64 protein-coding genes and 1 other RNA gene (2 of these 65 running past the window's edge) are annotated in these 56330 nt (G+C 43.4%); 56 read left to right on the top strand and 9 right to left on the bottom strand.

Annotation, left to right across the window (positions count from 1 at the left end; translation table 11 throughout):
- The 19 genes from aroB to ypjB form a co-directional block, all read left to right on the top strand.
- Positions 1–716: the 3' portion of a 3-dehydroquinate synthase gene (gene aroB, locus LNN34_RS03885; RefSeq protein ID WP_101860363.1), read on the top strand. Its footprint begins 373 nt before the window's first position; 716 of the gene's 1089 nt are visible here — the last part of the coding sequence; its start codon lies beyond the left edge, outside the window; its stop codon occupies positions 714–716.
- Complete coding sequence (gene aroH, locus LNN34_RS03890) at positions 713–1096, top strand: chorismate mutase (protein ID WP_024121863.1); 384 nt, start codon at positions 713–715, stop codon at positions 1094–1096. Before aroB ends, aroH begins: the two co-directional genes overlap by 4 nt.
- A gap of 217 nt (positions 1097–1313) precedes the next feature.
- Positions 1314–2861: an anthranilate synthase component I gene (trpE, locus tag LNN34_RS03895; RefSeq protein ID WP_101860364.1), complete on the top strand. Its 1548-nt coding sequence runs from the start codon at positions 1314–1316 to the stop codon at positions 2859–2861.
- On the top strand, positions 2833–3849 hold the full coding sequence (gene trpD, locus LNN34_RS03900; RefSeq protein WP_229042762.1) for an anthranilate phosphoribosyltransferase: 1017 nt from the start codon (positions 2833–2835) through the stop codon (positions 3847–3849). The genes trpE and trpD overlap by 29 nt, the downstream gene beginning before the upstream one ends.
- Positions 3842–4594: an indole-3-glycerol phosphate synthase TrpC gene (gene trpC, locus LNN34_RS03905; protein ID WP_229042763.1), complete on the top strand. Its 753-nt coding sequence runs from the start codon at positions 3842–3844 to the stop codon at positions 4592–4594. The genes trpD and trpC overlap by 8 nt, the downstream gene beginning before the upstream one ends.
- A gap of 4 nt (positions 4595–4598) precedes the next feature.
- The gene (locus tag LNN34_RS03910; protein ID WP_229042765.1) at positions 4599–5252 is read left to right on the top strand and encodes a phosphoribosylanthranilate isomerase; all 654 of its coding nucleotides are present in this window, start codon (positions 4599–4601) and stop codon (positions 5250–5252) included.
- The gene (trpB, locus tag LNN34_RS03915; protein ID WP_229042766.1) at positions 5233–6435 is read left to right on the top strand and encodes a tryptophan synthase subunit beta; all 1203 of its coding nucleotides are present in this window, start codon (positions 5233–5235) and stop codon (positions 6433–6435) included. The genes LNN34_RS03910 and trpB overlap by 20 nt, the downstream gene beginning before the upstream one ends.
- Positions 6428–7231 (top strand): tryptophan synthase subunit alpha, encoded by an 804-nt coding sequence (trpA, locus tag LNN34_RS03920; RefSeq protein ID WP_229042768.1) that lies wholly within the window; start codon positions 6428–6430, stop codon positions 7229–7231. The genes trpB and trpA overlap by 8 nt, the downstream gene beginning before the upstream one ends.
- A gap of 11 nt (positions 7232–7242) precedes the next feature.
- Entirely contained in the window at positions 7243–8325 is a 1083-nt protein-coding gene (gene hisC, locus LNN34_RS03925; RefSeq protein ID WP_229042769.1) for a histidinol-phosphate transaminase, read from the top strand.
- A 48-nt stretch (positions 8326–8373) separates the two neighbouring features.
- Positions 8374–9489 carry a prephenate dehydrogenase gene (locus LNN34_RS03930; RefSeq protein WP_229042771.1) on the top strand — a complete coding sequence of 372 codons (1116 nt, stop codon included), beginning with the start codon at positions 8374–8376 and terminating at the stop codon, positions 9487–9489.
- A gap of 10 nt (positions 9490–9499) precedes the next feature.
- Complete coding sequence (gene aroA, locus LNN34_RS03935) at positions 9500–10786, top strand: 3-phosphoshikimate 1-carboxyvinyltransferase (RefSeq protein WP_059293700.1); 1287 nt, start codon at positions 9500–9502, stop codon at positions 10784–10786.
- 348 nt (positions 10787–11134) lie between these two features.
- A complete protein-coding gene (locus tag LNN34_RS03940; protein ID WP_229042775.1) occupies positions 11135–12406 on the top strand; it encodes a tetratricopeptide repeat protein in 1272 nt (423 codons plus the stop codon).
- Between the two features lie 69 nt (positions 12407–12475).
- Positions 12476–13015: a ReoY family proteolytic degradation factor gene (locus tag LNN34_RS03945; RefSeq protein WP_003225551.1), complete on the top strand. Its 540-nt coding sequence runs from the start codon at positions 12476–12478 to the stop codon at positions 13013–13015.
- 58 nt (positions 13016–13073) lie between these two features.
- Positions 13074–13520: a YpiF family protein gene (locus tag LNN34_RS03950; RefSeq protein ID WP_059293702.1), complete on the top strand. Its 447-nt coding sequence runs from the start codon at positions 13074–13076 to the stop codon at positions 13518–13520.
- Positions 13521–13661: 141 nt separating this feature from the next.
- Entirely contained in the window at positions 13662–14165 is a 504-nt protein-coding gene (locus LNN34_RS03955) for a ubiquinol-cytochrome c reductase iron-sulfur subunit (RefSeq protein WP_010334725.1), read from the top strand.
- Position 14166: 1 nt separating this feature from the next.
- The gene (gene qcrB, locus LNN34_RS03960; protein ID WP_003225560.1) at positions 14167–14841 is read left to right on the top strand and encodes a menaquinol-cytochrome c reductase cytochrome b subunit; all 675 of its coding nucleotides are present in this window, start codon (positions 14167–14169) and stop codon (positions 14839–14841) included.
- 32 nt (positions 14842–14873) lie between these two features.
- On the top strand, positions 14874–15641 hold the full coding sequence (locus tag LNN34_RS03965) for a menaquinol-cytochrome c reductase cytochrome b/c subunit (protein ID WP_010334724.1): 768 nt from the start codon (positions 14874–14876) through the stop codon (positions 15639–15641).
- Positions 15642–15751: 110 nt separating this feature from the next.
- Positions 15752–16345 (top strand): DUF1405 domain-containing protein, encoded by a 594-nt coding sequence (locus LNN34_RS03970; protein WP_229042777.1) that lies wholly within the window; start codon positions 15752–15754, stop codon positions 16343–16345.
- A 68-nt stretch (positions 16346–16413) separates the two neighbouring features.
- Positions 16414–17208 (top strand): sporulation protein YpjB, encoded by a 795-nt coding sequence (ypjB, locus tag LNN34_RS03975; RefSeq protein ID WP_044155141.1) that lies wholly within the window; start codon positions 16414–16416, stop codon positions 17206–17208.
- Positions 17209–17251: 43 nt separating this feature from the next.
- On the opposite strand, the gene LNN34_RS03980 is transcribed toward ypjB, so the two are convergent.
- A complete protein-coding gene (locus tag LNN34_RS03980; protein WP_044155146.1) occupies positions 17252–18124 on the bottom strand; it encodes a YitT family protein in 873 nt (290 codons plus the stop codon).
- 139 nt (positions 18125–18263) lie between these two features.
- On the opposite strand from LNN34_RS03980, the gene LNN34_RS03985 reads away from it, so the two are divergent.
- The 18 genes from LNN34_RS03985 (at position 18264) to LNN34_RS04070 (ending at position 34494) form a co-directional block, all read left to right on the top strand.
- Positions 18264–18599, top strand: coding sequence for a nucleotide pyrophosphohydrolase (locus tag LNN34_RS03985; RefSeq protein ID WP_059352445.1), 336 nt, complete (start codon positions 18264–18266; stop codon positions 18597–18599).
- An 11-nt stretch (positions 18600–18610) separates the two neighbouring features.
- Positions 18611–19414 carry a 4-hydroxy-tetrahydrodipicolinate reductase gene (gene dapB / locus LNN34_RS03990; RefSeq protein ID WP_059336620.1) on the top strand — a complete coding sequence of 268 codons (804 nt, stop codon included), beginning with the start codon at positions 18611–18613 and terminating at the stop codon, positions 19412–19414.
- A 15-nt stretch (positions 19415–19429) separates the two neighbouring features.
- Positions 19430–19843, top strand: a complete 414-nt coding sequence (mgsA, locus tag LNN34_RS03995) for a methylglyoxal synthase (protein ID WP_044155160.1) — start codon at positions 19430–19432, stop codon at positions 19841–19843.
- Positions 19836–20546, top strand: coding sequence for a bacillithiol biosynthesis deacetylase BshB1 (gene bshB1 / locus LNN34_RS04000; RefSeq protein WP_199397993.1), 711 nt, complete (start codon positions 19836–19838; stop codon positions 20544–20546). Before mgsA ends, bshB1 begins: the two co-directional genes overlap by 8 nt.
- Positions 20543–21676 carry an N-acetyl-alpha-D-glucosaminyl L-malate synthase BshA gene (gene bshA / locus LNN34_RS04005; protein ID WP_024121846.1) on the top strand — a complete coding sequence of 378 codons (1134 nt, stop codon included), beginning with the start codon at positions 20543–20545 and terminating at the stop codon, positions 21674–21676. The genes bshB1 and bshA overlap by 4 nt, the downstream gene beginning before the upstream one ends.
- Before the next feature lie 4 nt (positions 21677–21680).
- Positions 21681–22874, top strand: a complete 1194-nt coding sequence (locus tag LNN34_RS04010) for a CCA tRNA nucleotidyltransferase (RefSeq protein WP_059352447.1) — start codon at positions 21681–21683, stop codon at positions 22872–22874.
- A complete protein-coding gene (locus LNN34_RS04015) occupies positions 22859–23842 on the top strand; it encodes a biotin--[acetyl-CoA-carboxylase] ligase (protein WP_059293705.1) in 984 nt (327 codons plus the stop codon). Before LNN34_RS04010 ends, LNN34_RS04015 begins: the two co-directional genes overlap by 16 nt.
- 241 nt (positions 23843–24083) lie before the next feature.
- Complete coding sequence (gene panB, locus LNN34_RS04020) at positions 24084–24917, top strand: 3-methyl-2-oxobutanoate hydroxymethyltransferase (RefSeq protein ID WP_069487316.1); 834 nt, start codon at positions 24084–24086, stop codon at positions 24915–24917.
- A 1-nt stretch (position 24918) separates the two neighbouring features.
- Positions 24919–25779, top strand: a complete 861-nt coding sequence (gene panC / locus LNN34_RS04025) for a pantoate--beta-alanine ligase (protein ID WP_059293707.1) — start codon at positions 24919–24921, stop codon at positions 25777–25779.
- A 2-nt stretch (positions 25780–25781) separates the two neighbouring features.
- The gene (gene panD / locus LNN34_RS04030) at positions 25782–26165 is read left to right on the top strand and encodes an aspartate 1-decarboxylase (RefSeq protein WP_044156733.1); all 384 of its coding nucleotides are present in this window, start codon (positions 25782–25784) and stop codon (positions 26163–26165) included.
- Between the two features lie 125 nt (positions 26166–26290).
- Entirely contained in the window at positions 26291–29086 is a 2796-nt protein-coding gene (dinG, locus tag LNN34_RS04035; RefSeq protein ID WP_229042778.1) for an ATP-dependent DNA helicase DinG, read from the top strand.
- Positions 29087–29229: 143 nt separating this feature from the next.
- Positions 29230–29400 carry a YpmA family protein gene (locus LNN34_RS04040; protein WP_003225588.1) on the top strand — a complete coding sequence of 57 codons (171 nt, stop codon included), beginning with the start codon at positions 29230–29232 and terminating at the stop codon, positions 29398–29400.
- A gap of 8 nt (positions 29401–29408) precedes the next feature.
- Entirely contained in the window at positions 29409–29894 is a 486-nt protein-coding gene (gene tseB / locus LNN34_RS04045) for a cell wall elongation/penicillin-binding protein regulator TseB (RefSeq protein ID WP_044155205.1), read from the top strand.
- A 22-nt stretch (positions 29895–29916) separates the two neighbouring features.
- Entirely contained in the window at positions 29917–31098 is a 1182-nt protein-coding gene (gene aspB, locus LNN34_RS04050) for an aspartate transaminase AspB (RefSeq protein ID WP_229042779.1), read from the top strand.
- A gap of 140 nt (positions 31099–31238) precedes the next feature.
- Positions 31239–32531, top strand: a complete 1293-nt coding sequence (asnS, locus tag LNN34_RS04055) for an asparagine--tRNA ligase (protein ID WP_044155223.1) — start codon at positions 31239–31241, stop codon at positions 32529–32531.
- Between the two features lie 95 nt (positions 32532–32626).
- The gene (gene dnaD / locus LNN34_RS04060) at positions 32627–33325 is read left to right on the top strand and encodes a DNA replication protein DnaD (RefSeq protein WP_044155229.1); all 699 of its coding nucleotides are present in this window, start codon (positions 32627–32629) and stop codon (positions 33323–33325) included.
- Between the two features lie 18 nt (positions 33326–33343).
- Positions 33344–34003, top strand: a complete 660-nt coding sequence (nth, locus tag LNN34_RS04065; protein WP_010334708.1) for an endonuclease III — start codon at positions 33344–33346, stop codon at positions 34001–34003.
- Positions 34000–34494: a YpoC family protein gene (locus tag LNN34_RS04070; RefSeq protein WP_059352451.1), complete on the top strand. Its 495-nt coding sequence runs from the start codon at positions 34000–34002 to the stop codon at positions 34492–34494. Before nth ends, LNN34_RS04070 begins: the two co-directional genes overlap by 4 nt.
- A gap of 73 nt (positions 34495–34567) precedes the next feature.
- Here the strand turns inward: LNN34_RS04070 and LNN34_RS04075 are convergent, their stop codons facing one another.
- Together LNN34_RS04075 and recU are read right to left on the bottom strand one after the other, a co-directional pair.
- Positions 34568–37312: a PBP1A family penicillin-binding protein gene (locus LNN34_RS04075; RefSeq protein WP_229042780.1), complete on the bottom strand. Its 2745-nt coding sequence runs from the start codon at positions 37310–37312 to the stop codon at positions 34568–34570.
- Positions 37313–37333: 21 nt separating this feature from the next.
- Complete coding sequence (gene recU, locus LNN34_RS04080) at positions 37334–37954, bottom strand: Holliday junction resolvase RecU (RefSeq protein ID WP_229042781.1); 621 nt, start codon at positions 37952–37954, stop codon at positions 37334–37336.
- Between the two features lie 40 nt (positions 37955–37994).
- On the opposite strand from recU, the gene LNN34_RS04085 reads away from it, so the two are divergent.
- Entirely contained in the window at positions 37995–38957 is a 963-nt protein-coding gene (locus LNN34_RS04085) for a DUF2515 domain-containing protein (RefSeq protein WP_229042783.1), read from the top strand.
- 25 nt (positions 38958–38982) lie between these two features.
- Here the strand turns inward: LNN34_RS04085 and sspM are convergent, their stop codons facing one another.
- Positions 38983–39087, bottom strand: coding sequence for an acid-soluble spore protein SspM (sspM, locus tag LNN34_RS04090; protein ID WP_044155273.1), 105 nt, complete (start codon positions 39085–39087; stop codon positions 38983–38985).
- A 197-nt stretch (positions 39088–39284) separates the two neighbouring features.
- On the opposite strand from sspM, the gene LNN34_RS04095 reads away from it, so the two are divergent.
- A complete protein-coding gene (locus tag LNN34_RS04095) occupies positions 39285–39530 on the top strand; it encodes a DUF5446 family protein (protein WP_044155280.1) in 246 nt (81 codons plus the stop codon).
- 45 nt (positions 39531–39575) lie between these two features.
- Positions 39576–39947 carry a YppE family protein gene (locus LNN34_RS04100; protein WP_095532787.1) on the top strand — a complete coding sequence of 124 codons (372 nt, stop codon included), beginning with the start codon at positions 39576–39578 and terminating at the stop codon, positions 39945–39947.
- A gap of 34 nt (positions 39948–39981) precedes the next feature.
- Here the strand turns inward: LNN34_RS04100 and LNN34_RS04105 are convergent, their stop codons facing one another.
- A complete protein-coding gene (locus LNN34_RS04105) occupies positions 39982–40170 on the bottom strand; it encodes a YppF family protein (protein WP_044155293.1) in 189 nt (62 codons plus the stop codon).
- A gap of 187 nt (positions 40171–40357) precedes the next feature.
- On the opposite strand from LNN34_RS04105, the gene LNN34_RS04110 reads away from it, so the two are divergent.
- Positions 40358–40732 (top strand): YppG family protein, encoded by a 375-nt coding sequence (locus tag LNN34_RS04110; protein ID WP_044155301.1) that lies wholly within the window; start codon positions 40358–40360, stop codon positions 40730–40732.
- A gap of 21 nt (positions 40733–40753) precedes the next feature.
- Here LNN34_RS04110 and LNN34_RS04115 read toward each other — a convergent pair whose 3' ends face one another.
- Entirely contained in the window at positions 40754–41173 is a 420-nt protein-coding gene (locus LNN34_RS04115) for an Hsp20/alpha crystallin family protein (protein ID WP_059352454.1), read from the bottom strand.
- A gap of 136 nt (positions 41174–41309) precedes the next feature.
- Between LNN34_RS04115 and LNN34_RS04120 the strand changes: the two genes are divergently transcribed.
- The 10 genes from LNN34_RS04120 to LNN34_RS04165 all read left to right on the top strand — a co-directional run bounded on the left by LNN34_RS04120 (position 41310) and on the right by LNN34_RS04165 (position 49461).
- Positions 41310–41816, top strand: coding sequence for a PTS sugar transporter subunit IIA (locus LNN34_RS04120; protein ID WP_229042785.1), 507 nt, complete (start codon positions 41310–41312; stop codon positions 41814–41816).
- Between the two features lie 104 nt (positions 41817–41920).
- Positions 41921–44170 carry an ATP-dependent helicase MrfA gene (mrfA, locus tag LNN34_RS04125; protein ID WP_229042787.1) on the top strand — a complete coding sequence of 750 codons (2250 nt, stop codon included), beginning with the start codon at positions 41921–41923 and terminating at the stop codon, positions 44168–44170.
- A gap of 16 nt (positions 44171–44186) precedes the next feature.
- Complete coding sequence (locus LNN34_RS04130) at positions 44187–45428, top strand: ribonuclease H-like domain-containing protein (RefSeq protein WP_229042789.1); 1242 nt, start codon at positions 44187–44189, stop codon at positions 45426–45428.
- Positions 45429–45528: 100 nt separating this feature from the next.
- Positions 45529–45657 (top strand): hypothetical protein, encoded by a 129-nt coding sequence (locus LNN34_RS04135; protein WP_003230707.1) that lies wholly within the window; start codon positions 45529–45531, stop codon positions 45655–45657.
- 84 nt (positions 45658–45741) lie between these two features.
- Complete coding sequence (gene cotD, locus LNN34_RS04140; protein ID WP_081638329.1) at positions 45742–45969, top strand: spore coat protein CotD; 228 nt, start codon at positions 45742–45744, stop codon at positions 45967–45969.
- An 89-nt stretch (positions 45970–46058) separates the two neighbouring features.
- A complete protein-coding gene (locus LNN34_RS04145) occupies positions 46059–46604 on the top strand; it encodes a DUF1273 domain-containing protein (RefSeq protein ID WP_024121823.1) in 546 nt (181 codons plus the stop codon).
- A gap of 78 nt (positions 46605–46682) precedes the next feature.
- Positions 46683–46979: a cell division regulator GpsB gene (gpsB, locus tag LNN34_RS04150; protein WP_010334692.1), complete on the top strand. Its 297-nt coding sequence runs from the start codon at positions 46683–46685 to the stop codon at positions 46977–46979.
- Positions 46980–47045: 66 nt separating this feature from the next.
- An RNA gene (gene rnpB, locus LNN34_RS04155) (RNase P RNA component class B) lies at positions 47046–47427 on the top strand.
- Between the two features lie 98 nt (positions 47428–47525).
- On the top strand, positions 47526–48674 hold the full coding sequence (locus tag LNN34_RS04160) for a THUMP domain-containing class I SAM-dependent RNA methyltransferase (protein WP_229042792.1): 1149 nt from the start codon (positions 47526–47528) through the stop codon (positions 48672–48674).
- A gap of 340 nt (positions 48675–49014) precedes the next feature.
- Positions 49015–49461 carry a hypothetical protein gene (locus LNN34_RS04165; RefSeq protein WP_324251391.1) on the top strand — a complete coding sequence of 149 codons (447 nt, stop codon included), beginning with the start codon at positions 49015–49017 and terminating at the stop codon, positions 49459–49461.
- Positions 49462–49542: 81 nt separating this feature from the next.
- On the opposite strand, the gene LNN34_RS04170 is transcribed toward LNN34_RS04165, so the two are convergent.
- Positions 49543–49695 (bottom strand): YpzG family protein, encoded by a 153-nt coding sequence (locus LNN34_RS04170; protein WP_003153548.1) that lies wholly within the window; start codon positions 49693–49695, stop codon positions 49543–49545.
- Positions 49696–49861: 166 nt separating this feature from the next.
- On the opposite strand from LNN34_RS04170, the gene LNN34_RS04175 reads away from it, so the two are divergent.
- Together LNN34_RS04175 and LNN34_RS04180 are read left to right on the top strand one after the other, a co-directional pair.
- Complete coding sequence (locus LNN34_RS04175) at positions 49862–50050, top strand: hypothetical protein (protein ID WP_229042794.1); 189 nt, start codon at positions 49862–49864, stop codon at positions 50048–50050.
- A 102-nt stretch (positions 50051–50152) separates the two neighbouring features.
- Positions 50153–52078 carry an ATP-dependent DNA helicase gene (locus LNN34_RS04180; RefSeq protein ID WP_229042795.1) on the top strand — a complete coding sequence of 642 codons (1926 nt, stop codon included), beginning with the start codon at positions 50153–50155 and terminating at the stop codon, positions 52076–52078.
- Positions 52079–52123: 45 nt separating this feature from the next.
- Here the strand turns inward: LNN34_RS04180 and kduD are convergent, their stop codons facing one another.
- Together kduD and kduI are read right to left on the bottom strand one after the other, a co-directional pair.
- Complete coding sequence (gene kduD, locus LNN34_RS04185) at positions 52124–52888, bottom strand: 2-dehydro-3-deoxy-D-gluconate 5-dehydrogenase KduD (protein WP_229042797.1); 765 nt, start codon at positions 52886–52888, stop codon at positions 52124–52126.
- 1 nt (position 52889) lies between these two features.
- Positions 52890–53717, bottom strand: a complete 828-nt coding sequence (gene kduI / locus LNN34_RS04190) for a 5-dehydro-4-deoxy-D-glucuronate isomerase (protein ID WP_202647423.1) — start codon at positions 53715–53717, stop codon at positions 52890–52892.
- A gap of 223 nt (positions 53718–53940) precedes the next feature.
- On the opposite strand from kduI, the gene LNN34_RS04195 reads away from it, so the two are divergent.
- The 3 genes in view from LNN34_RS04195 to eda are tightly spaced (at most 34 nt apart) and all read left to right on the top strand, a layout consistent with a single transcriptional unit that may run on beyond the window.
- Positions 53941–54960, top strand: coding sequence for a LacI family DNA-binding transcriptional regulator (locus LNN34_RS04195; RefSeq protein ID WP_202647422.1), 1020 nt, complete (start codon positions 53941–53943; stop codon positions 54958–54960).
- A gap of 34 nt (positions 54961–54994) precedes the next feature.
- Positions 54995–55969: a 2-dehydro-3-deoxygluconokinase gene (gene kdgK, locus LNN34_RS04200; protein WP_059336606.1), complete on the top strand. Its 975-nt coding sequence runs from the start codon at positions 54995–54997 to the stop codon at positions 55967–55969.
- 1 nt (position 55970) lies between these two features.
- Positions 55971–56330: the 5' portion of a bifunctional 4-hydroxy-2-oxoglutarate aldolase/2-dehydro-3-deoxy-phosphogluconate aldolase gene (gene eda / locus LNN34_RS04205; protein WP_059352460.1), read on the top strand. 231 nt of this gene lie beyond the right edge of the window; only the first 360 of its 591 coding nucleotides appear in the window; the start codon lies at positions 55971–55973; the stop codon falls past the right edge of the window.

A 56330-nucleotide genomic window follows, 5' to 3' on the forward strand; every position in this document is an offset into this window, starting at 1 on the left:
TCATTCAAATGCCTACAACGCTTTTGGCGCATGACAGCGCGGTCGGAGGAAAAGTAGCGGTGAATCATCCGCTTGGAAAAAATCTGATCGGCGCATTTTATCAGCCCAAAGCCGTGCTTTACGATACGGACTTTCTCCGTTCCCTACCGGAAAAAGAGCTTCGGTCCGGGATGGCAGAAGTGATTAAGCATGCTTTTATTTATGACAGAGAATTCCTGAAAGATCTGCTGGACATTCACTCATTGAACGATATCACCAGTGAGCAGCTGAATGACATGATTTTTAAAGGTATTTCGATTAAAGCGTCTGTCGTTCATCAGGATGAAAAGGAAGAAGGAATCAGAGCCTATCTTAACTTTGGGCATACGCTAGGCCACGCAGTTGAGGCGGAGTATGGCTACGGACAGATCACCCACGGTGATGCGGTAGCACTCGGTATGCAGTTTGCTTTATATATAAGTGAACAGGAAGCCGGCTGTGAAATGGACAGAAATCGATTAGTCAGCTGGCTTAAGAATCTAGGCTATCCAAGCCGCATTAAAAAAGAAACGGCAACTTCCGTGCTTTTAGACCGTATGATGAATGATAAAAAAACCCGCGGCGGTATGATTCAATTCATCGTTCTCAAAGAATTAGGAAAAGTCGCCGACCATACGTTTTCAAGAGATGAACTTGAGAGCTGGCTGAACAAATGGCGAATGGAGGAGACATCATGATGATTCGTGGAATTCGCGGAGCAACTACAGTAGAAAAGGATACTGAAGAAGATATTTTACAAAAAACCAAACAGCTGTTAGAAAAAATGATAGAAGAAAACAAAACAAAGCCGGAAGATGTTGTTCAAATGCTTCTATCGGCGACGCCTGACCTGCACTCTGTTTTCCCGGCAAAAGCTGTCCGTGAGCTTTCTGGCTGGCAGTATGTGCCGGTGACATGTATGCAGGAAATGGATGTTACAGGCGGTCTGAAAAAATGTATAAGGGTCATGATGACTGTTCAGACTGAAGTTCCTCAGAATCAAATCAGACATGTCTATTTAGAAAAAGCGGTTGTATTAAGACCCGATTTATCATTGACAAAAAATAATGAATTGTAATACGATTAGAACAGCTTAGAAATACACAAGAGTGTGTATAAAGCTTAGTGAATGAGTTGAGTTAGAGAATAGGGTAGCAGAGAATGAGTGTAGTTGAGCTGAGACATGTATGTTTATTCTACCCAAAAGAAGCCTTTCTTTTGGGTTTATTTTGTTATATCTTGATTTTCCCTCTCATGCCTTCTTCTCATTCTCCTTGCCAAAAGGAGTGAGAGCAATGAATTTCCAATCAAACATTTCTGCATTTTTAGAGGACAGTATGTCCTACCGCACCATACCGATTGTGGAGACATTCACAGTTGACACACTGACACCTATCCAAATGATCGAGCAGCTGGACAGGAAGATCACTTACCTTCTTGAAAGCAAGGATGACACATCAAATTGGTCCAGATATTCGTTCATCGGCCTTCAGCCATTTCTAACGATCAAAGAACAGCAAAATGATTTTACTGCTCAAGATGAGAATGGACGATCCCTTTACACTGGAAAAGAATTAAAAGAGGTTCTGGATTGGATGAATGCAGCATACAAAATCAAAACGCCAGAGCTTGCCATTCCCTTTGTAGGCGGAGCTGTCGGGTATTTAAGCTATGACATGATCCCGATGATTGAACCTTCTGTTCCTCGCCACAGGAAGGAAACGGAATTTGAAAAGTGTATGCTGTTTGTTTGCAGCACATTAATTGCTTATGATCATGAAACAAAAAACGTCCATTTTATTCAGTATGCTAGATTGAATGGACAAGAAACTGAAGCTGAAAAAATTGCTGTGTTCAATAAAAATCACCGAGAGCTACAAGGCCTCATTGATAAGATGATGGATCAAAAAAACATAAAAGAACTGTTTCTTTCATCTGAGTCATATAAGACACCAGGTTTCGATTCAGTATCTTCAAATTACGAAAAATCTGCGTTTATGGCAGATGTAGAAAAGATCAAAGAATATATAAAAGCAGGTGACATCTTTCAAGGTGTCCTGTCACAAAAATTTGAGATTCCGATAACAGCAGATTCCTTCGAATTGTACAGAGTGCTGCGAATCGTCAATCCTTCGCCGTATATGTATTATATAAAACTCCCGGACAGAGAGATTGTCGGCAGCTCTCCGGAACGGTTAATCCACGTTCAAGACGGGCATTTGGAAATCCATCCGATTGCCGGAACAAGAAAAAGAGGCGCAGACAAAGAGGAAGATGAAAAACTCAAAATTGAGCTGATGAAAGATGAAAAAGAAAAAGCGGAGCATTATATGCTCGTTGATCTAGCTCGAAACGATATCGGCAGAGTGGCAGAGTATGGATCGGTTGCTGTGCCGGAGTTCACAAAGATCGTCTCATTTTCACATGTTATGCACATCATTTCAGTCGTCACAGGGAGGTTGAAAGAGGGAGTTCACCCTGTTGATGCGCTAATGTCGGCTTTTCCTGCGGGAACTTTAACCGGGGCCCCAAAAATCCGTGCCATGCAGCTTTTAAATGAATTGGAGCCGACACCGAGAGAGACATACGGCGGCTGCATCGCCTACATCGGATTTGACGGGAATATCGACTCCTGTATTACGATCCGCACCATGAGCGTAAAAAACGGTGTCGCATCCATACAGGCTGGAGCAGGTATTGTTGCTGATTCTGTGCCGGAAGCCGAATATGAAGAAAGCTGCAACAAAGCGGGCGCACTGCTGAAAACCATTCATATTGCTGAAGACATGTTTCGTAGCAAGGGGGATGAAGCCGATGAACCAATTTCTGCAAACGTGCGTTGACGGTAAGACACTTACTGCTGTTGAAGCGGAAGCGCTTATGAATATGATGATGACAGCAGAAATGACTCCTTCTGAAATGGGCGGTATATTGTCTATCCTGGCTCATCGGGGCGAAACTGCAGAAGAGCTGGCGGGCTTTGTGAAGGCCATGCGGACACATGCCCTTACGGTAGACGGACTTCATGATGTGGTTGACACATGCGGTACAGGCGGTGACGGCATCTCTACCTTTAATATTTCAACGGCATCGGCAATCGTTGCTTCAGCAGCAGGAGCTAAAATTGCTAAGCACGGCAATCGCTCCGTATCCTCTAAAAGCGGAAGCGCCGATGTTCTAGAAGAGCTTGGGATACCAATCCAAACCACACCTGAAGAAGTCAGAATCAGCATTGAAACAAATAACATGGGATTTCTCTTTGCGCCGCTTTATCATTCGTCCATGAAACATGTAGCGGGTACAAGAAAAGAGCTCGGATTCAGAACGATTTTTAATCTGCTCGGACCGCTCAGCAATCCTTTGCGGGCGAAGCGTCAGGTGATCGGTGTCTATTCTGCTGAAAAAGCGGGATTGATGGCAAGCGCACTGGAAATGTTCCAGCCGAAGCATGTACTATTCGCAGCAAGCCGTGACGGTTTAGATGAGCTTTCGGTTACATCACCGACCGATGTGATTGAAATAAAGGATGGAGAGCGCCGGGAATATACTGTTTCACCCGAAGACTTCGGCTTCAAAAATGGCAGACTTGAAGATATACAGGTGCAGTCACCGACAGAAAGCGCTCATCTGATTCAGAATATTTTTGAAAATAAAAGCAGCCGATCAGCTTTATATATTACAGCCTTTAATGCCGGCGCTGCGATATACACGGCGGGTATTGCCGAAACACTGAAAGAAGGAACGGAGCTTGCGTTAGAAACGATTGTAAGCGGAGGTGCCGCAGCGCAGCTCAATAGACTGAAACAGAAAGAGGGAGAGATCTATGCTTGAAAACATAATCAATCAAAAAAAAGAAGAAGTCAAAACTCTCATCCTGCCAGAAGAGCAGCCTTTTGAAAAACGGTCTTTTAAAGAGGCGCTGGCTAATCCGAACCGTTTTATCGGATTGATTGCCGAAGTCAAAAAAGCGTCGCCGTCAAAAGGACTCATTAAAGAAGATTTTGTTCCGGAGCAGATTGCAAAAGACTATGAAGCTGCGCAGGCAGACGCGCTTTCTGTTTTAACTGACTTTCCGTTTTTCCAAGGGAAAAACAGTTATTTATCAGACGTAAAGCGTGCTGTTTCGATTCCGGTGCTGAGAAAAGATTTTATTATTGATTCTATTCAAGTGGAGGAATCAAAGAGAATCGGAGCAGATGCCATATTGTTAATCGGAGAGGTGCTTGATCCCGTACAGCTTCACGAGTTGTATCTCGAAGCAGGGGAAAAGGAAATGGACGTGTTAGTGGAGGTTCATGATCAAACGACGCTTGAACAAATAGTGAAGGTATTCACCCCTGATATTCTCGGTATTAATAATCGAAACTTAAAAACGTTTGAAACTTCGCTCGAACAGACGAAACAGATTGCATCCCTAGTTCCGAAAGAATGCTTGCTTGTCAGTGAAAGCGGCATTGGTTCTTTAGAACATTTAACATTTGTCAAAGAACATGGAGCACGAGCTGTTCTCATCGGAGAGTCATTGATGAGACAGCATTCACAGAAAAAAGCAATCCATGCTTTGTATGGGGAGTGAGGATGTGAAAAAACCGGCATTAAAGTATTGCGGTATACGGTCTCTGCAGGATCTGCGGCTTGCAGCGGATTCACAGGCAGATTATCTGGGTTTTATTTTTGCTGACAGTAAACGAAAAGTATCTCCGGCAGCTGTGAAAAAGTGGCTGAGCCAAGTTCGCACCGAAAAACAGATTGCAGGCGTTTTTGTGAATGAATCGCTGGGAACGATTTCCCGTATAGCAGGCGATTTGCAGCTTGACGTCATCCAGCTTCATGGTGATGAGACGCCAAAGGATGCTGAAGCCCTCCGTCTGCTGACAAATTGTGAAATATGGAAGGCGCTCCATCATAACAGCACAGCAATTCAGGACTTGGACCGCTTTAACGATTCTGTAGACGGTTTTGTGATTGACTCATCTGTAAAAGGGGCAAGAGGCGGGACTGGAGTGGCTTTTGCTTGGGATTGTGTGCCTGAATATCAGCAGAAAACTGAACAAACGGGGAAACGGTGTTTCATCGCAGGCGGTGTGAATCCCGACACAATCGCAGACTTATTAAAATGGAGACCGGGCGGAGTCGATCTTGCCAGCGGAATAGAAAAAAACGGACAAAAAGATGACAAACTGATTAGGCTCTTAGAAGAAAGGATGAACCGATATGTATCCATATCCGAATGAAATAGGCAGATACGGCGATTTTGGCGGGAAATTTGTTCCGGAAACTCTTATGCAGCCGTTAGAAGAAATTGAAACAGCATTTAAGGAAATAAAGGATGATCCTGTTTTTAGGGGAGAATATCATAAGCTGTTAGCTGAATATTCCGGCAGGCCGACCGCATTAACATATGCCGATCGAGTCACAGAACATTTAGGCGGCGCCAAAATTTATTTGAAAAGAGAAGATTTAAACCATACAGGTTCTCATAAAATCAACAATGCTTTAGGCCAGGCATTGCTTGCAAAAAAAATGGGCAAAACGAAAATCATTGCAGAAACAGGTGCCGGACAGCATGGAGTAGCCGCCGCCACAGTTGCTGCCAAGTTTGGTTTTTCCTGCATTGTATTTATGGGTGAAGAGGATGTCGCCCGCCAGTCTCTGAACGTATTCCGAATGAAGCTTCTTGGAGCAGAGGTTGTGCCGGTCACAAGCGGAAACGGGACACTGAAGGATGCGACAAATGAGGCTATCCGTTATTGGGTTCAGCATTGTGAGGATCATTTTTATATGATTGGATCGGTTGTCGGACCGCACCCTTACCCGCAAATTGTCCGGGAATTTCAAAAACTGATCGGAGAGGAAGCGAAGGATCAGCTGAAAGACATTGAGGGAACACTGCCGGATAAAGTCGTTGCCTGCGTAGGCGGCGGAAGTAATGCGATAGGCATGTTTCAGGCATTTTTAGACGAAGATGTTGAACTGATCGGTGCTGAAGCGGCAGGAAAAGGAATTGACACCCCGCTTCATGCCGCTACCATTACGAAAGGAACTGTCGGTGTGATTCACGGTTCGCTCACTTACCTCATTCAAGACGAGTACGGTCAAATTATTGAGCCTTATTCAATTTCAGCAGGACTTGACTATCCGGGAATTGGTCCGGAGCACGCCTATTTGCATAAAAGCGGCCGTGTCACATACGATAGCATAACTGATGAAGAAGCAGTAAACGCGTTAAAACTATTGTCAGAAAAAGAAGGGATTTTACCAGCGATCGAATCTGCTCATGCATTAGCGAAGGCATTTAAAATCGCAAAAGAGATGGGGCGGGATCAAACTATCCTCGTCTGTTTATCAGGAAGAGGAGACAAGGATGTCAACACATTAATGAACGTATTGGAAGATGAGGTGAAAGCGCATGTTTAAAGTAGACCTGCAGCAGTCGGGAAAGTTGTTTATCCCGTTTATTACAGCGGGTGATCCGTTGCCGGAAGTATCAATCGAACTGGCTAAGTCTCTCCAAAAAGCGGGTGCCACGGCACTTGAGATTGGTGTAGCATACTCTGATCCGCTGGCAGACGGTCCGGTGATTCAGCGGGCTTCAAAACGGGCGCTTGAGAACGGGATGAATATTGTAAAAGCGATTGAATTAGGCGGAGAAATGAAAAAAAATGGCGTCAATATTCCCATTATCCTCTTTACGTATTATAATCCTGTGTTACAATTGAACAAAGAATACTTTTTCGCTTTACTGCGGGAAAATCATATAGACGGCCTGCTTGTTCCGGATCTGCCTTTAGAAGAGAGCGCCAGCCTTCAAGCGGAATGCAAAACCCATGAGGTAACGTATATTTCTTTAGTTGCACCGACAAGCGAAAGCCGTTTGAAAACGATTATTGAACAAGCCGAGGGCTTCGTCTACTGTGTATCTTCGTTAGGTGTGACCGGTGTCCGAAATGAGTTCAATTCATCAGCTTATCCATTTATCCGGACAGTGAAGAACCTCAGCGCTGTGCCGGTTGCTGTTGGGTTTGGTATTTCCAGCCGCGAGCAGGTGGTCAAGATGAATGAAATCTGTGACGGTGTCGTAGTGGGAAGTGCGCTCGTCAAAAAGATAGAAGAATTAAAGGATCGGCTCATCAGCACTGAGATGAGAGATCGTGCAGTGCAGGAGTTTGAAGATTACGCGAAGACGTTTGGCGGTTTGTACAGTTTAAAATGAGGTGACTGGATTTGCGTATCAAAGAACATTTAAAACAACTGAAGCCTTATCAGCCGGGTAAACCGATTGAAGCAGTAAAAGCAGAATATGGCTTGGATAAAGTCGTGAAGCTTGCATCAAACGAAAATCCGTACGGCTGTTCGGAAGCTGCAAAAGAGGCGCTTCATCATGAAATTCAACAGCTTGCGCTTTATCCCGATGGATATAGCGCAGCTTTGCGGACAAGGCTCAGTGAGCACCTCAATGTGAGCGAAACATCACTTATTTTCGGTAATGGTTCAGATGAAATCATCCAAATTATATGCCGGGCTTTTTTAAACGACAAAACAAACACGATTGCAGCAGCACCGACTTTTCCGCAATATAAGCATAATGCGGTGATTGAAGGAGCTGAAGTTCGTGAAATTGCCCTTCGTTCTGACGGCTCTCATGATTTAGACGCGATGCTTGAAGCGATTGACGAACAGACTCAAGTCGTTTGGATTTGCAGCCCGAACAACCCGACTGGAACTTATACAACTGAAGGAGAATTGACTTCCTTTCTGGAACGTGTTCCTTCTCGTGTCCTCGTTGTTCTTGATGAAGCATATTATGAATATGTAACAGCTGAGGATTACCCGGAAAGCATACCGCTTTTGAATACGTATTCCAATCTGATGATATTGCGCACGTTTTCAAAGACATACGGTCTGGCGGCGCTTAGAGTCGGATACGGTATTGCTGACGAAAAATTGATCCGCCAAATAGAGCCGGCAAGAGAGCCGTTTAACACCAGCCGTCTTGGCCAGGCTGCCGCGATTGCAGCCCTTGACGATCAAGAATTTATCGCTTCTTGTATCGAGAAAAATCAAGCAGGCCTTCAGCAGTATTATGATTTTGCGGAAACACACGGATTAAAGTGCTACCCTTCACAGACAAACTTTGTTTTAATAGACTTTAACCGCCCGTCTGATGAGTTGTTTCAGGCATTGCTGCAAAAAGGTTATATTGTCCGATCAGGAAATGCATTAGGGTTCCCGACTTCACTCCGGATTACGATCGGCACGAAAGAGCAAAACGAGGAAATTCTCGCAACTTTAGCTGAAATTTTATAAGAGGTGGTCAAGAATCACCTCTTTAGTCTATGAACCAGGTGATGATGAATGAATCAAATCAAAGATACAATATTGCTCGCCGGTCTCGGATTGATAGGCGGTTCTATTGCGTTAGCCATCAAAAAAAAACATCCGGAAAAACGCATTATTGGGGTCGATATCTCAGATGAGCAGGTAGTGGCTGCCTTAAAATTAGGTGTGATAGACGAGAGTGCTGAATCGTTTATTGACGGCGCGAAAAAAGCTGCAACCGTTATTATTGCAACACCTGTTGCGCAAACGCTGCTTATGCTTGAAGAGTTGGCCCATTCAGAAATTAAGCATCCGCTTTTGATTACTGACGTAGGAAGCACAAAGCAAAAAGTGGTTCATTACGCCGATCAAGTGCTGCCTGCCGGCTACCAATTTGTCGGAGGGCATCCGATGGCGGGCTCGCATAAATCAGGAGTTGCCGCTGCAAAGGAATTTCTGTTTGAAAATGCGTTTTATATTTTAACCCCGGGCCGTAAAACGGACAGACAAGCGGTCAATCAGTTAAAACATATGCTGCAAGGGACGAATGCCCAATTTGTAGAAATGTCGCCTGAAGAGCATGATGGCGTAACAAGCGTGATCAGTCATTTTCCGCATATTGTTGCAGCCAGTCTTGTGCATCAGACCCATCACTCGGAAGAGCTTTATCCGCTTGTGAAGCGGTTTGCTGCCGGCGGTTTTCGGGATATTACCCGGATTGCATCAAGCAGTCCTGCAATGTGGCGTGATATTCTGTTACATAATAAAGATAAGATTTTAGATCGTTTTGATGAGTGGACTCGTGAGATTGAAACGATCCGGACATATGTAGAGCATGGAGATGCGGAAAAACTATTCAATTATTTTAAAACGGCAAAGGACTACCGTGATGGACTGCCTCTCCGCCAGAAGGGCGCAATACCGGCATTTTATGATTTATACGTAGACGTGCCAGATCATCCTGGGGTGATTTCCGAGATAACGGCTATACTTGCTGCGGAACGCATCAGTATAACGAATATCCGCATTATTGAAACGAGAGAAGATATTAACGGGATTTTAAGGATCAGTTTTCAATCCGATGATGACCGTAAACGGGCCGAACAGTGCATAGAAGCCCGCGCGGAATACGAAACTTTTTATGCTGATTGAGGTGGAAACAATGAAAAGAGAAAAGGTGCAGGCGTTAAACGGCGAAATACATGTTCCCGGTGATAAATCTATTTCTCACCGCTCTGTTATGTTTGGCGCGCTTGCGAAAGGCACAACAACTGTTAAAAATTTTCTGCCGGGAGCAGACTGTCTGAGCACCATCGATTGCTTTAGTAAGATGGGTGTTCAAATTGAGCGAAACGGCAGTGATGTAGTCATTCACGGGAAAGGGATGGATTCCCTGCGAGAACCAGAAAGTCTGTTAGACGTCGGTAATTCAGGCACAACGATTCGTCTGATGCTCGGAATCCTTGCGGGCCGTCCTTTTTACAGCGCGGTAGCTGGGGATGAAAGCATTGCGAAACGCCCAATGAAGCGTGTAACAGAGCCTCTGAAACAAATGGGCGCTAAAATTGACGGCAGAGCCGGCGGAGAATTTACACCGCTGTCAGTAAGCGGCGGTACATTAAAAGGCATTGACTATGTATCACCTGTGGCCAGCGCTCAAATTAAATCGGCTGTTCTGCTTGCCGGGTTGCAGGCTGAGGGAACTACCGCTGTCACCGAGCCTCATAAATCCAGAGATCATACTGAACGGATGCTGTCTGCTTTCGGAGTGAAACTGGCAGAGGACAAGACAAGTGTCTCCATAAAAGGCGGCCAGCAGCTTACGGCTGCAGATATTTTTGTTCCCGGAGATATTTCTTCAGCCGCATTTTTCCTTGCAGCTGGCGCAATGATTCCAAACAGCAGAATTGTACTGAAAAACGTGGGGTTAAATCCGACTCGGACAGGTGTCATCGATGTGCTTCAAAACATGGGGGCAAAGCTTGAAATCAAACCATCTGTTGACGAAAGCGCAGAGCCTTATGGAGATTTGATCATTGAAACGTCATCTCTTAAAGCGGTTGAAATTGGCGGAGATATGATTCCGCGTTTGATTGATGAGATTCCTATTATTGCGCTACTTGCGACTCAGGCGGAAGGAACAACAGTCATTAAGGATGCCGCAGAGCTTAAAGTGAAAGAAACGAACCGTATCGATACAGTTGTTTCAGAGCTTCGAAAGCTCGGTGCTGAGATTGAACCGACTGAAGACGGAATGAAGGTATACGGCAAACAAACTCTCAAAGGCGGCGCGAAAGTATCAAGTCATGGAGATCATCGGATCGGGATGATGCTAGGCATAGCTTCCTGTTTAACAGAGGAGCCGATTGAGATCGGACAGATAGACGCCATTCATGTGTCATATCCAAACTTTTTTGATCATTTAAATAAGCTTTCAAACAAATCCTGAAGTTTATGCTTCAGGATTTGTTGTGTGAGCGTTTATCAGTCATAAACTGAAGGAAAAAAACATAGCCTGTCTTATAGAGGAATATAAAAACACAAAAGAGGGAGGGGGGCTTTACTTACAAGTCGGCAGGTCAAGGGCTGCTTTACTGTAATAGAGGGCTATCTTCCTTTTTTTATTTGCTATCGCAGGATCTTTTGATAAACTAATAAGACTCAGAAATTCCTTGACGTACAGTGTAAGCATCTTATTTGCCGAGGGCTATCCTCTGAATTATGATAGGATTAACCCGAACAAATAAGACTTTTATGTATGATTGATGTTGTTAGGAAAAGAAAGGATCGGTCCGATTTGAATACATTAATTCAAGAAGCCATAAAATTAGTTGAAGCAGGAGAAACAGAAAAGGGACTCAACACCCTCTCGAAGGCCGAAAAACAGCTTCATGATGAAGATAAAGCCATCGCAGCACAGCTTTATTACGAGTGGGGAAATGTAGAGAAAGCGATCTCACTGATTAGTGATTTGCATGATTTATATCCGTATGAAACAGAACTGACGAATTTTTATGCTGAACTTTTAATAGATATTGACGAAGAAGAAAAAGCATTGGCTGTGCTGGAAACGATCCCGGAATCAGACCCATCATATCCGGAAAGCCTGCTGCTCATGGCTGATCTTTATCAGATGCAGGGGCTGTTCGAAGTAAGTGAGCAAAAGCTTTTACAGGCAAAGTCTATTCTTGAAAATGAACCAATCATTGATTTTGCGTTAGGCGAGCTATACTTTACTCAAGGAGCCTATGCAAAAGCTGTTCAATATTTTAAAAGTACGGCTGGGGAGCAGAGTGAGATCGGAGGCGTTAATGTCCACCAAAGATTGGCGGAATCGCTAAGTGCATCAGGAGATTTTGAGGAGGCCATTCCATGGTATGAAAAAGCTGTAGATGAGAATCCTGACCCTAATACAATTTTCGGCTATGGATTTACAGCCTCGCAGGCGGGACTGATCAAAACGGCTATTAAACAGCTGTCCGATTTAAAGGAGCTTGATCCATCCTATTCATCACTTTATATGCCGCTTTCAAAAAGCTATGAGGCTGAAGGGATGTATGAAGAGGCATTAAAAACGGCAAAAGAGGGTATCAGGTATGATGAATATAACAAAGAGCTTTTCCTCTATGCCGCAAAGATGGCGTTAAAAATCGGGAAGTCAGAAGAAGGGAAAAAACTTCTTCAGGAAGCGCTTGCTCTTGATCCTGGCTTCGTCGAAGCACTCCATACTTTACTTGCTGTGTATCATAAGGAAGAGGATTATGAGCAAATTATTGATCTGATTCAAGAGGTGCGGGGCTACGGGGAAGAAGATCCGAAATACAATTGGTATCTGGCCAGCGCTTACACCGAATTAGAGCAATACGAAGAAGCAAAACAATCCTTTGAAGCTGCTTTTCTTCACTATCGTGAGGACAGAGATTTCTTATACGAATACGCAACCTTTTTATTAGAAGAAGGCCTCCAACAAGAAGCGCTGCCGCTATTGAAAAAGGTACTCGAAATAGACGGAGCCAATGAAGAGCTGGAAGAAATAATCTTGCGGATCGAGGATGAATTTTCGAGATAAGCAGGAATTTTAACCGCTTATGTGGAACATATAAGTATAGATTATACGAACGATAGAGGAGGGAATTACATGCAGACCCCTGTTTCTGTCAATGAGAAAAAGGATTTTATCCGTTGGTTTTTAAACCATTATCAGCTAAAGCGCAGAGAGTGCGTATGGATCCTGAACTACTTAATGAGCCACGATTCTTTAATGGAAAAGGTTCATTTTGTAGAGCAGGCAGAATTTTGCCCGAGAGGCATTATAATGTCAACACATTGTGTTGAAGAAGTTCCGTTTCGGTTTTATAAAGAGAATGTCATGACAACCGACGCGGAAAAATCTTTTCATGATATTAGATTAAATAAACAGCAGGATTTGTTTATCCAGCTTAATTTCCGTTCAGCCTACAGTTCTCCTGAGTATGCGGCGGTGCTGGAGTCCAACCCTCACATTCCGAAAGATCTGTTTGAAAACAAAAAAGATCAGGGGCTGGCTGAACAAATCCTGGAGCACGCCATTTCTACATTCCAAAGAGAAAAATTATTAAAAGACATTGACGATGCGCTCGATCGTCACGATAAAGAAGCATTTGAACAATTATCGCGCCAATTGAATCAGCTCACATAACATGACCAGCCTTGCAGTGTAACGCAAGGCTCGTTGTCGTAAAAAGGGGAGAACGATGATGAGGTGGAAAATGCCTGATGCCAAGGACTATTTACAATCTAAAGATTACATTGATACCGCTGTCATACCATTAATTAACATACAAATGGGGAGCCAATTAAAAATAGCAGCAGAAAGAGGCGAATTTACGCAGCTTCTAGCTGATGAATTGGAAAGGCAGTTAAAAGGACGGGTATATTTATTGCCTGCTTATACATATGTTGATAGAAATGAAAATACCGTTCAAGGGCTGAAAGATTTACAGGAGGAGGTCAAATCAGATTTTCAGCATGTTGTACTGCTGACAGCTGATGATCATTGGAGTAGCGAAGAGTCATTGGGGAAGATGATTGTTGCGCCTTCTGTTCCGTTAGAGCACTTAAATGACTCCATAAAAAGAAAAATATTAGATGAACGCACAGCTGAAATTTTGAACGTTTTGTTACAGTTATGGAACGCTTCGTAAAAACACTTACATTTCCTTATAAACAATATTTTGGCTATATTGACCTTGCTGAGAGATTCATATATTATGAGGGTGTCTAGAGTTATGAAATATTTTCTATTTTAGTCAGTTTGCAGGGTTGACCTTGAGGGGGGAGAAGAGATGGGCGGAAGACATGATATATCGAGACGTCAATTTTTAAATTATACGCTTACAGGCGTAGGGGGGTTTATGGCGGCTAGTATGCTCATGCCTATGGTTCGCTTTGCACTCGACCCGGTATTAAAATCGACAGGAAAGCAGGACATGGTTCAGGTTGTCAGCGTAGATGAGCTGACAAAAGAGCCGCAGCGCTTTGATTTCAAAATTAATCAAGTCGATGCCTGGTATGAGTCGGAAGAATCGAGATCAGCTTGGGTTTTCAAAAATGGGGATGAGATTGTAGCACTTTCACCAATTTGTAAGCATTTGGGGTGTACGGTGAACTGGAACAGCGATCCTAAAAATCCGAATAAATTTTTCTGTCCTTGCCACTACGGACTCTATGAAAAAGACGGCACCAATGTCCCGGGCACGCCGCCGCTTGCGCCTCTTGATCATTACGAGCAAGAAGTTAAAGACGGCTTCCTGTATCTTGGAAAAGCAAAGCCTAAGGGGGAAGGGTGACATGCTGAACAAAATTTATGACTGGGTAGATGAACGGCTTGATATTACACCGATGTGGAGGGATATTGCCGATCACGAAGTGCCGGAACATGTGAATCCCGCCCATCATTTCTCTGCGTTTGTGTACTGCTTTGGGGGACTGACGTTTTTTGTAACCGTTATCCAAGTGTTGTCTGGGATGTTTTTAACGATGTATTATGTACCTGATATTAAAAATGCCTGGGAATCGGTATATTATTTGCAAAATGAAGTTGCATTCGGCCAGATTGTCAGGGGAATGCACCATTGGGGCGCCAGCTTGGTCATTGTGATGATGTTTTTACATACGCTGAGGGTCTTTTTCCAAGGGGCGTATAAAAAGCCGCGGGAACTGAACTGGATAGTCGGTGTGTTAATCTTTTTTGTCATGCTTGGGCTTGGGTTTACAGGCTACTTGCTTCCTTGGGATATGAAGGCTCTGTTTGCCACAAAAGTCGGGTTGCAGATCGCTGAAGCCACTCCTTTGATCGGGACGCAAGTCAAAACACTCCTGGCAGGGCATCCGGATATTGTAGGCGCCCAAACGCTGACTAGGTTTTTTGCGATCCATGTATTCTTTCTTCCTGCCGCCTTGTTTGGATTGATGGCCGCACACTTTATTATGATCCGTAAGCAGGGGATTTCAGGACCGCTTTAAACTTGATCTGCGAATAAAAGGGAGGGGATGACATGCACCGGGGCAAAGGGATGAAATTTGTAGGAGACTCAAGGATACCGGCTGAGAAAAAGCCGAATATACCGAAGGATTACTCAGAGTATCCCGGTAAAACAGAAGCCTTCTGGCCAAATTTCCTATTGAAGGAATGGATGGTCGGAGCTGTCTTTCTGATCGGTTTTCTTGTTTTGACGATTGTACACCAGCCGCCTTTGGAGCGGATGGCGGACCCGACGGATACAGGTTATATTCCGCTGCCGGACTGGTATTTTCTTTTCTTATATCAGCTTTTGAAATACGAATACGCCGCTGGGAGCTTTACGGTGGTCGGCGCTATGATTATGCCGGGGATCGCCTTTGGCGCGCTGCTTTTGGCGCCATTTCTCGACAGGGGAACGGAAAGAAGGCCATGGAAGCGTCCCGTGGCTGTCGGGATGATGCTCTTGGCTATTTCCGCGGCTGTATTTTTGACCTGGCAGTCCGTAGCTACTCACGACTGGGCAAAGGCGGAGGAGCAGGGGAAAATCACAAAAGAAGCGGATATCGATACCAGTGCCGAAGGATATAAAATTTTTCAGGAGCAGGGCTGTATTTCATGTCACGGGGATAATCTTCAAGGCGGAGCGGCCGGGCCTTCATTGGTAGACACCGGACTGAAGCCGGAAGAAATCAAAAAGATCGCTGTTGAAGGAAAAGGCCAAATGCCGGCAGGCGTGTTCAAAGGAAATGATAAGCAACTTGAAGAACTTGCGAAATTCATTTCCGAAACAACGGCAAAATAACGTATTGTGAATTGCGAAACGGAAGGATATACTTTTATTATCAAAAGCTGACCAGGCGTCAGCTTTTTTATATGGACACATTATTTTTACAGACTGAGAGTTGATTTGATGTGAAATGGTTTCAATATGTATTAGGACAGCGAACGATGCTTATTCTTGTCTTAGTGATCAATTTTCTGGGAACGGTTTACGGATACTATTGGTACTTGCCTCAGCTTTTGGAGACGCCGGCCCGTTTCCTCATCTTTGTCCCGGACAGCCCGACAGCAACGTTTTTCTTTTTGTTTGTGCTGCTGGCCTTTCTCATGAAGCGGAATGCTCCGCTTTTTGAAGCGCTTGCGTTAGTGACGCTCGTGAAATATGGCTTGTGGGCGGTCGGAATGAATCTTCTCGTATTAGCTGTAACGGGTGATTTGCCATGGGAAGGCTATATGCTGATTGCCTCGCATTTTGCAATGGCTGTCCAGGGGGTGCTGTACAGCCCGTATTTTCGATTCTCATTATGGCATCTTGTTATCGCTGCGGTCTGGACGCTTCATAATGATGTCATTGATTACCTGTTTGGAATGATGCCGCAATACTCCATGCTTTCTGAATATATGACTGACATAGGATACGGAACGTTTTGGCTGAGCATCTTTTCAATCGGATTTGCCTTCTATCTCGTCATTTCGAAAAAGCAAACAAAGCTTCAACTGACGTAAAGACAATCTTGGTCTATCCTTGTCCTTTCCTTCATATTCTGTAAGGAGAGAGAGTGGGAGGGACCTGCATGAAACGAAAGCTGACGATCTGTTTGTTGATTGCTCTTATTTTTTATAATGGGAACGCCAAGGCTGAAGAGCGGGGAAGCCTCAAGGAATTGAATGATTTATCCGATACGGTTTTTCAAATGACCCGCCAGTCGAAATATGAAGAGGCACTGCAAGTCTTATCTTATTTTGAAAAAACATTAAAATCCGCTGAAAAACAGAAGCAAGACAGCATGTTAACTGGAGCCCAAATTCGCCAGATTACTTTGGGCTATAACGATATGGTACGGAGTTTAAAACAGTCTGATGCATCAGACACACAAAAGCTCAGAGCAGCCGCGCAGTTCAGAATGCTGATGGATGCTGTTGACAATCAGTCTGATCCCCTTTGGGGGTCACTGGAGAAGCCGATTATGGAGGTCTTTGCCGCACTCAAGCAGGATGTCCAAAAAAATGAAAGTACGAGCTTTCATGAAAAGTGGAACGAATTTATCAGCTTGTATGATTTGATTTATCCAAGTCTTACAATCGATATATCAGAAGATCAGCTTGATACAGTCGGAAAACATATTGAAGTGATTGAGCAAGAGGGGTTTCAGCAAATGACCGAGAGTACAAAGCTTGAACGGCTTTCCCTACTCCAGAACGATCTGAAGAGTGTATTTGACAGGGTGGAAGAGGATGATGCAGATCCGTCTTTGTTATGGGTGATGATCACTACAGGCGGTATCATCATTACTGCACTTACTTATGTCGGTTACAGAAAATACAGAGCGGAGAAAAAGAAACTAAAAAAGCGGGATTATCCAAAATGAGTAAGAGGGGCGGCGGCAGCCGCCTTTTGTCATTCAAGAAACATTAGCGCGGGAGCGGATTTTTATTTTCATCGAGTGTAAATCCTTCTCCAAGCACATCGTGGACATCACTAACCGCGACAAAGGCATGAGGGTCAATGGAGTTAATCACACTTTTCAGCATGACCAGTTCGTTTTTGGGCACTACACAATACAGCACGTCTAGATCCTCTTTCGTGTAGGATCCCTGTCCTTTCAAAATGGTAACGCCCCGTTCCATTTCCTCAAGAATTTTCTTCTGAATCTGGTCGTTTTTCGCAGAGATGATTGTTGCACCTTTAGCTGCGTATCCGCCTTCCTGAATAAAATCAATCAGTCTTGCCGCCACAAAAACGGCAACCAATGTGTACATGGCTTCTTTGTAAGAGAGATAGGTAAGCAATGATAAAATGATCACGCAAGCATCGAAAGCAAACATCGTTCGGCCCATTGGTATCCCAAAATACTTATTGACCAAACGGGCAATGATATCAACCCCGCCCGTCGTACCGCCGAACTTAAAAATAATGCCTAAGCCGGCTCCAATGAATACGCCGGCAAATAAAGCGGCAAGCGCAAGATCATGCTGAAGGGGCATATGTATTTCATATCGCTGAAAAATGCTGAGGAATAAAGACAGTGCTACAGTACCGACTAGGGTGTATACAAACATCGTCTTGCCCAGCAAACGCCAGCCGATAAAAAAGATCGGGATATTCAAAACCAGGTTTGAAATAGAAGGACTAATATGGAAAAGGGCATAAAGCAATAGCGTAATTCCCGTGAATCCACCCTCTGCCAGATTGTTTTGCATATTGAAATGAACCAGGCCAAATGAAAAAATTGCTGCACCGATTAAAATAAAAAATATGTTTTTTAATCTAATTTCTCCAAGCATCACACAAAACCCCTTTTCCTTCCATTAGATAGCGTTTATATTATAGTGGATGCAAAAGAAAACAGCAAACGTGCTTAAACATTTGTCAAACGTATCCGAATTAGCTAACATGTAAGAGGATGATAGGAGGTTTCGTGCAGTGAGTGATAAAACAATGAAAGATATACAGGCTGAGGTGGACCGCTACATCGGCCAATTTAAGGAAGGGTATTTCAGCCCGCTTGCCATGATGGCAAGATTAACCGAAGAACTGGGCGAGCTTGCAAGAGAAGTCAATCATCGCTATGGAGAAAAACCAAAAAAAACGACTGAAGATGATAAAAGCATGGAAGAGGAAATGGGAGATGTGCTGTTTGTATTGGTTTGTTTAGCCAACTCACTTGATATTTCATTAGAGGAAGCCCACGACCGAGTCATGCATAAATTTAATACTAGAGATAAAGACCGCTGGACAAGAAAAGAAGAAGGAAAGTAGAGGAGATCAAGATGTCAAACGAAACAATTAAAGTAGTCATTGCAGGACCGCGGGGAAGAATGGGGCAAGAAGCTGTTAAATTGGCGGAAAAAACACCTCATTTTGACCTAGTCGGAGCAGTTGACCATACATACGATCAGCACAAATTATCTGATGTGATGTCTGTTGAGTCTGATGCTCTTATTTACACAGATATCCATGCCTGCTTTACAGAAACAAAACCAGATGTATTGATTGATTTAACTACACCCGAAATCGGGAAAGTACATACAAAAGTTGCATTAGAACACGGTGTCCGCCCTGTAGTGGGTACGACCGGTTTCTCTGATACTGATTTGAAAGAACTTACATCTCTGACAGAAGAAAAAGGGATCGGGGCTATCATCGCTCCAAATTTTGCATTGGGTGCGGTACTCATGATGAAATTCTCAAAAATGGCTGCCAATTACTTCGATGATGTTGAGATTATTGAGCTTCACCATGATCAGAAGCTTGACGCGCCAAGCGGAACGGCTCTCAAAACAGCTGAAATGATTTCCGAGGTTCGAAAAGAAAAACAGCAAGGACATCCAGATGAAAAAGAAATTCTCCCAGGAGCAAGAGGTGCGGAGCTAAACGGAATCCGTCTGCACAGTGTTCGTCTTCCAGGGTTGATCGCCCATCAGGAAGTGATGTTCGGCATGGACGGCCAAACGCTGCAGATCCGTCACGATTCTTATAACCGTGCTTCCTTCATGTCCGGTGTAAAACTGTCTGTAGAACAAGTCATGAAGATTGATCAGCTTGTCTACGGATTGGAAAATATCATTGATTAGACAGGGGGATAAATGATGAAAATTGCTTTGATCGCGCATGACAAGAAGAAACAGGATATGATCCAATTTACAACCGCTTATCAAGAGATTTTGAGTCATCATGATCTATATGCAACGGGAACAACGGGATTGAAAATTCAAGAGGCAACCGGCCTTCAAATTCAGCGTTTTCAATCCGGCCCTTTAGGCGGAGACCAGCAAATCGGCGCGTTAATTGCCGCTAACGCACTTGACCTAGTTATCTTTTTGCGCGACCCGCTGACCGCACAGCCGCATGAACCGGATGTCTCGGCATTAATCCGTTTATGTGATGTTTATTCGATTCCGCTTGCCACCAATATGGGAACTGCAGAAATTCTTGTTCGCACACTTGATGAAGGCGTTTTTGAATTCCGAAATCTTCTTCGGGGAGAAGAACCTCATGTATAATGCTGACGTTCTTGCTTTTGGCGCCCATAGTGATGATGTCGAGATTGGTATGGGCGGCACAATAGCAAAGCTTGTCAAACAGGGAAAAAAAACCGTGATATGCGATTTGACTGAAGCGGAGTTGTCTTCAAACGGAACAGTCAGTTTGCGAAAAGAAGAAGCGGCCGAAGCAGCCCGTATATTAGGTGTGGACAAAAGAATTCAGCTGACGCTCCCTGACCGCGGGCTGATGATGAGTGATGAGGCGATTCGGGCGATTGTCACAGTCATTAGAACCTGCCGGCCGAAAGCGGTGTTTATGCCATATAAAAAGGATCGTCATCCGGATCACGGCAATGCTGCCGCACTTGTAGAAGAAGCGATCTTTTCAGCAGGAATTCATAAATATAAAGATGAAAACAGCCTGCCTGCGCATAAAGTAAGTAAGGTCTACTATTATATGATAAATGGTTTTCATCAGCCTGATTTTGTTATTGATATCTCGGATACAATAGAGGATAAAAAGAAAAGCCTCAATACCTACAAAAGCCAGTTTGTACCGTCACAGAATTCTGTTTCAACACCATTGACGAACGGTTATATCGAGATCATTGAAGCAAGAGAAAAGCTGTACGGCAAAGAAGCAGGTGTAGGGTACGCTGAGGGCTTCTTTTCCAATCGGATGCTGATGCTGGATCATGATGTGCTTGGGGGCGAACAATGAAAAAGTTAAAAATAGGCATTACATGCTATCCGAGCGTCGGCGGCTCAGGTATCATTGCGACAGAACTCGGGAAACAGCTTGCTGAAAAGGGTCATGAAATCCATTTTATAACATCGAGCATCCCGTTCAGACTAAATACATACCATCCTAATATTCACTTTCATGAAGTTGAAGTTAACCAATATGCCGTTTTTAAATATCCGCCGTATGATTTAACATTGGCAAGCAAAATCGCTGAGGTTGCAGAACGGGAGAATTTAGACATCATCCACGCTCACTACGCTCTGCCGCATGCGGTTTGCGCTTATCTCGCAAAGCAGATGCTGAAACGGAATATCGGCATCGTAACAACTTTGCATGGAACGGATATTACAGTATTAGGATACGATCCATCCTTAAAAGATCTTATCCGTTTTGCGATAGAGGCTTCAGACAGGGTGACAGCGGTCTCATCAGCACTTGCTGCTGAAACGTACGATTTAATTAAGCCGGAGAAAAAAATAGAAACGATTTATAATTTCATAGATGAACGTGTATACCTTAAGAAAAATACAGCGGCCATTAAAGAGAAACACGGCATACTGCCGGATGAAAAAGTCGTGATCCATGTGTCCAACTTCAGAAAGGTCAAACGTGTGCAGGATGTCATCCAGGTGTTTCGAAATATAGCCGGCAAAACAAAAGCAAAACTGCTCTTAGTCGGAGACGGTCCTGAGAAATCAGTGGCCTGTGAGCTTGTCAGAAAATATGGGCTGGAAAAACAAGTGCTGATGCTTGGAAATCAAGATCGTGTCGAGGAGCTATACTCCATCAGTGATCTGAAGCTGCTGCTGTCTGAAAAAGAAAGTTTCGGCCTTGTCCTGCTTGAAGCGATGGCATGCGGAGTGCCTTGCATTGGAACGAATATTGGCGGTATCCCTGAAGTGATAAAAAACAATGTGAGCGGGTTTTTGGTGGATGTCGGCGATGTCGAAGCCGCTTCAGCTAAAGCGGTTCGCATTTTAGAAGACGAACAGCTGAGCAAGCGGTTTACCGAAGCGGCCATGGAAATGCTCAATAATGAATTTTCGTCACAAAAGATTGTCAGCCAGTATGAACAGATATATGCCGATTTAGCAGAACCGGAGTGATGACATGGAACAAATTTTTATCAAAGCACTTCCCGTGCTCCGCACATTAATTGAAGCAGGTCACCAAGCTTACTTTGTCGGAGGCGCAGTTCGTGACAGCTATATGAAACGAAATATTGGAGATGTCGATATTGCGACAGATGCGGCACCGGACCAAGTAGAACGGCTTTTTAAGCGGACAGTTGATGTCGGCAAAGAGCACGGGACCATTATCGTGCTCTGGGAAGATGATACCTATGAAGTCACTACATTCCGGACTGAATCAGATTATGAAGATTACAGAAGACCGTCAGAAGTGCACTTCATCACTTCATTAGAAGAGGATTTGAAACGCAGGGATTTGACGATTAATGCGATGGCCATGACAGCTGACGGTCAAGTTCTTGATTATTTTGGCGGCAAGAAAGACATTGATCAGCAGCTGATTCGAACGGTTGGAAAACCGGAGGACCGCTTTCAGGAAGATGCGCTTCGCATGCTGAGAGCGGTGCGATTTATGAGCCAGCTCGGATTTACGCTTTCGAAAGAAACAGAAGAAGCGATCATAAAAGAGAAAACACTTCTTTCTCATGTATCAGTCGAACGGAAAACAATAGAGTTCGAGAAGCTTTTACTGGGAAAAGCGTCCCAAGAGGCCATTCAAATGCTTGTACATACGGGGCTTTATGAAGAACTGCCGGGTTTTTATCACAAACGGGAGAACCTGCTGACGGCGAGCGAGTTTCCGTTTTCTCTTCTCACTTCTCGTGAGGAGCTTTGGGCAGCGCTTCTACTTGATCTTCAGATAGACTTGAAAGAAGCGATGCTTTTCTTGAAAGCCTGGAAGCTCCCTGGAAAAGTGATGAAGGAAGCCGCTCACATTGCCGATACGTTTGGCCAGAGCCTTGACGCTATGTCCATGTACAAGGCTGGTGAAAAAGCGCTTTTATCCGCCGTCAAAATATCAATGCTCCGGCAAACCAAGCAGCTGAACGGCGAGAGACTGAAGGAAGTTAGAGAAGCTTATCAAAGCCTGCCCATCAAAAGTCTGAAGGATCTTGCCATCACAGGGCGGGATTTACTTGCACTGCGAAACCAGCCCGCTGGAAAATGGGTGTCTGAAGAATTACAGCGGATAGAGCAGGCTGTTGTAACGGGAAAGCTCTCCAATCAGAAGGAACACATAGAGGAGTGGCTGAAGACATGCGATCAACCTTAAGAAACGATCTTATTGAATTATTTTCTCAGGCCGGAAGCGAGTTTATTTCCGGCCAAAAAATCAGTGATGCTCTCGGATGCTCGAGAACAGCTGTATGGAAGCATATTGAGGAGCTTCGCAAAGAAGGCTATGAAGTGGAGGCTGTCAGAAGAAAAGGGTATCGGCTTATCAAAAAGCCTGGAAAACTCAGTGAAAGTGAAATTCGGTTTGGGCTGAAAACAGAAGTGATGGGCCAGCATCTTTTTTATCATGACGTCCTTTCATCCACTCAAAAAAAGGCTCATGAGCTTGCTAATGATAACGCGCCGGAGGGCACTCTCGTTGTCGCAGATAAACAAACAGCCGGCAGAGGGCGTATGTCAAGGGTGTGGCATTCTCAAGAAGGAACAGGCATCTGGATGAGCCTGATTTTGCGTCCAGACATTCCGCTTCAAAAAACACCTCAGCTTACGCTTCTTGCTGCGGTAGCTGTTGTGCAAGGAATAGAGGAGGCAACAGGTCTCCAAACGGATATTAAATGGCCTAATGACATATTAATTCACGGAAAAAAAGCAGTCGGCATCTTAACTGAAATGCAGGCGGAAGAAGACCGCGTCCGTTCAGTCATTATCGGAACAGGCATAAACGTTAATCAAGAGGCCGATGATTTTCCCGAGGAGCTAAAGGAAACCGCAACGAGCCTTAGTCAGGCAGCCGGTGAAAAAATAGATCGGGCCAGCGTCATGCAGCATATTTTGCTATCTTTTGAAAAACGGTACCGAGATTATTTAGCGCATGGTTTCACGCCGATTAAACTACTGTGGGAAAGCTATGCGCTGGGTATCGGCAGTGAATTAAGAGCAAGAACGCTAAACGGAACATTTTATGGGAAAGCTTTAGGAATAGACGAAGAGGGTGTTCTTCTTTTAGAAACAAAGGAAGGCATAAAAAAAATCTATTCGGCAGATATCGAAATGGGTTCATTGTAGTTGGTACAAGCCTGTTGATTTTGATATACTTCCATTGGGCAGTATCGCCTGCGAACTGCACCTATTCATAAAAAATAGATAGACATTGCAGCAGTCTGCCTTGATCCAAAAAGGACTGGGACAGAGGGATGAAACTCGCCGAACTTTAGAAAGTGAAGAATCCTTCTCGTGTAGCGGAAGGTTTTTTTGGCTTGGATAAGATACGGCAGCTCATCTCCTCTAAAAATGAGGAGGAGAAAAAGTGAAAACAAAACTTGATTTCTTAAAAATGAAAGAGAATGAAGAACCGATTGTCATGCTGACGGCTTACGATTATCCGGCAGCTAAGCTTGCTGAACAAGCGGGAGTGGATATGATTTTAGTCGGCGATTCACTAGGAATGGTCGTGCTAGGCCTTGATTCAACTGTCGGCGTGACAGTTGCGGATATGATCCATCACACGAAAGCGGTCAAAAGAGGTGCGCCAAATACATTTATCGTAACCGACATGCCGTTTATGTCCTACCACTTGTCTAAAGAGGATACGCTGAAAAATGCCGCAGCTATCGTTCAGGAAAGCGGAGCCGACGCGCTGAAGCTGGAAGGCGGTGAAGGGGTGTTTGAATCCATCCGCGCCTTGACGCTCGGTGGCATTCCTGTTGTCAGTCATTTAGGGCTGACACCGCAATCAGTCGGTGTATTAGGCGGATATAAAGTACAGGGCAAAGATGAACATAGCGCCAAGAAATTAATAGAAGACAGTATAAAATGTGAGGAAGCGGGGGCCATGATGCTTGTGCTTGAATGTGTGCCTGCAGAACTCACGGCAAAAATCGCAGAAACATTATCTATTCCTGTCATTGGAATCGGAGCTGGTGTAAAAGCGGACGGACAGGTTCTTGTTTATCACGATGTTATCGGCCATGGTGTTGTTAGAACACCTAAATTTGTGAAACAATATACGCAAATTGACGGCACTATAGAAACAGCAATCAGTGGATATGTCCATGATGTAAGATATCGTGCTTTCCCTGAACAAAAGCATTCCTTTCAGATGAATCAGACAGTCCTGGAAGGCTTGTACGGAGGAAAATAAGATGAAGCAGATTACAGATATCTCACAGCTGAAAGAAATCATTACACAATATCAGTCAGAAGGCAAAACAATCGGATTTGTTCCGACGATGGGATTTCTTCATGAAGGGCATTTAACCTTGGCAGACAAAGCCAGACAAGAAAATGACGCCGTCGTTATGAGTATTTTTGTAAATCCGACGCAATTCGGTCCCGGGGAGGATTTTGAAGCGTATCCGCGCGATCTCGAACGTGATGCCGCTCTTGCGGAAAATGCCGGCGTTGATATTCTTTTCACTCCTGATGCCAGTGACATGTATCCCGGTGAAAAAAATGTAACGATACATGTTGAGAGACGTACAGAGGTTTTATGCGGGCGTTCAAGGGAAGGACACTTTGACGGAGTTGCCATCGTGCTGACGAAGCTGTTCAATCTTGTTAAACCGACACGCGCTTATTTTGGTTTAAAGGATGCGCAGCAGGTGGCAGTTGTTGATGGTTTAATCAGTGATTTCTTCATGGATATTGAACTGGTTGCTGTAGATACGGTCAGAGAGGAAGACGGGTTAGCCAAAAGCTCCCGGAATGTGTATTTAACGGCTGAGGAAAGAAGAGAAGCACCTAAGCTTTACCAAGCCCTTCAGACGAGTGCCGAGCTGATCAGAGCAGGTGAGAGAAATCCTGAAGCGGTCATCAATGCTGCAAAAGACATCATTGAAACGACAAGCGGCAGAATTGATTATGTTGAGCTATATTCTTATCCGGAACTTGAGCCTGTGAACAAGCTCGAAGGAAAGATTATTCTAGCTGTAGCAGTTGCATTTTCAAAAGCGCGTTTAATAGACAATATCATTATTGATATTCGAGAAATGGAGAGAATATAATGATGTATCGCACGATGATGAGCGGAAAGCTTCATAGAGCTACAGTTACAGAAGCAAATCTTAACTATGTGGGCAGCATTACAATTGATGAAGATCTTATTGATGCGGTAGGAATGCTTCCTAATGAAAAAGTGCAAATTGTGAATAATAACAATGGAGCACGCCTGGAAACGTACATTATTCCCGGTCAGCGCGGAAGCGGAGTCATCTGTTTAAACGGAGCTGCCGCACGCCTTGTACAGGAAGGCGATAAGGTTATTATTATTTCCTACAAAATGATGTCTGATCAAGAAGCGGCAAACCATCAGCCGAAAGTTGCCGTTTTGAATGACCAAAACAAAATTGAACAAATGCTTGGACAAGAACCTGCCAGCACTATTTTGTAGATATACCGCCCCCTTTATCGGGGGTTTTCGTTTAAGATTTTCAGCGTAAAACGGTTTTGCCGCTCCATTTCCGTACAAAACGTGTTACACTTTTGTCGTATGCAAGAATTGAGGTGTCCATTTTAATGAAAAAGCAACGGTTCGTTGTTATAGATGTAGAAACAACAGGGAATTCGCCAAAAAAGGGCGATAAAATCATTCAAATTGCAGCGGTTGTAATTGAAAATGGACAAATTACTGAGCGGTTTTCAAAATATATTAATCCAAATAAATCCATTCCGGTTTTTATTGAACAGCTTACGGGAATCACGAATCAAATGGTAGAAAATCAGCCGCCGTTTAAAGCAGTGGCTGAAGAAGTGTTTCATTTGCTTGACGGCGCTTACTTTGTCGCCCACAATATCCATTTTGACCTCGGGTTTGTGAAGCATGAGTTACATAAAGCGGGTTTCCAGCTCCCAGGTTGTGAAGTGCTGGATACTGTTGAGCTCTCCCGTATCGCATTTCCGGGATTTGAGGGATATAAGCTGACTGAATTAAGCGAAGAGCTTCAGCTGCGGCATGATCAGCCGCATCGAGCTGACAGCGACGCTGAAGTCACAGGACTTATTTTTTTGGAAATTCTTGAAAAGCTAAGGCGGCTTCCTTATCCGACATTAAAGCAGTTAAGAAGGCTGTCACAGCATTTTATCAGTGATCTGACGCATTTGTTAGATATGTTCATTTATGAAAACAGACATACAGATATGCCAGGCTTTACGCGTTTTTCATCTTTTTCTGTCAGAGAACCTGAACCTGTGATTGAACGTCTCAAAGAAGATGAAGAATTTCTATTTGAGATGGAAAATTGGGCAGCAGGAAATGAAAAAGCGCTCTCTGAGCTCATGCCCCAGTACGAAAAAAGAGAAGGCCAAATGCTGATGATGAAAGAAGTGGCTGATGCCTTTGCCAATCGTGAACACGCGCTGATTGAAGCTGCTCCGGGAATCGGAAAAACGATCGGCTACCTGATTCCGGCTGCGCTTTTTGCTAAAAAGTCAAAAAAGCCGGTCGTCATCAGCACGTATTCAACCCTTCTTCAGCAGCAGATTTTGACGAAGGATTTGCCGATCATCAAAGATATGTTCCCTTTTTCGGTGACTGCGGCTATTTTAAAAGGGCAATCGCATTATCTGTGCCTTTATAAGTTTGAGCAGGTGCTTCATGAGGAAGACGATAACTATGATGCCGTTTTGACAAAAGCCCAGCTTCTTGTTTGGCTGACAGAGACAAACACGGGAGATGTAGCAGAACTGAATTTGCCGTCAGGCGGAAAACTGCTGTGGGACAGATTGGCATATGATGATCATTCTTATAAACGACATCAGAGGGATCAAGTGATTGGTTTTTATGAACGGGCCAAACAAAGTGCCATGCGGTCTGATCTGGTGATTACGAATCATTCTCTTCTGCTAACCGATGAGGCAAGCCGGAAAAAAAGACTTCCGGATAGCGGGACTTTTGTAATTGATGAAGCACACCATTTTGAACGTGCTGCAAGCGAACATTTAGGAAAAAGAGCAACTTACATAGAACTGCATACAAAATTGAGCAGAATCGGAACGCTGAAAGAGCAGGGGCTTCTGAAAAAAATGAGACAGCTTTTTCAGCGTCACAGCCTGCCGGTGGATTCATTTTTCGAAGTGGAGGAGTGGATTCAGCATATTCAGGCGGAAAGTGATGCGTTTTTCAGCTCTGTGCATTCTTTTGTCAAACGAAGAAAACCTAAAGAAGACTTAAACCGTCTTGTCTTTAACGTGAACAAAAAAAGTCACGATAAAGGATGGCCTATTTTAACAGATGGAGCGGAAAGGCTCTGTTCTATGCTGGCGCATTTGCAGCAGCTTTTTGAGACCCAGACGGCTCTGATGGAAGAACATCTGACGGTTATGAAAAGCAAAAATGCTTTTTTGGCCGATGAATATAATAGAAGCATGAATGATTTGGGGGAGTACTGCCAGACTCTAAATCAGCTGTTCTTTGGCTCAGATGACAATGAAGCGGTTTGGATTGAGATAGATGCTAAAGGTGCGAAGAATGCAGTAGCTATATATGCGCAGCCGCTGGAACCGGGCGAGCTTCTTGCTGATCAGTTTTTTGCCCGGAAAAACAGTGTCGTTCTTACATCTGCAACCCTAACGATAGAAAATTCGTTTCAATTTATCATTGAGCGTTTGGGGTTAAGTGACTTTTTCCCCCGCACAATGAGGATCGCGTCGCCTTTTTCTTATGATGAGCGGATGCAGGTAATGATTCCAAAAGAAATAAAATCGATCCAAGATACGGGGCAGACTGAATTTATACAGGATACCGCACGTTATATCGAACTGATGGCAAAAGAAAAACAGCCGAAAATCCTTGTGCTGTTTACGTCTCATGACATGCTGAAAAAAGTGCATCAGGAACTCAAGCTCGCCATGAGTGTTTCAGGCATACAGCTTTTGGCTCAGGGCATAACTGGCGGCAGTCCCGGAAAACTGATGAAAACGTTCAAAACAGCCAATCAGGCCATTTTGCTTGGAACGAATCATTTTTGGGAAGGCGTTGATTTCCCTGGCGATGAACTGACGACAGTGATCATCGTGAGACTTCCTTTCCGGGCTCCGGATCATCCGCTGCACGCTGCAAAATGTGAGCTGGCGAGGAAGAAAGGGCGCAATCCGTTTCAAACGGTCTCACTGCCGGAAGCGGTGCTGACGTTCAGACAAGGAATTGGGCGCTTGCTCCGAACAGCCGGAGACAAAGGAACGATTGTCATATTAGACAGACGGGTCAAAACCGCTGGCTACGGGCGCCTGTTCCTTGATGCTCTGCCGACAACAGCAATATCTGAAGTGACTGACAGTGAGATTGAAGCTTATGTTGCCGGAAAAAGTGAATAAAAGCCGCATAAAGCGGCTTTCCGGTGTGGGAGTAGGACGTGTTTTATTTGTAAAAGCGGGTTTTTCCGCTTTGTGGTACTAGTATGGCGCGTCCTGAAAAGGAGTATGACTAACAATATTTGTTCAATTTGGAGGATGAAAAAATGGAAAGCAAAATCGAAATTCTTTCAACTATTAATGTAGAGCATTCGGATGACCTTTATAAAATTGTAGACACGCTGAATCGGACACTGAAAAGAGATAATCTGATGTTCGGTCTTGCGCTTGATGAAGAAAACAAAAACCAAGCCGTTTTTACCATTTATCGTACGTAGGTGAGAAGATGAGAAAAAAAGCATTAATATTTACCGCCATATTTGGTATTATTTTTTTAGCAGTGCTTCTTGTCTCGGCAAACATTTATAAATCAGCCATGGCACAAAAGGAAAAGGGGCACGAAGCAGCAGCTGCTGAAGCGAAAAAAGAAACCGACCTCACCAGCGTTGATCAAGTCGAAACATTTGTCGGAAAAGAAAAGTATTATATCGTAAAGGGAACCGACAAAAAAGGCATCAAATTATATGTATGGGTTCCTGAAGATAAAAAAGCAAAAATTCTCTCAAAAGAAGCAAAAGAGGGAATCACCGAGGACAAAGCGGCGAAAATCATACAAGATGAAGGGCTGGTTTCAAAGCAAAAAGAGATTCACCTGGCAAGAGAAGGGAACGTCCTGCTTTGGGAAGTAACGTACTTAGACAAAGAAGGACAATACAGTTTAAGTTATGTGGACTTTACAACTGGAAAGATTCTCAAAAATATCACGCCTTAAGACGAATTAGGGGGAGTTCAAGTTGAAACTGGCAAAAAGAGTATCCGCATTAACACCGTCTACCACACTGGCCATTACAGCGAAAGCGAAAGAACTGAAAGCGGCAGGCCATGATGTCATCGGCCTTGGAGCGGGCGAACCCGACTTCAATACACCGCAGCACATTATTGATGCAGCTGTACGCTCAATGAACGAAGGACATACGAAATACACGCCTTCAGGCGGTTTGGCTGAATTAAAAAACAGCATTGCAGAGAAATTTAAACGTGACCAGAATATTGAATACAAACCGTCTCAATTGATTGTCTGTACTGGTGCCAAACATGCACTGTATACCCTTTTCCAAGTGATTTTGGATGAAGGAGACGAAGTGATTATCCCAACGCCTTACTGGGTAAGCTATCCGGAACAGGTGAAACTCGCTGGCGGTCAGCCTGTTTATGTAGAAGGGCTTGAGGAAAATCACTTTAAAATTTCTCCTGAGCAGCTGAAAAAAGCGATTACAGAAAAAACAAAAGCAATCGTTATTAATTCACCAAGCAATCCGACTGGCGTTATGTATACAGAAGAAGAGCTGGCCGCGCTTGGTGAAGTGTGCCTTGATCATGACATCCTGATAGTATCTGACGAAATTTATGAAAAACTTACATACGGCGGAAAAAAACACGTTTCCATCGCACAGCTGTCTGACCGTTTGAAAGAGCAAACGATCGTCATCAACGGCGTATCAAAATCACACAGCATGACAGGCTGGAGAATCGGTTATGCGGCTGGAACAGAAGAGATCATCAAAGCGATGACAAACCTTGCAAGCCACAGCACGTCAAATCCGACATCCATCGCACAATACGGAGCGATTGCCGCATACAACGGACCTTCTGAGCCAATGGAGGAGATGAGAAAAGCATTTGAGCATAGATTAAACACGATTTATGATCAGCTCGTTGAAATCCCGGGCTTCAGCTGCGTGAAGCCGGAAGGTGCTTTTTACTTATTTCCGAATGCAAAAAAAGCAGCTCAAACTTGCGGATTCAAAGATGTAGATGAATTTGTCAAGGCGCTTCTTGAAGAAGAAAAAGTCGCGATTGTTCCAGGCTCCGGATTCGGCTCTCCCGATAATGTCCGGTTGTCCTACGCGACATCATTAGACCTTCTGGAAAAAGCGGTGCAACGAATCAAACGATTTGTAGAAAAACATAGCTAACGGATCAGAAAGCGGCTGACAAAAAGCCGCTTTTTATCTGCATTGACCCGGTCAGTTAAGACCGGGTATAATAAAGTGATGATAAAAGAGTTCGCGGGGCAAAAGCTTCCGAATGTCTTCTTGTTTTGGAGGGAAATATTTTGAAAACAACAATCAACCAAGTGTACAAGCACGTAGGTGAGGAAGTAACGATCGGAGCTTGGATCGCTAATAAGCGTTCAAGCGGGAAAATCGCGTTTTTACAGCTGAGAGACGGTACAGGTTTTATTCAAGGTGTCGTTGTAAAAGCGGAGGTTGAAGAGAGCATTTTCCAAACGGCTAAATCTGTGACGCAGGAAACGTCACTCTATATAAAAGGAATTGTCAAAGAGGACGAGCGTTCTCCGCTTGGTTATGAATTAGCTGTGACAGATATTGAAGTCATTCACGAAGCGACTGATTATCCAATTACGCCAAAGGAACACGGTACGGAATTTTTGATGGATCACAGACACTTATGGCTTCGTTCAAAGCGCCAGCATGCGATCATGAAAATCCGCAATGAAATCATTCGCGCGACTTACGAATTCTTTAATAACGAAGGCTTCGTAAAAGTAGATCCGCCGATTTTGACTGGAAGCGCGCCTGAAGGAACAACTGAGCTCTTTGCGACAAAATACTTCGATGAAGATGCTTACCTTTCTCAAAGCGGACAGCTGTACATGGAAGCTGCGGCGATGGCATTAGGAAAAGTATTCTCCTTCGGACCGACGTTCAGAGCAGAAAAGTCTAAAACAAAACGCCACTTAATCGAATTCTGGATGATTGAACCGGAAATGGCGTTTGTTGAATTTGAAGAAAACCTTCAAGTACAGGAAAATTACGTTTCATTCATCGTGCAATCGGTTCTTAAGAATTGCAAAATTGAATTAAACACACTAGGAAGAGACACGTCAAAACTTGAGCAAATCAAAGCGCCGTTCCCAAGAATTACGTATGACGAAGCGGTTGATTTTCTGAAAGAAAAAGGCTTTGACGATATCGAGTGGGGAGACGATTTTGGAGCGCCTCATGAAACAGCGATTGCCGAGCACTATGACAAACCGGTTTTCATCACTCGCTATCCGACGTCTTTAAAACCGTTCTATATGCAGCCGGCATCTGACCGCGAAGATGTAGTGCTTTGCGCAGATCTGATCGCGCCTGAAGGCTACGGAGAAATCATCGGCGGTTCTGAACGGATTCACGATATGGAACTATTGGAAGCGCGCCTTAAAGAACATGGACTGGATTCTGACGCATATAAATGGTATGCTGAACTTAGAAAATATGGATCAGTTCCACATTCCGGATTCGGCCTAGGGTTAGAGCGTACAGTAGCTTGGATCAGCGGAGCGCCTCACGTACGTGAAACAATTCCGTTCCCAAGACTGTTGAACCGTCTGTATCCGTAATACATTTAAATGAAACAAGAAAAAAGAGTCTCCTGCAAGGGAGACTTTTTACAGTAAAGGGGAAAACACTATCCTTTACAGTAAGAGGTGTAACGATGAAAAAACAGCAATTTATTGATATGCAGGAGATGGGGATGTCAACGATCCCCAATCTTTTGCTGACCCACTATAAACAGCTTGGACTTAACGAAACAGAACTGATTCTGCTGTTGAAAATCAAAATGCATTTAGAAAAGGGATCTTATTTTCCTACACCGCATGAACTGCAGGAAGGCATGACGATTTCTGTTGAAGAATGCACAAACAGATTGCGTATGTTTATCCAAAAGGGTTTTCTGTTTATTGAGGAAGGCGAAGACCAAAACGGCATCAAGTTTGAGAAATATTCACTCCAGCCTTTATGGGGCAAGCTCTATGAGTATATAGAGCTTGCCCAGAATCAAACACAAGAAAGAAAAGCAGAAGGGGAACAAAAAAGCCTTTATACGATTTTTGAAGAAGAGTTTGCAAGACCGTTATCTCCTTTAGAGTGTGAAACGCTGGCCATTTGGCAGGATCAGGATCAGCATGATGCACAGCTGATTAAACACGCTTTAAAAGAGGCTGTATTATCAGGAAAACTCAGCTTCCGCTACATTGACCGGATTTTGTTTGAATGGAAGAAAAACGGGTTGAAAACAGTGGAGCAGGCCAAAATCCACAGTCAAAAATTCCGGCGTGTTCAAACAAAACAGAATGAACCGCAAAAAGAGTATAAGAGGCAGGTTCCTTTTTACAATTGGCTTGAACAATAAAGTGAAAAGGTGACAATCGTGTTAAATCTAAAACAAATTGAATTCTGTTTAGAGAAGATAGGCGACATGTTTCCCCACGCGGAGTGTGAACTTGTTCATTCCAATCCCTTTGAATTAGTGGTGGCAGTCGCTTTATCTGCGCAATGTACAGACGCACTTGTAAACAGGGTGACCAAAACATTATTTCAAAAATATAAACGGCCGGAAGACTATTTATCTGTTTCTCTGGAAGAGCTTCAGCAGGATATCAAATCAATCGGTCTGTACCGTAATAAAGCAAAAAATATTCAAAAACTGAGTAAAATGATTATTGAAGATTATGGCGGAGAAGTACCGAAGGACCGTGATGAGCTTGTGAAACTCCCAGGAGTTGGCCGGAAGACCGCCAATGTTGTCGTATCTGTTGCCTTTGGCGTACCGGCCATTGCAGTGGATACACACGTCGAGAGGGTCAGCAAGCGTCTGGGAATCTGCCGGTGGAAGGATTCGGTGCTGGAAGTCGAAAAGACACTGATGCGCAAGGTTCCTAAAGAAGATTGGTCCGTTACCCATCATCGTCTCATATTCTTCGGAAGATACCACTGTAAGGCACAATCGCCGCGCTGTGCGGAATGTCCATTGCTTTCTCTGTGCAGAGAAGGGCAGAAGAGAGATAAAAAAGGGCTGGTGAAACGATGACGGCAGCGAATGAATTGTTAGCTTCTTATGAGCAATATTTGCGCAGTCTAGGACATATTGACTTCACTGATATCAAGGAACCATTAAGGATTAATCCTTTGTATTTTGACTTCTGCGAGACCACGCAGGACATATTGCCATGGGAAAACAGCGGCAAGTACGTTCCGTATCTATTTCAAGTGTGGGAAGAAACAAAAGAATCACTTCTCCCTGTATTTCAAACAAGAAAGTCCAGATGCGATCAAAACGACATGCTTAAAGGTATTGTATGTTTACTGGCTTCATTTCATTGGACAGCGGGTGAGCGGGTGATATCGCTGAATTGGTCAGAACTGACAAAGAAATCATTTCCGGCTAAGCCGATTAATTGGGCTGAACGAGTGGAGTTTATTCTGCTGAAGCCGACCCAATATCATTGCTTTATCCAGCTAGATGAACTTTTTACAGAAATGAAAAAGCATTTTTATAAGCATCACGCGATGAAACGATAAAACCTCCCCTAAAGAGGGAGGTTTTATTGTGCAGAAAAAAGCCATCACCTTTAAAAGGGTGATGGCTTTGTCTTTAATTCGTTTTTTCAGTTGATGATGAATTCGTTTGTGTATTGCCAGATGTATTTGTTTTGTTTTTATCTGTATCCGTTCCTGTTGAATCGTCTGTTGAGTCACCATCTGACGCATCTTCTTCTTTGCGGCCATTGTTATTGTTGCTGTTATCGTTAGATGGGTCTTGGTTGCTGTTGTCAGACGGGTTGGTGTTCGTGTTGTCTTGTTTTTTGTCTTGATCGTTTGTTGAATCATCTGTCTGATCTTGATCTTTCTGACTGTCATCTGTTTGAGAATCATCAGTTTGTGTATCATCCTGAGTCTTCTCATCATCTTGATTTTCATCATCCGTTTGCTGCTGGTCTTTTTTATCTTCATCCTCTTCGGCTTTCGGCACTTCATAGGAGGTCGACGCTGAACTTTTGCCATCATCACTGACGGCTGTCACTTCGAATTTGTATACAGAGCCTGGCTGCACGCCCGAAATGACTGCCTCTTTTGCAGAGCTGTTTTGAATTTCAGAGTAGCTGCCGCCATCAACAGATTGCTTAACAGCAAAGGTCGCATCTCCGTCGTAATTCCAGCTTAATGTCAATGATTGATTATCTTTATCATATTTCACACTTAAACCAGACAGTTTTGCTGTTTCTTCTTTTTCTTCTTTCTCATATGTTTTAGAAACAGTAGTAGGAGTCGTACCTTTTACAAAATACTCTGTGAGCTTTTTATCGCTTGGCGTATTTGGCCCTGCCAGTTTTGCCGGGTTAGAGCCTTTTTCTACAGTGGCTTCCACTACGCTGTCAGGCTTCTCAAATGATCCGCTTCCGTCATCGACATCGGCAATGAGCTGGGCGAAGATGCGTTTTGCAACTTTTTGCTCTTCAGTTGAAAGAGATTTCTTTCCAGCTTCGTTTTCTCCCATACCCGTCCAGACAGCTGCTGTATATTGCGGTGTGTAGCCGACAAACCAAGAATCTCGGGCACCGTCGCTTGCGATATTGTACCTTTGGATTTCACTTTCTTCAAAGTTGGTCGTCCCTGTTTTTCCTGCTACTTCCACACCGGGTACTTGTGCAAGCTGTCCAGTACCTGTCTTAACAGCTGTTTTCAGCATATCTGTAATCATAAACGCAGTATAATCGCTCATTGCTGACTTTGATTTTGGTGTTAAGTCAAGCTTTGTGCCATCGTTAAATTCAATAGACTTTACAAAATGCGGTTCATTATATGTTCCGTTATTTCCGAAGGCGCTGTATGCTCCTGCCATCGTTAGTGAAGAGACACCAACATTGCCTTTTCCGAATCCACCGATAGAATACGATTCATATACTTTATCTTTATCTAATCCTAGTCCCAATCCGTTAGCAAAGTCTACAGCAGCATCTCTACCCACTGCTTGGTATGCTTTTAAAGCAGGAATGTTCCGAGATTGCGCAAGTGCTTCACGCATAGACATTAGTTCTTTATATTTGCGGTCAAAGTTACGGATAGGTGTTCCATCTGAATACGTGTAAGCTGAGTCATCAATTTGCTCGTAAGTGGACCATTTTTTATTTTCAATAACTGGACCGTAGTCGAGAATTGGTTTAATGGTAGAACCAGGCTGTCGCTGAGCTTGAGTCGCGTAATTGTAGCCACCAACCGTAGAATTTCTACCGGCACCAATCGCGCGGACTTCTCCGGTTTTTGTATCGAGAAGCGAAACACCGCCCTGCATGCCTTCAGTAAATCCGACAGTGTCTCCGTCCATCAATTCATCTAGTTTGTCTTGTGCTTTTGTATCTAATGTTGTATAAATCTTTAATCCGTCAGTACCTGGATTGACATCAGATTTTTCTTCAATTTCTTTCATGACTTCTTCAACAAACGCACTGTATTTATTTGAATTTGTTTTTTCATATTCTTTCTGTGATACAACGCCTTCATCTTTCACTGCCACTTTTTTCGCTTTGTTATATTGAGAATCAGAAATAAATCCTTGCTTTTTCATGAGACTGAGTACGATGTTCCGTCTTTTTTCCGCTTTATCTGGGTTTTTAACGGGATTGTATGCTGTCGGACTTTGCGGCATACCCGCAAGTGTCGCAGCTTGTTCCACAGTCAATTTGCTTAAATCAGTGACGCCGAAAAATTCTTCCGCCGCTTTTCCGATTCCGTATGCTCTAGGAGAAAAATAAATCCGGTTTAAATACATTTCTAAAATTTCATCTTTAGAGTAATTGCGTTCAAGCTGAATCGATAGCCAGACTTCTTGCACCTTCCGTTTCAGCGTTTTCTGATGTGACAGAAGGGAGTTCTTGACGACCTGCTGGGTGATGGTACTTCCGCCTTCAGCTCCGAAGCCGTCTTTAAAGTTGGCGACTAAGGCGCCTCCGATACGGACAGGATCAATCCCGTGGTGCTCATAAAAACGGGCATCCTCTGTCGCAATAAAGGCTTCTTTTACAACATCGGGAATTTCATCTATCGAGACATAGGACCGCTTTTCGGAGCCGTATTCAGCGATTTCTTTTCCGTTTTTATCATAAATTGTCGATGAATAAGGCGTCTTCAATTTGTTTTCGTCCAGTGATGGCGCATCAGAAACCATGACGGCAAATGTAACGGCGCCGCCGACTACACCCAGGATAAACAGAATGAGTAAAGTGAATAGCGTCTTTTTAAACAAACCGCCTTTTTTTCGTTTCTTGCCTTTTTTCGGTGAAGTGCTCGACTTGCTGTTCGCTTTACGTCGAGCTTCACGGCTGTTAAATTGATCTGACATAACATCTCAACCTTTCGTTAATCAACCTTTCGCACTAGATGATGGCGAAAAATAAAGCTGCTCAATAATACTAATATAATCAATTCTTGGCGCGTATCCAAGAGAAATCGGATAAGCTGCTTCCTCTAACTCATCTTTTCGAATTGATTTTCTGCCGTTTTTTTCTTTTCTTTCCCAGAAATAAAACAGTCTATCGGCTTCTAAAAAATAAACCTGGCCGAAAGCGGATATAATAACAAAACAAATACCGTCTTGAGCCGTTACCTGCTTCATATGCTCAATTTGATGATCATGGAAATTCTGCAGGGGGAAAGAGGTTTTGTTTTTTGTCTCTTTCGCCTCAAAGTCAATGTACCGCCCTTTATAAACTCCGTTATAATCTGTTGTCGATGATTGTTTAAAATAGGCTTCTTTTATGACTGCAGCGCTTCTTTTTGGATAATGGACATTTACAATTTGAACAGGTGTCGGCTTTTTGTGTATCACGGCAATTTGGTTTGTCAGATAATACTTATTCGTTTCGTTTAAGTCATCTTCGAGGGTCATTCCGCGATTACTGTAAGATGGCGCTCTTTTATGACTGTTTTGGGATGAAACCGGATGTTTCGGCTGAAACGTTTTTCCGTTAGGATACCGAATCACTTTCTCATCCTCCTTATTAAACTATTAGTGACGGAAGTGAATGAACGTGCAAGAACAACAGGCCATCAGAAAGCTTCTTCGCCGGATTGAGCGGCAGACAGCAGTCAAAAACGCCGATAATATTTCAAGAACGAATGCTTATAAAACATTCTATGACCGTCATCCGGAAATTAAATGGTCGCTCTTAGCTTCCTTCGTTTCACGCAATGCCGGCTGGTCGATGACTGATTTAAAGGGCAGTCTGTTTCAGCTTGGTCTGCGAGAGTCACAGCAAAGGTGGTTCTTTTTGGCCTACGAGAGAGCGAATTGGCTCATCTTTTCAGATGCCTATCCGCAGCTTCTTTTGTACCACTGGTCTGTAAAAATCGGGAAGCCCCTGTTCAACTATCTGCAATTGTTTGGCGTATCACAATTTATGACAGAAGAGTGGACCCGTTTTTGGCATGAACGAAACACGGAGCGGCTCATGTATGCTCTCATTATAAATGAACAAAACACTATCCAAACACCTATTATACAAAATCCTTCGTTCAAAAAGAACGTTTTTGGCACGATTCCTTTTTATTTAAGTGACTGGTTTCATTTCAACACCGTTATTTTTCCTTCTTCAGACGGCATTCTTTACGGTATTTCGGCCAAGCGTTTTTCTAAAACCGAAGAAAGGATAAGGCTTGGAAAACAGCTGTCACAATTGCTGTTCAGTCCGGAACTGTTTTCTTCTTTTTATGACTTTTTGCACACAGTGCCGCATACAGGCTCCCGTTTTGATATGGAAAAAATGATCGGAATCACAAAAAGGACATCTCCTATGCTAAGGACATGCTACCCTGAATTAACTCACTCATTAGACGGAAAGAAAACAGATTGGTTTCATGGAAAGATAAAGAAAGGCCTCTTTGCGCGGGAGGCATTGCCGCGGCAGATAGAATTGACTGACTGGTATGTAAACAAAAAACGTCAGCTGCATGCGCTCTTTGCGGTGGAGCATTGGCTGAAGAAATAAAAGAAGCAAGGAATTTCCTTGCTTCTTACGTAGAAGGACGGTTCGGGCCGCCTAGTTTTTTATCTAAAGAATCAACTGCTTTTGATTCTGTCTTTTTTTGCTGGCCGGTTTTTTTCGGTCTAGATTTCATACGGCACCTCCTCACAAGTATCGTGTGCATTAAGCGTGAGGATCATACAATTTTTGCGTGTCTTTTTGTCGAAAACTTCAGCTTTTCGTGGAATACCTGTTTGTTTGGCGATTTGCTTCTAGTTTTGTCATGCGGAAGGATTGCGCCGTACGAGCAAAGAATTTAACCGGGAGAGAAGAGTAAAGGGAGGAACACAAATGTCCGGTTACGTAAGCAAGACAGATATTCTCCGAATGCTTTCTGATATAGAAACTGAAATAAACTGTGCTGAACAGAGCCTTGGCCGTTCTATAGATGTATTCGAGGCTGAAATGCGTGAAACGGAGGACGAGCGTTTGAGTGTTCTGGAAGAAGAAATCATGGATCTTCATATATGTATAAACGAACTGTACCGATCCCCTCAAGAGAGGTATGCTGTAGATAAGGTATACCGCATCGGCTGAATTTTTGAGCAAAATTTGGTACGATAAGCTTTGAGGTGAAGGATGTTGCAACCACAAACATTGCTGAAAGTTACCGAGCAAATGATTGAAGCCGCTGAAACAGGTGCTGCACGATATCAGGAAGGGAAAGAAAATAACCATTCGTACGATTTTTTTGAGACGATAAAGCCTGCTGTGGAGGAGAATGATGCCCTGGCAGCTCACTGGGCGGAAGGGGCGCTTGAATTTATAAAGTCTCACCGTCCGAAATACGTGCATGCTGAGCAAATAGAGACCGCAAAAGATAATTTCCTGGAATTGATTCTTCAATCATATGTTCATCATATTCATAAAAAGCGATTCAAAGACATCACTGAATCAGTCATTTACACATTGCAGACAGTGAGGGATGAAATTGCAAGTGAAGACAGCCAATAAGGCTGTCTTCATTTTTATTATAGGGGGCCGGACATTAATTCAGCTCATATGCCGGGCTTTCTGCTCCATTTGCTTCCAGAACCTTCATACTGTTACGAAATTCAGTTGCGTTGAGGTGTCCTTGAATATAGAGGAACTTGGCAAAGTCCATCAGTTTATTCACACAGTCTGTTTCATATTTCTTCATTTCTGCAAAACGTTTGCTTAAGTATGGTACGTTCATTATGGTGCATCCCCTCTCATCTGTATTGAAAATATGGTATCATAATGATTCGACTTTTTTCTGTTTTTAAAAAATTTAAACTTTCGACACAATTTGACAAACACGCTTGATAGCATCAGACACAAACAAAAGAAATGATTCATACATATATAGGAGAGAAACTGTTGAGTCTAGGGGGGAAATCGCAATGAAAAGGAGACCTCAAAACGATCCTCGGCAATTGGGTTATTATTATCCTCAGCAAGTGCAGGGATATTATCAGCAGAATGCGCCTGTTCATTCTGAACAGTACGTTCCGCAGCATTACGGACAACAGGAGTTTTATCAGCCGTATAATCCGCCTCAGTCTATGCCTATGCAGCCGCCGGTATTTCCTAATCCTTATCCTATTCCGAGACCGAATCAGCAGCAGCCTTCACAGGTTCAAAGTATTATGTCGCAATTCAAAAAAGCGAACGGGCAGTTTGACTTTAATAAAATGATGGATACGACAGGCCAAGTCATGAGTGCCATGAATCAAGTCGGCTCATTAATAAAGGGATTTACCAGCTTTTTCAAATAACAAAAGCATGAATGAATCAAATCATTCATGCTTATTTGTTGGGAAGAAAAGCGTCATTGTCTGCTCACTCCATGACGTTTCCATTTCTTCCTGATGTACCTCATAAGGCAGCTGTACGGTTCTTGTCATGCTTGTTAATGTGGAGGCGTTTTGCTCCTTCTGTTTTTCCTGAAGCGTTACATGGAGGTACCGGGACTTAATGTCGATGAGAATCTCGCCGTCTCGAAACGTTGCTGGAATTGTGATATCGACATACAGCCCGTCATCACTTTCTCTGACGTCTATCGTTGTCTGTACATCTTTAAAACTAGAGTCGATCAAGTTTTGAAAACCATGTAAAAGATTTCCTAATGCAGAAGACTGAAACAGATGGTCCATTGCTTGATTGATGATCTCTTCTTTCTTAGACAATTCATTCTTTTTGTCATCTTTACATTCCAAATGAGCCACCGCCTTTTTTTATCAGACTATGCGTTTGTGCCGGATGTTGTTATAAATTGAAGCGAAATTGAAAGTGTGGTTAAATAGGTGGTGAATGAAGGGATAACGGTTGATGAATTGGAAGGGAGATAACACATTGCTGAAAAAATTATTCGGAATGGGAAAATCAGAGGAAAAAATTGCGGAAGAGGTCATCTATTCTCCGGCAGACGGGACGGTAATGGATCTGACAGATGTGCCGGATCCTGTTTTTTCACAAAAAATGATGGGCGAAGGAATTGCAGTTGAACCCTCTAATGGTGAAATTGTTTCACCTGCTGAAGGTGAAGTGATTCAGCTGTTTCATACAAAACACGCCGTGGGCATCCGGACACGTTCGGGAATCGAGCTGTTAATTCACGTCGGATTAGAAACCGTAAATATGAATGGAGAAGGATTTACCGCTCATATTAAAGAAGGTGACAAAGTAAAGGTCGGCGACCCGCTCATCACGTGTGATTTGGAGTTAATAAAAGAAAAAGCGAGCAGCACAGTCATCCCAATCGTCATGATGAATGGGGAAGCTGTGGAAACAATAGAGCCTGCAGGCGAAAAGGCTGCACATAAAGGCGAAACAAAGCTGCTCACAATAAGAGCGAAATAAGCAGGGCGGATGCCTTGCTTTTTTGTTGTCCGATTGTATAAAATTTGCACCTAGCCATGCAAACAAATATTCGGTAAACTGTACTTGATAAAGAGGTGTAAAGAATGAAAAAGAAATCACTGACTGAACTCATTTCTGAATTGAAAGGAAATGAAAACGTTGTGAACTGGCATGAAATTGAGCCTCGTGAAGCAAGGACAAGACCGATGCCTGAACGTATAGATGAGAGACTCAAAACAGCCCTTTCCAAAAGGGGAATTGATGCCTTATATACCCACCAATATGCCGCTTTTCAATATGTGCAAAAAGGTGAAAGCATTGTAACTGTAACGCCTACGGCATCCGGGAAAACATTATGCTACAACCTGCCTGTCCTGCAATCTATCGCTGAGGACGATACAAACCGGGCGTTATATTTATTTCCTACTAAAGCGCTGGCCCAGGATCAAAAAAGTGAGCTCAATGAAATCATTGATGAGATGGGCATTGATATTAAAAGTTTTACATATGACGGAGATACATCTCCGGCGATCAGACAAAAAGTCAGAAAATCAGGGCACATTGTGATTACAAACCCTGATATGCTCCACTCGGCAATTCTTCCGCATCATACAAAATGGGTGAGTCTGTTTGAAAACCTTAAATATATTGTGATAGACGAGCTGCACACGTATCGCGGTGTATTCGGAAGCCATGTGGCAAATGTAATCCGCCGGCTGAAACGGATCTGCCGATTTTATGGAAGTGACCCGATCTTTATTTGTACCTCGGCAACGATCGCGAATCCGAAGGAATTGGGAGAGCAGCTGACCGGAAACTCAATGAGGCTGGTTGATGACAACGGTGCGCCAAGCGGACGGAAGCACTTTGTATTTTATAATCCGCCAATTGTTAATCAGCCGCTTAACATCAGAAAAAGCGCAACAGTAGAAGTAAACGAGCTGGCGAAAGAGTTCCTGAAGAACAAAGTGCAGACCATTGTATTTGCCAGAAGCAGAGTCCGTGTGGAAATTATTTTAAGCCATATTCAGGAACTGGTGAAAAAAGAGATCGGGGCAAAGTCTATCAGAGGCTATCGGGGAGGATATCTTCCAAAAGAACGAAGAGAAATCGAAAGAGGGCTGCGAGATGGCGAAATTCTTGGGGTTGTCAGCACAAATGCGCTGGAGCTCGGGGTTGATATCGGTCAGCTGCAGGTCTGTATCATGACCGGTTATCCCGGAAGTGTGGCAAGTGCGTGGCAGCAGGCGGGAAGAGCCGGCAGAAGACACGGTGAGTCCTTGATTGTCATGGTGGCTAATTCAACGCCGATTGACCAGTATATTGTGCGCCATCCTGAATACTTTTTTGACCGTTCGCCGGAATCGGCAAGAATCAACCCAGAGAATCTAATTATTTTAGTTGATCACTTAAAATGCGCTTCTTATGAACTTCCTTTTAAAGCCGATGAAGAGTTTGGGCCGCTGGACGTCAGTGATATCCTCGAGTACCTTCAGGAAGAAGGTGTCCTGCACCGCAATGGAGAACGTTATCATTGGGCAAACGAATCGTTTCCTGCTTCCAATATCAGTCTGCGTTCGGCTTCACAAGAAAATGTGGTCATTGTCGATCAAACGGATGTTGCGAATGTGAGAATCATCGGTGAAATGGATCGGTTTAGTGCGATGACGCTTCTTCATGATGAAGCGATTTATTTGCATGAAGGCGTGCAATTCCAAGTGGAAAAGCTTGATTGGGATCATAAAAAGGCTTATGTCAGAAGAGTTGATGTGGAATATTACACGGATGCCAATCTGGCAGTCCAGCTGAAGGTGCTGGAAATTGACAAAACAAAAGAGAGGAGCCGTACATCCCTACATTACGGCGATGTTACAGTAAATGCATTGCCCACTATTTTTAAAAAGATTAAGATGACTACTTTTGAAAATATCGGATCAGGCCCTATCCATTTACCGGAAGAAGAACTCCATACGAGTGCGGCTTGGCTTGAAATCAAAACAATTGATGAAGACATTGGAGAAAAGACACTCGAACAGCTGCTTCTCGGCATATCGAATGTTTTGCAGCATATTGTCCCTGTGTATATTATGTGTGACCTAAATGATGTCCATGTCGTTTCGCAAATCAAAGCTGCCCATACCGGTTTGCCAACGGTATTTTTGTATGACCATTATCCGGGAGGAATCGGCTTGGCAGAGGAAGTTTTTACACGGTTTGCTGACATTAATGAAGCGGCTAAGCGGCTGATAAAACAATGTCCTTGTCATGATGGCTGTCCGTCTTGTATAGGTACTGAAATAGAAGGAATAAAAGCCAAGGAACGAATTTTGCAGCTGTTGGACCAAATGTCATAAGGAAAGGAGGTTAGGCATGTCGTTAAAAGGAAAACTCCAGCGTATGAAAAAGCATATGGTGCTGGAGGAAGCAGAACACAAGATAGAAGAGAATGGGACTTCAGACATTCGCTCTGATATACCATTTCTTAAAGAGTGGGAGGCTTATGGCGTGAAGCCTTTCTTCTTTGAGGATGAATACTGTCTGATCAGGGAAGTAGAATATCCGCTCTCCCATCAGCACGGGCATTACTGTTTTTCCGAGCTGGATGAAGTCATCGGGTTATGGAACAAAAGCAGCCTCTCGCATACATTATCTGCAAAAGGATATGAAAACAACAGCCTGTTTTTCTTTGATACAGAAACAACAGGTCTTGGCGGTGGAGCCGGCAATACGATTTTTTTGCTCGGCCATGCAAGGGTATATAAAGATCGAGTGGTAATCAAACAGCATCTTCTGCCCAAACCGGGGAATGAAGTCGCCTTGTATCAGAGCTTTTTAAGCGAGGTTGATATTACATCACTTGTTACCTACAACGGAAAAGCTTTTGATTGGCCGCAGGTAAAAACAAGGCATACACTGATTCGTGACAGAGTTCCGAAGCTCCCGGAATTCGGGCATTTTGACCTCTTGCATGGAGCAAGGCGTTTGTGGAAGCACAAAATGGAACGCGTGTCGCTTGGCTCAGTTGAAAAAGAAGAGCTCGGCGTACGCAGAAAAGAAGACACCCCGGGCTATTTGGCGCCGATGCTGTACTTTCATTTTATTAAGGCACAGGAACCGGATCTTTTAAAGGGTGTGCTGCACCATAATGAGATGGATGTGCTGTCGTTAATTTCACTGTACATTCATATGTCAAAGAAAATTCTTTCCGCTTCTGATATGCCAAAAGAGTATGATGAAGCTTACGCAATGGCGAAATGGTTTATGGCCCATAAGGAAACGGGCCAAGCAGTCAATCAGCTTGAAAGACTTAAAGAAAAGTCATTTGAAAATAAAGACAGAGCCCTTTTAGATTTATCAATGCTGTACAAAAAACAAAACCGCCTAGAAGATGCAGTCCCGCTTTGGGAGAAGCTATCTCATTCTCAGCACCAAAAATGCAGGTACACTTCAGCGATAGAGCTTGCGAAATATTTTGAGCATAAGAAAAAGGAATTCGGGAAAGCTTTACATAAAGCTGAACAATTACTTGCTGATGAGGCGTCCTTATCAGAAAAAGAAACGGAAAATCTGCACGTGAGAATTGCCCGTTTGAAGAGGAAATATTCCTCTTAAATATTCTCCGGGAAAGCGCAAAAGACGACTTCTTTCGCCATGAAATTTTTTTGCTGGATTCACATCGATTTTGTTGTAGAAAACCGGCGAATCCTGTAAAATGACGTTAGTTATTTTTAAAGGGAGAGTTGGTATGTATAAGGGTGTTTTTTATTTGTTCTTCGTCGTTGTGTTTTTGATTGCTTTCGTATTTTCAAACTTTAAAGACAGCTTAATTGCACACTTTTAAAATAGGTCTTTGCATCAGAACATGTACCCCCTATTTTTCATAGCTTAGTATTGTAATAAAGTTTATGGAAAGGGGATTTAAATCATGCATCACTGCAGACCGCACATGATGGCGCCGATTGTCCATCCTACTCATTGCTGTGAACACCATACGTTTTCAAAAACAATCGTGCCGCACATTCACCCACAGCACACAACAAACGTAAATCACCAGCATTTCCAGCACGTTCACTACTTTCCACACACTTTCTCAAATGTTGATCCGGCTACGCATCAGCATTTTCAAGCAGGAAGACCTTGTTGCGATTACTAGTATGGAAACGTGCAGCTTGATGGTGTAAACCAACGCAGCACATCAAATGGGGCCCAAAGGGAGCCCCATTTTTTAAAGCAGGTGAAAAGATGAAAGTATTGGCAATAACAGGATATAAACCGTTTGAACTCGGGATATTTAAACAGGATGACAAGGCGCTGTATTACATAAAAAAAGCCATTAAGAACCGGCTGATTGCTTTTTTGGATGAAGGATTAGAATGGATTTTAATTTCAGGGCAGCTTGGAACAGAACTCTGGTCGGCCGAAGTTGCATATGATTTGCAGGAAGAATACCCTGACTTGAAGGTTGCTGTCATCACACCATTTTACGAGCAGGAAAAGAACTGGAAAGAGCCGAATAAGGAACTGTATGAAGCTGTTCTGGCCCAGGCGGACTACGAGGAAAGCCTGACTCATCGTCCGTATGAAAGCCCGCTTCAGTTCAAACAAAAAAATCAGTTCTTCATTGATAAGTCTGACGCGCTTATGCTTTTATATGACTCTGAAATGGCTGGTTCCCCAAAGTATATGCTTGAGACAGCTGAAAAAAGACGCGAACAGGATGGCTATCCGATCTACTTTATCACAATGGATGATCTGAGAGTGACAGTAGAGGAAGACAGCTTCTCATAACAAAGAAAGAGAAATTTGACAATCGTCTAGATTTCTGAAAAAATATAAGATGATGATTCACGATACGAGGTGAAAAAGATGCTTGCTGATAAAGTAAAGCTTTCTGCGAAAGACATTTTGGAAAAAGAATTTAAAACAGGCGTTAGAGGTTACAAACAAGAAGACGTTGACAAATTTTTAGATATGATCATTAAGGATTATGAAACCTTCCATCAAGAAATTGAAGAACTGCAGCAGGAAAATTTGCAGCTGAAAAAACAGCTTGAAGAAGCCAGCAAAAAACAGCCAGTGCAATCAAACACAACGAACTTTGATATCTTAAAACGGCTGTCTAACTTAGAAAAGCATGTTTTTGGCAGCAAGCTTTATGATTGATCTGCGCTTGTAAAAAATGGCGCTTGTAAATGACAATCAGTTGTTATATAATAATTCATGTTCTTAACGTTCGGGTAATCGCTGCAGATCTTGAATCTGTAGAGGAAAGTCCATGCTCGCACGGTGCTGAGATGCCCGTAGTGTTCGTGCCTAGCGAAGTCATAAGCTAGGGCAGCCTTGATAGGCTGACGGCAGGAAAAAAGCCTACGTCCTTTGGATATGGCTGAGTATCCTTGAAAGTGCCACAGTGACGAAGTCTCACTAGAAATGGTGAGAGTGGAACGCGGTAAACCCCTCGAGCGAGAAACCCAAATTTTGGTAGGGGAACCTTCTTGACGGAATTCAACGGAGAGAAGGACAGAATGCTTTCTGTAGATAGATGATTGCCGCCTGAGTACGAGGTGATGAGCCGATTGCAGTACGATGGAACAAAACATGGCTTACAGAACGTTAGACCACTTAAATTAAATGATGAAATCAAGCTCTCCCGTATAAGGAGAGCTTTTATCTTGATGAGAGAAAAGTTTTAAAAGACAGGGTGATACGATGAAGAAGTATACACTAATTGCAACAGCGCCGATGGGCATTGAAGCTGTAGTTGCAAAAGAAGTTCGTGACTTAGGATATGAATGCAAGGTTGATAACGGAAAAGTTATCTTTGAAGGAGATGCGCTTGCGATTTGCCGTGCGAATCTTTGGCTGAGAACGGCGGACCGCGTAAAAGTTCAAGTTGCTACATTTAAAGCAAAAACATTTGATGAGCTGTTTGAAAAAACGAAAGCGGTTAACTGGCGTTCATTTATACCGGAGAACGGGAAATTCCCTGTCATCGGTAAATCCGTTAAATCAACACTTGCAAGCGTTCCCGACTGTCAGCGGATCGTCAAAAAAGCGATTGTTGAAAAGCTGAAGCTGCAGTCCGGCAAAGCCAATGACTGGATCGAAGAAACAGGCGCCGAATATAAGGTGGAAATTTCTTTATTGAAAGATCAGGCGGTTATTACACTTGATACGTCAGGGACAGGCCTCCACAAACGGGGATACCGCGTGGATCAGGGAGGCGCGCCCATTAAAGAAACGCTTGCTGCCGCTTTGGTGCAATTAACAAATTGGACTCCGGACCGTCCATTTGTCGATCCTTTTTGCGGTTCCGGAACGATCGCGATTGAAGCCGCATTAATCGGCCAAAATATTGCCCCGGGATTTAACCGCGATTTTGTCTCAGAGGATTGGGAGTGGATCGGTAAAGATCTGTGGGACAAAGCACGTCTTGAAGTCGAAGAAAAGGCAAACTATGATCAGCCGCTTACGATTTTCGCCAGTGACGTAGATCACCGCATGGTGCAAATCGCAAAAGAAAATGCAGAGGAAGCGGGACTGAGCGAATTAATCGAATTTAAACAAATGCAGGTAAAGGACTTCACTACAAAACTTGAGTTTGGCGTGATTGTCGGAAACCCGCCGTACGGAGAACGTCTCGGAGAGAAAAAAGCTGTGGAACAAATGTACAAAGAAATGGGGCAGGCGTTCGAACCGCTTGATACGTGGTCTGTGTATATGCTGACTTCAAATGAAAATTTTGAGGAAGCATATGGAAGAAAAGCAACGAAGAAACGAAAGCTCTTTAATGGATTTATTAAAACGGATTATTATCAGTACTGGGCTAAAAAGAAAAAAACAATTTCAAAAATATAGTCCCTTTTATAGGATTTAAAAATAGGTCATAAATGGTACTTTAAGGAAATAGCCGAAAAACAGGGACTTGAGTTCCTGTTTTTCGGCTATTTAGGATAAATTTTAAACTTGAATATCTTTGGGATAGTGTTGGGGAATAAAGTTTTTATGAACCATTTATTATACATACGTAGTAATTTATAATAATTTCTCATAATAAAGACAAATTCTTAACGGATTTGCCTTTTATAATGTAAGTTGCTATAGTTTAATAATTTCTTAAAATTTACCTACTAGTCTTGATATATATATAATGCTGATTTATAATATTTTATGTAAAAATATGAAGGAGTTGGAATTAGTGAAAAAAACATCGAAAATCTTGATGGGTGCTTCTGCATTACTGATAGCAGGCTCTACCTTTATTTGCAGTCCAAAAGCAGAAGCAGCAATGAGTTCATGGGAAACAGTTCAAGGAATTAAAGGTTGTGAAGCTAGGGTTTGGACTGATGCAACAACATATACAAGAAAAGCTACTTCTATTGATGCATATGCTCAGACAAATGGAAAATGTGGGACATTGAACTATCGAATGAGTGTTGTCACCTTAGATGGGGAATATAACCTCGGTAATTATTTCCAAAAGGGTTCATTCTCGAATAAAACACCTGTTAAAAAGTTTTATTTCAGTAAACTACTAAAACCTACATTTAAAGAGAGATGGCAGGTTAATGTTGAGTTATACAAAGGCGGGAAAATGAAAGACGCAGTTCAATCCAAAACTATTTATGTAGAGAAAAGAAAATAGACAGAAAATTTTCTATAGATATAATTTTACAGGCTGTCGATATTCGACAGCCTGTAAGCATCTTTACAGTTTATCCTGCCATTACCAGCGGTGCGCTTTTGCGTTGCTCCGTAAAATAATGTTGGTCTGGGACATTTCGGTGTGGCCGTTCACCTGCGATTTAGAGCGTTTCGGCCGCGTCCAATTGTGATGAAACAATTCAGAATGCTGATCTAATCGATCTTTATAACTCATGTAACCATCACTCCCGGATAGAATAAATTTGTGAAGATGGATATTCGATCGAATATCTGTTGTAGTTTGTGCAGGTCACGTGCTAAACATTCAGGAGGGCATGTATAGAAAGTGAAGTATCGGCATAGAATGATGATTATTTCTTTTGAGAGGTGATCCTTATTTTATGCTGAACAGCGAGCACTTCAGTAAAATACAAAAGGCGTTAGACGCAACTGCCTCCCAGCTACAGGAAGCCGGAGCGGAGTTCGATCCTTCCGCCATGACTTCCGCACAGGAAGCTCTAGAAAATGCGGTAAAACATACACATTCAACAGACCATCCGTTTTTATGTTCACATGTTAATCGGAAATGAAATGAAAAAAACTTGGCCTCGCCAAGTTTTTTTGTTGTATTGTAAAGGGTTAAATGATATTATAGATGGTCTGAATGCCGAATAGTTGGGGGTTGGAACTGGGTGACAACATCACGTTTGCCTTTTTCTTTAACGAAAACAAAGAATTTTTATGAAGAATTGAACAATTGGATTGGTGACGTGTTTTACGATATTCTTCCCGAAAAAGGGTTTGATCTTCGAGATGAGCAAGTGTTCATGGCTTTTCAGCTGGAACGGGCGTTTAAAGAGAAAAAAGTCATGTTTGCCGAAGCCGGAGTAGGAACGGGGAAAACACTTGTTTACCTTCTTTTTGCGATCAGTTATGCAAGATATGTCGGAAAACCCGCTATTATCGCTTGTGCTGATGAAACGCTAATCGAACAGCTCGTGAAAAAAGAGGGAGACATTTCGAAGCTGGCTGAACATTTAAATCTTAAGATTGACACAAGGCTATCGAAATCACATGAGCAGTATCTATGCTTGAAAAAGCTTGAAAAAACAATGCAGCGATCTGATGATGAAAAGTGGCTTGATCTTTATGAAGCTTTACCGTCATTTGTCCATGAGTCACAGGCCATGCAGCGGTTTTATCCATACGGTGACCGAAAGCAGTACGCTAACCTTTCGAATGAAGAATGGTCGCAAGTAAGCTACGACTCGTTTCAAGATTGCCTGACATGTGATATGAGACATAGATGCGGCTTGACGCTATCAAGAGATTATTATCGCAAGTCAACAGACTTGATCATTTGTTCTCATGATTTCTATATGGAACATGTATGGACGGAAGAATCGCGCAAACGGGAGGGACAGCTGCCGCTCTTGCCTGATCATAGTGCGGTTGTATTTGATGAAGGGCATCTGTTAGAGTTTGCTGCGCAAAAAGCATTAACCTACAGAGTCAAGCAATCAACTCTTGAATTATTTTTAGAACGTTTGCTTCAAAATGACATTAGAGAAGAATTTGCTGAATTGATAGAAGACGCACTTGCTGCAAACGACGAATTTTTCTATGTTCTTTCTGAAGAATCAAGAGAAGTTGCCGGGTCGCACCGTTTGGAAATAAAGAATGATCAGCGTGTCAAAAAGGCGGCGGACGAGCTGTGCCGGTTGCTTGATAAAATTGGTGAAGCACTCGTATTTGAGTCAGAAATGTACACCATTGATCAATACGAGCTGTCAGTGGTAGAGGAATACGTTGAGCAAATGGCGTATTCATTATCTTTATATCAAAAGGATGCGATCAGCTGGCTGGAGCAAAAGGAAGCGGAATCCACTTTTGTCGTGATGCCGAGAACAGTAGCAGAAGTGCTTGGCGAGAAAGTGTTTTCAAAGAAAATTCCGTATATCTTTTCTTCTGCAACGCTGTCAGAAGGCGGTTCGTTTGACTATATTGCGGACAGTCTGGGGATTCACGATTACTTATCGTTAACGGTTGATTCTCCTTATGATTATGACGAACAAATGACCGTTACCCTTTATGGGAAAACAGAAATGAGCGCAGAACAAAAAACAGCTCAAACAATAGAGACAATTAAGCACTATAAAGGCAGAACGCTGGTGCTCTTCCCGTCTTTTGAGGAATTAAACGAGTTTAAGGAGCTCGCAGCTGCTTGGGAGCTGCCGTATCCGATTTACTTTGAAGGCGACGAGGAAATCAGCAGCTTAGTAGAAAAATTCCAGGGGGAAGAGGAAACGGTTTTATGTTCAGTTCACCTATGGGAAGGGCTTGATATACCTGGTGACGCACTGAAGAATGTCACGATCTGGTCATTGCCGTTTCCGCCTCATGACCCTGTATTTACGGCAAAACGCAACAGTGCGAGAAAAGACCCGTTTGAAGAGGTTGACCTTCCGTATATGCTGTTGAGAGTGCGGCAGGGGATTGGCCGTCTGATTCGCTCAAATCAAGACAGCGGCTCGATTCATATTTATGCGGGCGGAGAAAATGAACGCATCATTGATGAAGTGAAAAAGGTCTTACCTGTTGAACCGCATATGATGTAATCACGAAAAAGCTGATGATCCATGATCATCAGCTTTTTCATTTTGTCAGCGGGCAAGCCAGCCGCCGTCTACTGCTAAAATATGTCCATTGACATAATCCGAAGCGCGAGATGCCAGAAAAACAGCCGTCCCGCCGATATCATCAGCTTGGCCCCAGCGGCCGGCAGGAATCCTTTTTAAAATGTCTTCATTTCGCTTCTCATCATCCCGGATAGGCTGTGTATTGGCAGTTGATATATAGCCAGGCGCTATCGCGTTAACTTGTACGCCGGAAGCAGCCCACTCATTTGCAAACGATTTTGTTAAACCAGCAACGGCATGTTTGCTTGCTGTATAGGCTGGAACAAGAATACCGCCTTGAAAAGAGAGGAGAGAGGCAATATTGATAACCTTCCCGTGACCTCTTTTCAGCATGTGTCTGCCCGCTAGCTGTGTCAGGATAAACAAGCTGTTTAGGTTCACATTCAGCACGTTATGCCAGTTCTCTTCAGCGAAAGTGTCCGCCTTTTCCCGGTGAATAATCCCGGCGTTATTAACAAGGATGTCGATTTGCTGTGTTTCAAACAGTTCAGCCGCTGTATCCTTTATTGCATCAGGCTTACTCATATCCAATGTAAAGGAAGTGAATGTGCGGCCTTTTTGTTCCACAAGCTTCTGTGTTTCAGAGAGGCTGCTTTTATGTGATGTGCCGATAATATCAGCACCGGCGCCTGCCAACGCTTTGGCGATTCCTTGGCCGATTCCCGTACCCGGCCCTGTCACCAGTGCCGTTTTTCCTTCTAATGAAAATGCCTCTTGCAGATAACTCATCTTATTTCAGCCCATCCATCGGCACAAGATCCATGTCCGTAAATGTGTAGTTTTCACCAGCCATCGCCCATACAAAACTGTAGTTAGATGTTCCTGCGCCAGAATGAATGGACCAGGCAGGAGAAAGGACAGCCTGCTTGTTTCCGACGACAAGGTGGCGTGTTTCATCCGGCTGACCCATGAAGTGAAAAACCTTCGAATCCTTCTCAAGATCAAGGTAGAGATAAGCCTCCATCCGGCGATCATGAACGTGTGCCGGCATGGTGTTCCAGTTATTGTTTTCGTCCAGCATCGTGATCCCCATCATCAGCTGACAGCTTTGAATGCCATCTTGATGAATGACTTTGTACAGGCTTCTTACATTTGATGCTGCTGCGTCACCGAGCCGGTCCGGTGTCAGTTCAGAAAGAGCGGCTTTTTGCGTCGGATAGCTTTGATGCGCGCCCGAGGAGACGAAGTAAAACTTTGCTGTTTCTCCGTTTAGGCTTTTAAATGCTACATCCCGATTGCCCATCCCGATATATAGAAAATCCTTTGTTTGAAGCACATATTCATCATCGCCAACTTTAACCGCACCAGGCTGGCCGACGTTAATAATACCGATTTCACGCCGTTCCAGAAAAAAGTCCGTTTTAAGAAAGTCTCCGGCATCAAGCTTCAGTTCGCTCTGTCCGGGTGCTGCACCGCCGATCACAACACGGTCTTCATGGGAGTAATACATGGTCAGCTTATTTTCCGTAAATAACGTATCCATTAAAAAATGACTGCGAAGCTCCTCGGTTGTAAAGCGTTTTACTTGTTCAGGGTGTACAGAGTAACGATTTTCCATTGGATTTCCCCCTTGGTTAGGATTTCAGCATCACTTGAATGAAAATATTTTGGTAACGGTTTCAAAGAAAATTTTAGGATAAATAGAGAAAAGAGTCAACGAAAAGTTTGTGAATAATCCCATTATTAAAAAAATACTTTTCAATTTTAAAAAATATGGTATTCTTGTGTTGTAACGGTTTTGAAATCGGTTTCAAATTATAAGACGATACAGGAGCACTTGAATGAAAAAGAAAACAACAGGCCATATCACCATCAAAGACGTAGCTGAATTTGCAGGAGTATCAAAATCAACCGTTTCTCGTTATATTAACGGGAAAATTGACGCGATTTCTCCTGAAAAGGTAAAAAACATAAAAAAGGCAATCACTGAATTGAATTATCGGCCGAGTAAAATGGCACAAGGCTTGAAAATAAAAAAAAGCAAATTAATCGGATTTGTTGTAGCCGACATTACAAATCCCTTTTCAGTCGCAGCACTTAGGGGAGTAGAAGAGGTTTGTGATCAATATGGCTACAGCATAATGGTGTGCAACACTGATAACAGTCCTGAAAAAGAACGGGAAATGCTGTTAAAGCTCGAAGCACACTCTGTAGAAGGGCTGATTTTGAATGCAACCGGGGAAAACAAGGATATTTTATATTCCTTTGCCGAACAGCAGGTGCCGACAGTATTAATTGACCGCAAATTGCCGGATCTGAAACTGGATACCGTAACGACTGACAACAGAAGAATCACTGAAGAGATCCTTCAGCAGATTTACAGCAAAGGGTACACAGATGTCGCGCTGTTTACCGAACCGATTGCATCCATCAGCCCCCGGGCGGAAAGAGCGGCTGTTTATCAGGAGATTGCTGCGGTGCGAAATGTGAATGGACTCAGGCGAATGTATGAAATTGACGTCAAAGACAAAGAGCAGCTTGAGAAGGCGCTGCGTTCTTTTATGAATGAGATGCCTGAGCAAAAAAAAGCGATTCTTGCTTTAAATGGTTTGATTATGCTGAAAATTATTAGCTGTATGGAAGAAATAGGGCTGCGCATTCCCGAAGATACGGGGATTGCCGGATTCGATGATACGGAATGGTATAAACTCATCGGCCCGGGCATTACAACAATCGCCCAGCCGTCACATGATATGGGCAAGACGGCGATGGAACGCGTTTTAAAAAGGATTGAAGGTGACGAGGGAGCGCCTCAAACCATTGAATTAGAGGCAAAAGTCATCATGAGAAAGTCACTTTAATCCAAAGTGCCCTCAACTAAGGGGAGGTTGGGAAATGAAGCTTGATGCGGTTACTTTCGGCGAATCGATGGCCATGTTTTACGCAAATGAGTACGGAGGCCTTCATGAAGCTTCCACATTCTCAAAAGGACTGGCCGGGGCAGAAAGCAATGTGGCTTGCGGCCTGGCCAGACTTGGCTTTCAAATGGGCTGGATGAGCAAAGTCGGCAATGATCAGCTCGGAACATTTATTCTTCAGGAGCTGAAAAAAGAGGGAGTGGATGTGTCTCGCGTGATCCGGTCTCAGGATGGCAATCCAACGGGGCTGCTGCTAAAGTCTAAAGTGAAAGAAGGCGATCCTGAGGTAACCTATTACAGGAAGAATTCGGCTGCAAGCACTTTAACAGCTGCTGAATACCCAAAAGACTATTTTCAAAGCGCAGACCATCTGCATGTGACAGGTATTCCCCCGGCTTTGTCCGCCGATATGAAAGAATTCGCCTATTATGTGATGAAAGACATGAAACAGGCTGGAAAAACCATCTCATTAGATCCTAACCTAAGACCCGCACTTTGGCCTGATCAAGCAACAATGGCACATACGATTAATGATTTGGCGGGACTTGCGGATTGGTTCTTCCCTGGAATCGCAGAGGGAGAGCTACTGACTGGCGAAAAAACGCCTGAAGGCATTGCAGATTTTTATCTGAAAAAAGGGGCCAGCTTTGTCGCTATTAAACTTGGGAAAGAAGGCGCTTACTTTAAATCAAAGGAAAGTGAAGGATATACAGAAGGCTTCCGGATTGATCAGGTTGTTGACACAGTCGGCGCCGGAGACGGGTTTGCTGTTGGCGTCATCAGCGGAATCCTTGATGGCTTGCCGTACAAGGATGCAGTGCAAAGGGGGAATGCGATCGGCGCATTGCAAGTTCAGGCACCCGGGGACATGGACGGTTTGCCGACAAGGGAAAAACTAGCCGCATTTTTATCTGCTCAAAGAACAGTTCACCACAAGAAAGGGGATTGTTAATATGGAGTCCAATGTAGTAGAAAACCGTCTGAAAGAAGCCAGATTGATTGCAGTCATTCGTTCAAAGGATAAACAGCAGGCCTGTCAGCAGATTGAGAGTTTGATAGATAAAGGGATTCGGGCAATTGAAGTCACTTATACGACACCTGGAGCTTCTGCTATTATTGACTCCTACAGAAATCAGGAAGATGTCTTAATCGGTGCGGGCACGGTCATTACTGCGCAGCAGGCGGGAGAAGCTGCGGAAGCAGGAGCACAATTTATTGTCAGTCCGGGTTTTTCAACAGATCTTGCTGAGCACCTATCGTTTATGAAGACGCATTATATCCCTGGCGTACTGACACCGAGCGAAATTATGAAA

Source organism: Bacillus sp. AF23 (assembly GCF_020861455.1).
Taxonomy (GTDB): Bacteria; Bacillota; Bacilli; order Bacillales; family Bacillaceae; genus Bacillus; species Bacillus halotolerans.

What these genes read in the sequence shown, in the direction of transcription:
- LNN34_RS04170 (WP_003153548.1), bottom strand. Translation starts at nt 49,695, where the DNA reads ATGAGTTATAAAGATCGATTAGATCAGCATTCTGAATTGTTTCATCAC.
- trpE (WP_101860364.1), top strand. Translation starts at nt 1,314, where the DNA reads ATGAATTTCCAATCAAACATTTCTGCATTTTTAGAGGACAGTATGTCC.
- dinG (WP_229042778.1), top strand. Translation starts at nt 26,291, where the DNA reads ATGAAAAAGCAACGGTTCGTTGTTATAGATGTAGAAACAACAGGGAAT.
- bshB1 (WP_199397993.1), top strand. Translation starts at nt 19,836, where the DNA reads ATGTATAATGCTGACGTTCTTGCTTTTGGCGCCCATAGTGATGATGTC.
- qcrB (WP_003225560.1), top strand. Translation starts at nt 14,167, where the DNA reads ATGCTGAACAAAATTTATGACTGGGTAGATGAACGGCTTGATATTACA.
- dapB (WP_059336620.1), top strand. Translation starts at nt 18,611, where the DNA reads ATGTCAAACGAAACAATTAAAGTAGTCATTGCAGGACCGCGGGGAAGA.
- kduI (WP_202647423.1), bottom strand. Translation starts at nt 53,717, where the DNA reads ATGGAAAATCGTTACTCTGTACACCCTGAACAAGTAAAACGCTTTACA.
- LNN34_RS04195 (WP_202647422.1), top strand. Translation starts at nt 53,941, where the DNA reads ATGAAAAAGAAAACAACAGGCCATATCACCATCAAAGACGTAGCTGAA.
- kduD (WP_229042797.1), bottom strand. Translation starts at nt 52,888, where the DNA reads ATGAGTTATCTGCAAGAGGCATTTTCATTAGAAGGAAAAACGGCACTG.
- LNN34_RS04070 (WP_059352451.1), top strand. Translation starts at nt 34,000, where the DNA reads ATGACGGCAGCGAATGAATTGTTAGCTTCTTATGAGCAATATTTGCGC.
- aroH (WP_024121863.1), top strand. Translation starts at nt 713, where the DNA reads ATGATGATTCGTGGAATTCGCGGAGCAACTACAGTAGAAAAGGATACT.
- LNN34_RS04085 (WP_229042783.1), top strand. Translation starts at nt 37,995, where the DNA reads ATGAACGTGCAAGAACAACAGGCCATCAGAAAGCTTCTTCGCCGGATT.
- sspM (WP_044155273.1), bottom strand. Translation starts at nt 39,087, where the DNA reads ATGAAATCTAGACCGAAAAAAACCGGCCAGCAAAAAAAGACAGAATCA.
- panD (WP_044156733.1), top strand. Translation starts at nt 25,782, where the DNA reads ATGTATCGCACGATGATGAGCGGAAAGCTTCATAGAGCTACAGTTACA.
- LNN34_RS04160 (WP_229042792.1), top strand. Translation starts at nt 47,526, where the DNA reads ATGAAGAAGTATACACTAATTGCAACAGCGCCGATGGGCATTGAAGCT.
- cotD (WP_081638329.1), top strand. Translation starts at nt 45,742, where the DNA reads ATGCATCACTGCAGACCGCACATGATGGCGCCGATTGTCCATCCTACT.
- LNN34_RS04145 (WP_024121823.1), top strand. Translation starts at nt 46,059, where the DNA reads ATGAAAGTATTGGCAATAACAGGATATAAACCGTTTGAACTCGGGATA.
- LNN34_RS04015 (WP_059293705.1), top strand. Translation starts at nt 22,859, where the DNA reads ATGCGATCAACCTTAAGAAACGATCTTATTGAATTATTTTCTCAGGCC.
- LNN34_RS04130 (WP_229042789.1), top strand. Translation starts at nt 44,187, where the DNA reads ATGTCGTTAAAAGGAAAACTCCAGCGTATGAAAAAGCATATGGTGCTG.
- panC (WP_059293707.1), top strand. Translation starts at nt 24,919, where the DNA reads ATGAAGCAGATTACAGATATCTCACAGCTGAAAGAAATCATTACACAA.
- LNN34_RS04135 (WP_003230707.1), top strand. Translation starts at nt 45,529, where the DNA reads ATGACGTTAGTTATTTTTAAAGGGAGAGTTGGTATGTATAAGGGTGTT.
- tseB (WP_044155205.1), top strand. Translation starts at nt 29,409, where the DNA reads ATGAGAAAAAAAGCATTAATATTTACCGCCATATTTGGTATTATTTTT.
- LNN34_RS04040 (WP_003225588.1), top strand. Translation starts at nt 29,230, where the DNA reads ATGGAAAGCAAAATCGAAATTCTTTCAACTATTAATGTAGAGCATTCG.
- aroA (WP_059293700.1), top strand. Translation starts at nt 9,500, where the DNA reads ATGAAAAGAGAAAAGGTGCAGGCGTTAAACGGCGAAATACATGTTCCC.
- LNN34_RS03930 (WP_229042771.1), top strand. Translation starts at nt 8,374, where the DNA reads ATGAATCAAATCAAAGATACAATATTGCTCGCCGGTCTCGGATTGATA.
- dnaD (WP_044155229.1), top strand. Translation starts at nt 32,627, where the DNA reads ATGAAAAAACAGCAATTTATTGATATGCAGGAGATGGGGATGTCAACG.
- LNN34_RS03945 (WP_003225551.1), top strand. Translation starts at nt 12,476, where the DNA reads ATGCAGACCCCTGTTTCTGTCAATGAGAAAAAGGATTTTATCCGTTGG.
- trpA (WP_229042768.1), top strand. Translation starts at nt 6,428, where the DNA reads ATGTTTAAAGTAGACCTGCAGCAGTCGGGAAAGTTGTTTATCCCGTTT.
- LNN34_RS04010 (WP_059352447.1), top strand. Translation starts at nt 21,681, where the DNA reads ATGGAACAAATTTTTATCAAAGCACTTCCCGTGCTCCGCACATTAATT.
- trpD (WP_229042762.1), top strand. Translation starts at nt 2,833, where the DNA reads ATGAACCAATTTCTGCAAACGTGCGTTGACGGTAAGACACTTACTGCT.
- bshA (WP_024121846.1), top strand. Translation starts at nt 20,543, where the DNA reads ATGAAAAAGTTAAAAATAGGCATTACATGCTATCCGAGCGTCGGCGGC.
- LNN34_RS04175 (WP_229042794.1), top strand. Translation starts at nt 49,862, where the DNA reads ATGCTGAACAGCGAGCACTTCAGTAAAATACAAAAGGCGTTAGACGCA.
- mgsA (WP_044155160.1), top strand. Translation starts at nt 19,430, where the DNA reads ATGAAAATTGCTTTGATCGCGCATGACAAGAAGAAACAGGATATGATC.
- trpC (WP_229042763.1), top strand. Translation starts at nt 3,842, where the DNA reads ATGCTTGAAAACATAATCAATCAAAAAAAAGAAGAAGTCAAAACTCTC.
- LNN34_RS04110 (WP_044155301.1), top strand. Translation starts at nt 40,358, where the DNA reads ATGAAAAGGAGACCTCAAAACGATCCTCGGCAATTGGGTTATTATTAT.
- kdgK (WP_059336606.1), top strand. Translation starts at nt 54,995, where the DNA reads ATGAAGCTTGATGCGGTTACTTTCGGCGAATCGATGGCCATGTTTTAC.
- gpsB (WP_010334692.1), top strand. Translation starts at nt 46,683, where the DNA reads ATGCTTGCTGATAAAGTAAAGCTTTCTGCGAAAGACATTTTGGAAAAA.
- mrfA (WP_229042787.1), top strand. Translation starts at nt 41,921, where the DNA reads ATGAAAAAGAAATCACTGACTGAACTCATTTCTGAATTGAAAGGAAAT.
- LNN34_RS04095 (WP_044155280.1), top strand. Translation starts at nt 39,285, where the DNA reads ATGTCCGGTTACGTAAGCAAGACAGATATTCTCCGAATGCTTTCTGAT.
- LNN34_RS04075 (WP_229042780.1), bottom strand. Translation starts at nt 37,312, where the DNA reads ATGTCAGATCAATTTAACAGCCGTGAAGCTCGACGTAAAGCGAACAGC.
- LNN34_RS03950 (WP_059293702.1), top strand. Translation starts at nt 13,074, where the DNA reads ATGAGGTGGAAAATGCCTGATGCCAAGGACTATTTACAATCTAAAGAT.
- LNN34_RS04105 (WP_044155293.1), bottom strand. Translation starts at nt 40,170, where the DNA reads ATGAACGTACCATACTTAAGCAAACGTTTTGCAGAAATGAAGAAATAT.
- LNN34_RS03980 (WP_044155146.1), bottom strand. Translation starts at nt 18,124, where the DNA reads ATGCTTGGAGAAATTAGATTAAAAAACATATTTTTTATTTTAATCGGT.
- trpB (WP_229042766.1), top strand. Translation starts at nt 5,233, where the DNA reads ATGTATCCATATCCGAATGAAATAGGCAGATACGGCGATTTTGGCGGG.
- LNN34_RS03955 (WP_010334725.1), top strand. Translation starts at nt 13,662, where the DNA reads ATGGGCGGAAGACATGATATATCGAGACGTCAATTTTTAAATTATACG.
- ypjB (WP_044155141.1), top strand. Translation starts at nt 16,414, where the DNA reads ATGAAACGAAAGCTGACGATCTGTTTGTTGATTGCTCTTATTTTTTAT.
- LNN34_RS03965 (WP_010334724.1), top strand. Translation starts at nt 14,874, where the DNA reads ATGCACCGGGGCAAAGGGATGAAATTTGTAGGAGACTCAAGGATACCG.